We start from the raw sequence: 43,959 nt of genomic DNA, 5'->3' as shown, positions 1-43,959 counted from the left end.
GAAAGCTTGAATGTAAAGGGTAAGCCACGCCACACTTACCCACTACCTATGGCAAAGGGGGTTAGTATGACACCATCTAAAAGGCTTTTTAGAAAGCAGCTTTTAGCTAAAATTCACACCCACCCACACTATAAAAGCATAAAAGATGATGACGCGTGGGAGTACTGGCTTAATTTGCGATTTGGTGAGTGTAGTTGTAGGGATTTGAGTATAAAAGAGCTGTGTGCGGTGCTTGATATATTTGAGGGCAAAAGAGAAGACGGGATAGATTTTGATCCTGATTTGGCGGGGCGAAATGAGCTTAGCGATGATAAGATCACAAAAAGGCAGATTGAAAAAATTTTATATCTTAGCAGGAGTTTGGGATGGAGTGAAGCGGGATTGATGAGATTTATAAGCAAGCAGTGCAAGGTGCTTTTACTCTACCGCTCTTATTTGCACAAGCTAAGCAAAAAGCAAGCTACCAGCGTTATAACGGGGCTTAATGTAGTTTTAAAACAAAAAATTAAAAAAGGGCTTTAGGGCTCTTTTTTTTAAGGGGGCTGTAAAAAAACACAAAAATGCGGTAAAATCCCCCTTAAAAAAAGGAGTTTAAGATGTTTTGTCCATATTGCGGCAATGAAAAGACGAAAATTGTAGTGACCATTAAAAATTTGCACAATAAACGCTATAGAGTGTGTCAAAAGTACCTTAAAAGCTTTCCCACTATTGAGGCGTTATACTTCGATCCGTACTGGCAGGAGTATTTGGAAGATACGAAAGAGAGTTTAAAAAATGCACTGGAAGAGCGGGGGCGTGCATGAATGAAAAGCGGCTATTAAAAGAGCTTTTAAAATCAAAATTCGATAAAGACGCGGGCGAGATCATAGATGAGTTTTTAAGGGAAAATTCTAACCTGGTAGGATCGCACCTTGAAGAGAAACTTGCCAATTTACTAATTTTTATAAATAAAAATTTTGATTTGGAATTGGATGAGTTAATGGGGCTTGTAACTTCCAAAATAAAGGGGATAGATATCGCCCTAAATCCTACCAACCTTGAAGAGATTTATCAAAAACTGGCCCTTTTAAATGGGGCTGTTTTGGGGGTGAGTTTTGATGGGCAGGATTTTAGGGCTATCGAGGCTATGCGTCGGGGCTTTTATTGGGCGGGTGTTGAGTATAGCCAAAAATTTCAAGAGAGGTTAAAAAGCGTGATACGGTCGGTTTTTAATGGTGAGTTGGCGCGTGATGAGATGGCGGCGGCTTTAAAAAAGGCTTTTGAGGGTGAGATAAAACATGGCGTATCATACTTCGCAGGACTAGGTGATCATATCATAAGCCAAGCCCAAAACGTCTCAACCATCACCCAAGCTCAAAAATACGGCGTTAAATTTTATAAGGTGGTAGCTAGAATGGATAGCCGCACGAGTGAGATTTGTCGTTGTATGCACGGGCGTATAATACCGGCTTCACACTTGGAAAATCAAGCCAATAAAATCATCAACGCCAAAAATATGAGCGAAAAAAAAGCGGCCGCCATGTGGATGAGCGGCGGCTTTAATGCCAAGACAAGCGATCTGCCGCATAATTTTGGCTTGCCGCCTTATCATTTTAGGTGTAGAAGCGAGGTGGTGCCCGTGTGGATTGATGAGTATAAGGTGGATGGTGTGAAGATGAGGGCTACCAAAGCGCCTAAAAATGATGAAATTTTAAGGCATATAGATAAAATGGGGGTTGAGCGGGTTGTTGATAAATATAATTACATTAAAGGCAAACACACGACTCCGCTTTATAAAAAAGCGAAAAAAGAAGATATAATAAAAGCATTAAATTCAATAAATGAAATTGCACCAAATAAAAAAAATAAAAACAGATTAAATTCTTTTAGTGACAATGGCTTTTTTATTGTGTTTAATGGTGATAGGATAGTGACGTTTATACCGCCAAAAAATGGCAATAAAAAGGCAATTTATAATTACTTTAAACAAAACAGTATAAAAGATAAAAGAGAGGTTATTAAATGGAACTTAGAAAATTTGAAATCGCATTTTATGGGATAGAGTGGCACATCGGATCATATGATTATAATGAAGAAAATGACAAAGACACGCCATTGAAAGGGCTTATTAAGCCGATGACTACTGTAAAAGACGGCAAAATTGCCTATCTTTTTGATCTATTTGCCCCCAGCCAAGACGAATGCCAAAACGCTAAAAATTTTAAAGAGTTTGGCGAGATTTGCGAGTTTAATCACTTCGATACCAATGTCGGTAGAGTGATAAAAACCTTTCAAGGCACCTTTATTGACGCTTTAAACTACGTAAGAGAGAATTTTAAAGCAGATGAGAGTGAGCGGGCGGGGGAGAGATGATTAAAGATGCGCTAAAAGCCTTTTTATTTCGCGTTGCCTCAGGCGTGCGTACGCGCGCAAAAGAGATCGCCCCCTATAAAACGGGCAATCTTAAAAAAGATATTCAAGTTTTTGATGACGGGATGGATGAGTTTAAAATTTCGGTTGGAAATACCACCATCACCCCATATGCGAAATTTGTGCACTTTGGCACACGCCCCCACCTAATCACCCCTAAAAATAAAAGGGTGCTGGCAAGCCGTGCGGCAATCTATGGCAAGCTTGTACGCCACCCTGGCACCGGGGCTAACCCCTACTTAAGCCGTGCGTTTTACAGCTACGTGGGCGGGGGTGAGTTTGAACAGGCAAAAAACGATCTGGCTCAAAAATTAGCCGACAAGTTGGCTAAGGATATAAAAATCACGCTAAAAGGGGATTAAGCGTCTTGGGCTTGTGTGAATTTTAAAGTTGTTAAGGTATAATTTAGATAAAATTTTAAAGGCAAAAAGATGGAAAAAGAGAATTTAATTAAATCAACTTGTAAAGAGCTAGGGCTTACTTATAAACAGCTTGGGGAGTTGATAGGGTATAGTGAGGGTGGAATAAAAAACGCACTCACAAAAGGCGAGATTAGCGAACAAATGACTAAATCTTTGGAGCTTTTATTAGAAAATCAAAAGCTAAAAGGCGAACTTGAAAATATAAAAGCTATAAAAACTCTTATAAAAGACTTCTTAAAAGACTAAGAAGTCTTTAAAAACTACTAAATATTTAAATAAAATAATATAAAATATCTTTTTATCTTGACAAACATAGTTATTTATGATATAATTATGTTATCAAAGTTGTTAATAACGACTTTGAAATAAAATCAAGGAGACAAGATGAAATGGCTAAGATTAATAGCGGTAATCTTACAGATAGCATTTTATGCTATTGCCATACTCAAGCTTTTTAAAAGCTAAGAGTAGCCCCTTCCGCTAAGGGGCTTTCATCTCATCAAAGGTATTATAGCAAATTTTAAGTAAAGGAGTAAAAATGAGTTTAGATTTTATCTTAATCATCATTTTAGGTGTGTGGGCAGAACTTAATGAAGCCCGCCTTAAAAAACTAGAAAATGAAGTTAAAAATTTAAAGGATAAAAAATGAGTAATTTAGTTTCAATTTTTAAAGGTGAGCCAAGCGTTTCACATCTAGTTATAGCAGAAAATACACATGCAAAAGCTAGAAGTGTAAGACTGCTTATAGATAAACATTTAGATGACTTTAAGGAGTTTGGAAAGGTGTCATTTGAAATGACTAAACCCCAAAACAGCGAGTTTGGAGGGCGTCCTAATAAGATTTTTTATCTAAATGAACAGCAATCAATGCTTATTTTAACCTACTTGCAAAATACCCCTATCGTGCGAGAATTTAAAAAAAGCATTGATAAAAGAATTTTATCACATTAGAGAGAATTTTTCAATAGGTATTGATAAATACAACGAACTTTTAAGTTATGCTAAAAAGCTAGAAGACAAAAACTCATCACGCCCCCATCTTGATAACCTAATCAAAAGTGTTGGTAAGCTAAATGAGAAGTTAAACGACCTTGATAGTAAAAACAAAGCCCTAGCAAGTGAGTTAATAACCACTAAGGATAAATACACCTCTTTGCTTGAAAAGCAAGTAAGCTTACTTGAAAACAAAAATGAAGTATTTACTTTATCACAAAACTTAGCTAAAAAAGGCACTCGCCTAAGCAAAAGCGAAAAAGATGAGATAGTAAGGCTTTATAGGAGCGGGCTTAGTTTGGCAGAGATTTGCCGCAGGGTGGAGCGAAGCGATAGTGGGGTAAGGAATGCGATAAGGGGTGAGCTGTGAATGTATTTTTTTTGGATGAAGTAGATAACGCTACGGAGCTTTTAGAGGGGCTTAGTGTTTTGCTTGAGGGGCTTGGGAGGATTTGCAGGGATGATGGCGATAGAGTGGGATTAACTCAGGCGCTTTATACGCTTGATCATTTGTGCTGGAATATGGCTAAGCGGCTAAAAGAGACGCCGCAAACAAAAGAGATTAAAAACGCAAAGGGGATAAAATGACAAGAGAAGAAATAGAAAAACAAGAGGATATAGAAGAAAAGGTAGATGAAATTAAGGGCATAATAGATAACGCAATAAAGAACTTTAAAAGCGAACGGTATAATTTTTTCATACCGTATATAGAGTTAATAGATCGCAGCTTAATTGATATGCTAGAACCTGTATTTAATAAAAAACTGTTTTGTTATGAAGATATTCGGGCTTTTAAATCTCTTTTAATAACCAACAGAAGCCTTTTTAAGAGTTGCATTGAACAGTTGGAAAAAACATTACCGGAACTTCCACTTGTGTTGTTGATATATCTCGAGAAGCTCTTAAGCTATTATTAACCTATGCAATATCCGGCGAAAACTGCCCCCTAAAAGAGACTTACGCTCAATATTGGGCAAGAATGGCTGATAAAGAAGAAAAAGAAAGGTTGATCAGCTGGAAAGATAACCAAGACTATACTTACTGGAGCTCATCTGTTTTTAACGATACTAAAGAACTTTTTGAGTGGGGAAAAACTTTAAAACTTGCCTTAACGGCTAAAGAAATTTTAGAATATAAACAATCATTTTTTGAAAAAAATAAAGGAGAATAAAATGAGTGTTATAGAAAAATATTTGGAAAAAGAAAAAAAACAGACAAAAGATTGAGAGGCTTGAGGGGTGTGAAGATTATTTTATTACATCAATAGAGTTGGCAAGGCTTTTAGAAGTAAAGCACAGCAAAATCACGCCAATTATTAAAACCTTTTTTAGTGGCAACCGCGACTTTTTAACCCAGGATAAAAAGGTTTATGATATCAATTTTAAAAGCTTTTTAAACGTTGCGAGGGTGTTAGATAGTGCTGCGGAATTAAGTGAGATAGGGTTTTTATCCGTTATAACTTTAGCGGAGGCTAGTTGTGAAATCTAGTGTTGATTTTGGGGATTTTTTGGACGCTGTTTTAGGTGCGGGGGCGGAACTGAAAAATACGGGGGAGAGGCTAAGCCAAGAAGGATACCAAAGATATTTACAGGGCTTGTTTGGATGATATTAAAAACACTAAAGAGAATAAAAAGGATTAAAAATGGCAGGTCAAAATCTTATTTTAGCTATAACCGTGGCACTTTTTATTTTTGTTAGCTATAAAGCATATAGACAAAACAAAAAAAGGAAAACCCCAATACTAAAAGCCCCCGTTTAATTAAAATTTTAAAGGCGGGGCCTACAAAATGATTGCCCCGCCTCGTTTTCGTTTCACTACCGCCCCCACCTTGTGGCATGCCAGGGCTAAAGCCCAAAATCTATCAGCATGCCCGTGTTCATCTCTTTTGGCATCATACTTGAAATTCTTACCCCCTGCGGTGCGTTTTATGGCGTGCAAGTCGGCAATAAGACGCGAGTCGTTGGGGATTGAAATTTTTTTATCTTCAAATAGCTTTTTTAGGTTGAGGGCTAACTCCTCTTTTATGGGGGCAGTAAAATATACCCCTGTAATGCGTGATTTAAACTTGGCGTGCATGGTCTCTGTTAGATTTAGTCCGATCCCCGTTTTATCCATCTCAAGGGTGGCAAGGGGGTAGCTTTTTAGGTGTGCCGTTAGGATATTTTCCTGCTCTTTAAAGCTTGCTTTATTAAACACCTCCATCATAGCCAGCACGTAGCTATCCCCATTACTCTCAATAGCTGCAAGGGTAGATCTATCATGCACCCGCCCGATATCATACCCGCAAAATAGCGGCGTGCTGCTACTAGGTGTGAAGTAGCCGGCTCTTTCATCGATACAGCTTTTAATGAGGCTTATACTTAAAAGCGAACTCTCATCGTCTATAAAAACGCACTCATAAGCACTTGCCCACGTATCGGCATCAAAAAGTGCCCTCATCGTCTCCAAATCGAAATTTAGCCCGTCATCCATCGCCCTATAGATATCGACACGGAAACGCTCAAACATCCTATATTTTAACTCATCGCTAAAAAGCTCATGAAAAAGGCTTTTTTCTTCAAATGGGGTTGACAGTATCGTTAAACGCCCCTTAATAGCCCCGATACTTGGCACGAATGCATGCCAAATTCGCTTAGGATTTGGATACCAGGCAAACTCATCCATCCATATATCGCCCGTAAAGCCCTGCACGGTGCGGAAGTTGTGCGCTAAGGCTTTTATGATGGCGCCATTTTCCAGCGTGATCTCCGTTTGGCTCTCTTTGGCTAAGGCTATGCCGAATTTTGACGCCCATAGTTTTAAATAGTTCATTAAAATTTGGGCTTGCTCTTCGGATGCGGATAAAAATAGCTGGTTACGCCCGCCAACCCCGCCCACCAACGCATCAGCAGCCGCAACGTAGCTAAAACCTATCTGCCTTGACTTTAAAACGATCCTAAACTGTGCGTCGGATCTAAAAAACTCTTTTTGATACTCAAACAGTTCGCCCTCTTTTAAAATTCTCTCTCTTAAGTTTTGTGCGGCCTTGTCCAGACTGATTGGCGGCTTTACGTAAATGGTCTTTTTCTTTTTGTTTTCACCCGTTAGTCTGTTTAAGGCGATGATGAGATCTGCCATGAGTGCGGTCTCTTGCGGGGTGATATCGTTTTTTTGGATAAGTAATTCGATCTTGGCTTGAAGTGATTTTATAGCATTTTCAATGCTCGTTTCATATTTTTTTGCCTCTTTTGCCCACTTCAATATGGTTGGGCGTGATACCCCCATCTGTTTTGAAACCAAAACGGAATTTACACCGCTATTTAATAAATTTATACACTCTTCTTTAAATTCTTTCACATACGCCATTTTTTCCCTTTTTTTCTCTTTGCCATACTCTTACCTACCCCAAAAGTATTTAAACGTTTTTAAACGCGGTTTAAACGTTTTTAAACGGGGTTTTGAATATGAGTTTAAATGTTTTTTTGCCAACCCAAAATACTTCTAGCCTCCGCAACACTAATAATACCCCTTTCAACAAGCATTGTCACTATCTCGCCATCATCCTTAAAATCGGTTACATCGATAGCCTTTAAAACTACCTTTATACCGATACTTGCAAAAAAGCCCTCAATTAACTCGATTTTGGGCTTGATCTCTATCTCGTTAAACTGCTGTAACTGTCCAATAAGTTCACCGCCACCGCCAAGGTGTGCCCCTTGAATGATACCAAGTAGGAGCGGCGGGATACCGTGAGCGGCCGCTATCTCATCGCGGCTAACCTCTTTTAAAGCCTTAAAGCTTATATCTTCTACCCCGCCAAGCTTTTCAAATCTGATCTTTGCCTCTTTATCGCCAATTGAGTTGGTATATGCTAGTAGCGTTTTATGGGCGTTATTTGCCCCTTTAAAACTATCGGAAAAAAAGCTTTTATAAGCGACAATTTGCTCCGTTGTCGGTTCGTTGTTTTCATGCACGATAGCAAGATCGGGTTTGGCGCCATTTTTAAAAAATGAGTAGTTGTAGCTGTCGGCTTCACGGTTTATTAAAATTTGAAGCAGGCAGGGCAGATAGTCGGGCTCACCATAGTAGCGAGAGGTTGGTGAGTAGTATTTTAGATAGTATCCGTCCAACTTTTTTTGATCGCCATCTCGTGTCACTTGAAAAATTTCACGCATTCTATTTGTACGCCACTCATGGGCAGGGATATTGTATAGGACAAAATTTTCACCCCCGCCCGCCTTTTCGATGGGTGCATTCCCAAAAAGTTCCAAATTATAGGCAAACTCAAATAAAAAGGATTTTGCCGATATATTCGGCGGCATTTTTCGGGCCAGATCGCACTCATAAACTTCGATTTGTGATAGCATGTTTGCCTTTATTTTGATGGCTCTTCGGTGATATACGTTTGCATAGTGAAGTGCCAAAAGATCATCAAATGAGACAAAAGGGACAAGCAGTCCGTTTACCTCGCTATCTTTTGAAATTTGTACGCTTTGGGCGTGGGCGTTTTTAAAAATATAATCCATCTTTACTCCATTTAATTTTTAAGCATTATACTTTAAAATTTTTTAGCAAATGCCCTAAATAAAGGCTATTTAGAGACGCACAAGCCAAAAAATTTTATACAATTGGGCAAAATTAAAAGCTAAAGGAGTAGTGATGGCAGTAATGCTTAAAAACTTAAATATAACACACATTTCACTTGTCAAGGCGGGGGCGAATAAAAAAAGCATAGTCTATAAAAGTAACGATGAGGCGTTAAACTATGAAAAGACTGTCAAAATAGCCAAAAATGACGAAGAAAAAAAAAGAGGGGGGGGGGGTAGTTTATGGGATCGTTTATAGCCCTGATGAAGTAGACGCTCATGGTGAGATGAGCAGCGGCGAAGAGATCCAAAAGGCGGCTTATGGCTTTATGAAAGGGCTAAATGGCGGCAATGTAGATAGAGAGCACGATTTTAAAAACCGTGATGCTTATGTGGCTGAGAGTTGGATTGTCAGGGAAAATGACGCCCTTTTTAAGGGTGAAAAGGTAGGAAGTTGGGCTGTTGGGATCAAGCTTGAAAGCGATGAATTAAAACAGGCTGTTAAAAAGGGTGAGATCGCGGGCTATCGATGGCGGGCACTGCGGTGCGTGAAGAGATAAGTAAAAGCGAAGAAACCTCAAGCATAGCACAGGCTATTTATAAGGGTTTTGGTGCGATTTTAGCGAAATTTGAGAAAAAAGGAGAAGAGGTGAAAGACAGAGGGGAAATAGAGAAAATTGACGACGTTAAAAAGGCGTTGAGTGAGAATTTTGAGAAGTTAAATGGTTATTTAGAGGGGCTTTATAAGCGTGTGGGTGAGTTGGAGACTGCTTTAAAGACAAGCAAGCAGGATCAAAATATAGCTAAAAATGATGATATGCAAGGAGTTTTATAATGGAAATTTTACTAATCTGTTTTTGAAATTTTAATTTTAATTTTATTTATTTTAAATCTAAGAACCATTAATTACAAAATAGCATTTTTTGCATTAATCTCATTTTTTTATCTATTTTATAATTTTATTTTGGGTATATGTTTTGAAGATATCCATATTTTAGATTTTTTATTGGCATATAAAGCATATATTTATTTAATAATATTATCTTTTTTGGTTGGTAAAATTTTTATCAGCAAAATTTTATTTAGGAAATTGCTTAGATATATCTTGATAGTTATGTTTATTAAGTATTTTTATTGCGTTATTTTAGGCATAAATTTAAGACCAGGTATTTTTGCAGAAAATAATTTTGAATTAATGTTTATATTGATATTATTTTATTTGGAGTATATTTTGCTTGATAATAAAATAAATTTATTAAATACTTTTTTATTGGTTTGTATTTTTATTTTATCTGGTTCTAGATCAGGCATTGCGTCTTTAGGATTTCTATTTTTTATGATGTATGGATTTAAATTTGATGAAAAATTTTTGATAAGATTTTCTTTTATAATACTCATTTTTGCTGCTTCTATATTTATTTTTATAGAGAGAGGGCAGACGATAGCACAGATTGATAGATTTAAATTTTTAATGTTATTTTTGTATGATATAAGAGATTGGAATTTGATGGATTTTTTGCTTGGTAGTAGCGGTGCTTTAAAGCCATTGAGCGATTTTACTTGCAATAAACTATTTTTTTATGAACTTTTCAGTCATAAAAGTGATGAAATTTGTTACTCTGTAGCTTATCACTCTTATATATTAAGAGCTATTTTTGACCATGGTTTGATTGGGTTGCTTTTTATATGTGTATTTTATCTATATATTTTAAAATTATCTAAATTTAGTATATTGCAATGCTTGAATATTTTGGGTGTGATATTGTTAAATTCACTATCTGTATCTGCTTTTAATAATGTCTTTGTTATAATGGCTGTAATTTTTCTTTTAGGGGTTGATAGAAGTGCTGGATATATTAAAAAATCAAAATAAAAAAAGTAATTTAACCACTTTTTTAAATCCATATTCTTACTGTTTGGCTAGAAAACATAAGGAATTATTTAAACATTTTAATATAAAAATAGATGGAATTTTATTGGTTAAGTTTTTAAAATTTGCAGGCTTTGATTTTAAAAGAGAGAGTTTTGATATGACTTCGCTTGCACCAGAAATTTTTAATCAATGCATTAATGAAGATAAAAAAATTTTTATAGTAGGGACAAATCAGCAAAATTTAGATCAAACTATAAATAATATAAAAGATAAATTTAGAGGTATTAATATCATTGGTTGTCGAAATGGATATTTTACTAAAGATGAGAGAGTGGAGTTTATTGATTATCTTGTAAAATTAAATCCAGATATTTTAATATGCGGTATGGGTGCGGTATTGCAAGAAGAATTTTTGCTTGATTTAAAAAAATCAAATTGGGGGGGGGTAGGATATACTTGTGGTGGATTTTTGCATCAAAGTTCAAATTCGTTGATGTATTATCCAAAATGGATGGATAGATATCATCTTAGATGGTTGTATAGATTTTTTAAAGAGCCTATTGTGAGAAAGAGAATTTTGATTGATTATCCTAAATTTTTATTTTTATTTATGTATGATTATTTTAAGTATAAAAACAAATGATTGGCGGTGTTGATGAATTTTTCAGTTTTAATGTCAATTTACTATAAAGAAAATCCAAATTTTTTTAATAGAGCTATGAAAAGTATTTGGAATGAGCAGAGTATAAAACCAAATGAAATAGTTTTGGTTGAAGATGGAGAGCTTACAGAGGAGCTTTACAAAGAAATTAAAAAGTGGAAAAATAAAATTGGGGGGGGTATAAGATAGTTAAGCTAGAGAAAAATATGGGGCTTGGTGATGCTTTAGCTATTGGTTTAATGGAGTGTTCAAATGAGTTGGTTGCTAGAATGGATAGCGATGATATATCTTTACCTGATAGATTTAAAAAACAGCTAAAAATTTTTGAAAAATATGATTTTATAGATGTTTGTGGTTGCAATGTAGCGGAATTTGATAAGGATGAAAATAAAATATATGGCTATAGAAAAGTGCCGGAATTTCATGATGAAATAGTGAAATTTGCTAAATTTAGAAGCCCGATAAACCATCCATCTATTATGTTTAAAAAATCATCCGTCCTCTTAGCTGGAAATTATCAAAAAGCTATTTTTATGGAGGATTATTTTTTATGGGTAAGAATGATTTTAAGAGGATATAAATTTTACAATATAAATCAAGTTCTTGTGAAAATGAGAGCAGGTCAAGCACAGATATATCGAAGACAAGGGCTTAAATACGCTATAAGTGAATTTAAGATCCAGTTTATATTTTATAAGATGGGATTTTTAAATTTATACGAATTTATAAGAAATGTTATTTTAAAATTTAGCGTTAGAGTTATGCCAAATTGCATTATAAGAAGAATTTATGAAATTTTACGAAGATAGGGTGTGTTGAAATTTTATAGTTGATTTTAAATTTTGGTGATAAAATATTGGCTTTTTTATTTCATCTATCTTGCAACTAAAGTCAAAAAGTTTGTAAAATTTGAATGTTTGAAGAGATAGATTATGAAGTTAAAGAGCATTTTAAAAACATTTCAAGAGTGATTTTGAACTTATAAATTTCATAAAAAGTTTTGAGATTACGGCAAATTGGACTTAAATTAAAAGGCAAAAAATTACCTTTTATGAATACAACAAATTAAAAGAGGATATAAAAATGGTAGAAAATATATTAAATTTATTAAAATTGATAAGAGATTTCTTGATTATTATTTGATTATATAAATTTTATAATTTGGCTTTATGATTAATAACATCTAACTTATCTCTTTTTATAACTTTTTTGATCATTAATGTTAAAATATGCTTACTATTTTCTTAAATACTATACAATTTTAAAATCAAAGATTATGGGATAAATTTATAAATTTTAGACTTAACATTACCCAAACTCCATCAAATTAGCCTTAAGTTATGATTTACTTAAATTTATAAGAAAATTTTCTATCTTAATTTAAGTTATAAGATAAAAACAATGCTAAAATAATGTAAAATTATTTTACAAAAACATCTTTTTTGCTTTTACGTAAAAAGGTCTTGGTGGATTAAGGTTTAAGTGTTAAATTTAATGCAATGTTTTAAAATTATATCAATGAAATCAAAATTAGGGATATTTCAAGATTAGAGAAATTTTATTTTGTATTTATAAGTGTTAGTTTTGGTATATGCTAAATAGAAAAATATTAAAATTTATTAAAACTGATTTGTTTTGTTGAGACTAGATTTATACGAGTTAAAGCGTGATTTGTTTGATATTATATACCTTTCTTTCGTATCATAATAGTTATAGTTGCAAATATAATTTTTATCTCAAGCCATATAGACCAGTGTTTTATGTAGTATAAATCATACATTAGTTTTTGTTTTGTGTCGTAGATATTTTCACCATAAGGGTAGTTCACCTGTGCCCAGCCTGTGATACCAGGTTTTACTATATGGCGTTCATTATAATAAGGTATTTCTTGTTCATACTCTTTAACCAGTATATCCCATTCAGCCCTTGGTCCTACTAGATGCATATCTCCTTTTATGATATTGAAGCATTGAGGAATTTCATCAAGCCTTGTTTTTCTCAAAAAATCACCAAAAGGAAAGATTCTATCGTCATTTTTGCTTGTATATTTTTTTAAATTAGAGTTTTCATGCATAGTTCTAAATTTATAGCATTTAAAGACTTTCACATTCTTTCCTATCCTATTTTGTATGAAATACAAACTACCAGGACTTTGCTCTTTTATCTTTTTTTGAACATAAAATTTAAAGAAAAAATTAATAAAAAGCAGAATAAAACAAGCTATAAAATCTATAAATTTTTTGATTGAATATTGAAAAATGTTATAAGTTTTTATATCCATAAGAAAATCTAAATTTTTATCATCATCTGGAATATAGAGTTTTTTTAAATACTCTTCTAATAATTTTTGAATAGAGATTATTTTTATAGATTTTTTTCTATATTTAAATCCAAGCAATGTTATAAATTTAATCATTCTATTATTGATATTTTGATCGCTATTTATCACCAAATATTTATAACACCCATTACTCAATAAATTTTTTATATCTTGTCTAGCTGAAATATAGCTTTTTTTATTTTCATTATATTCTAAAATTTTTAAATTTTTAAATTTTTTATTAAGTTTGTTTAGCTCTATTTCATTAAATTTATATTTATTACCAAGTATTATCACTTCTGCCCCCTAGTTTAAATAATATTAACTTGCATATTATCAAAATTAGCTTATGTTTTTTTTAAATTTTATATCTTGATATTTTAAAATATAGATTTATATTAAAAATTTACAAAACTATAAATATCAATTGAAAAATTTAAATTCTTCTCCGAGATAGTGTTTTTTTACATTTTCATTATTTGCAACTTCATTACTACTTCCGCTTGCTAAAATTTCACCATCTTTCATAACATAAGCTCTATCACAAATAGCTAAAGTTTCTCGAACATTGTGATCTGTTATCAAAATACCTATATTTAGCATTTTTAAATTTTTTATTATGCTTTGTATATCAGCAACTGCTATTGGATCGACTCCTGCAAATGGTTCATCAAGAAGTAAAAATTTTGGTTTTATAACAAGGCTTCTAGCTATTTCACATCTTCTTCGCTCACCTCCACTTAAGCTAACTCCAAGTCTATCTCTAATTGGAGATATATTCAATAAATCAAGCATCTCTTCAACTTTTTGTTTAGCAAGTTTTTTGTCTTTAAAATTTACTTGGGCAGCCAATAGTAGATTCTCTTTAACACTTAACTCTTTAAAAATACTGCTTTCTTGTGGTAAATATCCAATGCCTAATTTTGCACGCTTATGAAGTGGAGTTTTTGTTATATCTTCATCATTTAGTGTTATCATTCCAGAAGTAGGGCTTATAAGCCCGCATATCATATAAAAGCTAGTTGTCTTACCGGCTCCATTTGGCCCTAAAAGACCAACTACTTCTCCACTTTTTACACTTAGAGAAACATCTTTTATAATATTTGCTTTTTTGATTATTTTTTTTAAATTTATGGCTTGAAGTTTATGCATAAGTTACCTTGTAGTTTCTTTTGTTATTTAAAATTTCTATCTCTACCGTGCAATATGGAAGATTAAATTTTTTAAGCATTCTTTCTAATCCTTCATCCGCCCATTCAATCAAGTGAAGTCCATCTTCAAATAAATTTTCAAAAAGCCCGTTTTGTAAAATTCTTTCACTTCCATACTGATATATATCGTAGTGATAAATTTTGTCGTAATTTTGCATAATGCTAAAAGTAGGTGAGCAAATATTTTGATTAAATCCATAAATTTTAGCTATCTCTTTAACTAAAGTGGTTTTTCCACTTGCCAAATTTCCTTTTAATAAAATAATTCCATCTTTTGGCAAAATTTCTACTATTTTTGAAAGTTCATTAAGCCCTAAAATCATATTTATAACTCTTTAATATATTCGTTTTGTTTTGATTTGGGTATATTTTTTGTAACAGGAAAGGCTATAACTTCATATTTTTTTTCACCATTTAAAAATTTAATAGTAATTACATCGCCTATTTTTAGCTCTTTTGCAGGCTTACAAACTATGCCATTTACGCTAACAACTCCGCTTTTACACATATCTTCGCTAATTGCCCTTCTTTTAGTAATATTTACTATATTTAAAAATTTATCGACTCTCATAATGATATTTTACCTAAAATTAATGAAATTTAGATAAAATCACCGTTAAAATTTAAAACAAAGGTTATTTTTATGAAAAAAGATGTCAAAAAGGTAGTTTTAGCTTATTCTGGCGGACTTGATACGAGTATTATTCTAAAATGGCTTGGAGATAACTATAACTGTGAAGTTGTGACTTTTACAGCCGACATTGGACAAAATGAAGATTTAAATCCCATAAAAGAAAAAGCCCTAAATTTAGGCATAAAAGAAGAAAACATCTTCATCCTTGATATAAAAGAGGAATTTGTAAAAGATTATGTTTTTCCTATGTTTAGAGCAAACGCTATTTATGAAGGCGAGTATTTATTAGGCACTTCAATTGCAAGACCTTTAATAGCTAAAAAACTTGTAGAAATTGCTAAAAAAACAGGAGCTGATGCTATAAGCCACGGTGCAACAGGTAAGGGAAATGATCAAGTTAGATTTGAACTTGGAGCTTATGCTTTGATGCCTGATGTTAAGATTATAGCACCATGGAGAGAGTGGGATTTAAATAGTCGTGAAAAACTTTTAGCCTATGCTAATAAACACGGCATTAGTATTGAAAAAAAACCAGGAAAATCTCCATATTCAATGGATTCAAATTTACTTCATATCTCTTATGAAGGGCTTATTTTAGAAGATCCAAACGCATCACCCCAAGAAGATATGTGGAGATGGACATCAAGCCCAAAAGATGCACCAAATGAGAGTGAAATTATAGAAATAGAATTTAAAAACGGCGATCCAGTTGCTTTAAATGGTGTAAATTTAAGCCCTGCAAATATGCTTAATGCACTTAATAATTTAGGTGCAAAACATGGAATTGGAAGACTTGATTTGGTTGAAAATAGATATGTTGGTATGAAAAGTAGAGGATGTTATGAAACTCCAGGTGGAACTATTATGTTAAAAGCACATCGTGCTATTGAAAGTATTACTCTTGATAAAGGGGCAGCACATCTAAAAGATGAAATAATGCCAAAATACGCAGAGTTGATATATAACGGCTTTTGGTTTAGCCCCGAAAGACTTATGCTTCAAGCTTTAATTGATGAGAGTCAACGCCATGTAAATGGAGTTGTAAGACTTGAACTTTATAAAGGAAATGTTATTATTTTAGGTAGAAGTAGCAAAAGTGATAGTTTATTTGACGCTGAGTTTAGCACATTTGAAGAAGACGAAGTATTTAATCAAAAAGATGCAGAGGGATTTATAAAATTAAATGCCTTGAGATTTATAATTTCAGGTAAGAATGGTAGAAAATAATACATAAAATTTTATGTATTATTATACAAAATTTAAAAAAGGAGTTTGAAAATGAAAGTTTTATTGATAAAAGATGTTAAAAATTTAGGAAAAGCAGGGGAGATTAAAGAAGTAAAAGATGGTTATGGAAATAACTTTTTGATAGCAAAAGGTTTAGCAAAAGCCGCAACTACTGATGTTTTAAGAAAATACGAATCTGACAAAAGAAAAGAAGCACAAAATTTAGAACAAGAAATAGCAAATTTAAACTCTTTAAAAAATATCTTAAAAGATATAAAAATTCAGATTAAAAAACCAGTTGGTGAAAGCGGATCGCTTTTTGGTTCTGTAACAAAAGATGAAATTTCAAATGCCTTAAAAGAGCAAAAAGGTATTGAGATTGATAAAAAAACTTTAGATATACAAGCCATAAAACACGTTGGAGTTTTTGATGTTGGGGTTAAATTTAAACACTCAATAACTGCTAAATTTGAAATAGAAGTGGTGGCTGAGTAATGTTTCACGCTACTACGATTTTAGCTTATAAGGGTAAAAATGCTTCAGTTATTGGAGGCGATGGTCAAGTTAGTTTTGGGCATACTGTTTTAAAAGGCACAGCTATAAAAATCCGTAAAATTGGAAAAGATTCTAAAGTTTTAGCAGGTTTTGCTGGAAGCACGGCTGATGCTTTTAATCTTTTTGATATGTTTGAAAAACATCTTGATGCTTCAAAGGGGGATATTTTAAAAGCAGTTGTTGAGTTTAGCAAAGAGTGGAGAAAAGATAAGTATTTAAGAAAACTTGAAGCAATGATGATAGTTTTAAATAGAGATCATATCTTTTTACTAAGTGGTACAGGAGATGTTGTTGAGCCTGATGATTCAAAGATTGTAGCTATTGGAAGTGGAGGGAATTACGCACTCTCAGCAGCAAGAGCTTTAGATAAATTTGGCTCTTTAAATGAAGAAGAGCTAGTAAAAGAAAGCTTAAAAATAGCAGGTGAAATTTGCATCTATACAAACACAAATATCAAAACTTACACTTTAAAGGATAGTGAATAATGCTTACACCACGACAAATTGTTGAAAAATTAGATGAATATGTTATCGGACAAAATGACGCTAAAAGAGTGATTGCTGTTGCTTTAAGAAATAGATATAGAAGAATGAAGCTTGATGATGATATAAAAGATGAAGTAATTCCAAAAAATATCTTAATGATAGGTTCAACTGGAGTTGGTAAAACAGAAATAGCTAGAAGATTATCAAAGCTTTTTGGACTACCTTTTATAAAGGTTGAAGCTAGCAAATATACTGAAGTTGGATTTGTTGGTAGAGATGTGGAGAGCATGGTAAGGGATCTTGCAAATGCAGCTGTAAATTTAGTAAAAAATGAAGAGATTGAGAAAAATAGCGATAAAATTGATGAATATGTTCAAAAAGAGATTTTAGAAAAGCTTCTTCCACCTCTTCCAAAAGGTGCTAGTGAAGAGAAAATATCTGATTATCAAAAAAGTTATGAAAGAATGAAAGAAAAACTTATTAATGGCTCTTTGGATGATTTAAATATAGAAATAGAAGTTAAAGAAAACTCTCTTGATACAAATCCAAATTTACCACCTGAAATGCAAAATATGCAAGAAAGCTTTGTCAAAATCATCGGTGTTGCTAGTAGAAAAGTTAAGAAAAATTTAAAAGTAAAAGATGCAAAAGTTATCTTAAGAAACGAAGCTAGCGAGAAAGTTTTAGATATGGAAGCTATCAAAACAGAAGCGATGAGAAGGGCAAAAGAAGAAGGGATTATCTTTATAGATGAGATTGATAAAGTTGCAGTTTTAAGCTCAAACTCACGCCAAGACCCAAGCAAAGAAGGAGTTCAAAGAGACTTGCTTCCTATAGTTGAGGGCTCAAGCGTATCAACAAAATATGGAGTTTTAAATACAGATCATATTTTATTTATAGCAGCAGGGGCGTTTCATGTAAGTAAGCCAAGTGATTTGATTCCTGAGCTTCAAGGGAGGTTTCCACTAAGAGTTGAGCTTGATAGCTTAGATGAAGATGCTTTATATGAAATTTTAACTAAACCTAAAAACTCACTTTTAAAGCAATACATTGCCCTACTTAAAACTGAAGATGTTGAGCTTAAATTTGATGATAATGCTATCAAAAAGATAGCTAAAATTTCAGCTAAAACTAATGAAACTATAGAAGACATCGGTGCAAGAAGACTTCACACAGTTATAGAAAAAGTTTTAGAAGATATAAGTTTTGAGGCTGATAATTTTATTGGTCAAGTTGTAGCTGTAGATGAAAAATTAGTTGAAGAAAAACTTGGTGAAATTTCAAAAAATGAAGATTTAGCTAGATATATTTTATAGGGAATTTATGGATAAAAAAAGCGGTTTTGTAACTCTTATAGGTAGAACTAATGCAGGAAAAAGTAGCCTAGTAAATTTTTTATTAGGCGAAAAAATATCTCTTGTTTCACACAAACAAAATGCAACTAGAAGAAAAATAAATGCTATTGTTATGCATGAAAAAAATCAAATCATCTTCATAGACACTCCAGGTCTTCATAATAGTCAAAAATTAATGAATAGATTAATGGTTGATGTGGCTATTAAATCAATTGGCGATGCGGATTTGATTTTATTTGTAGCTTCTATACACGATGATTTGAGAGATTATGGGGAGTTTTTAAAGATAAAAACAAATTTAAAACACATAGTTGTTTTAACAAAAATAGATCAAGCAAGCCCTGAAGCGGTAATCAAAAAGCTTGAAATGTATCAAAAATTTAAAGATAAATTTCAAGCCATAATGCCAATTTCTATAAAAAAAAGCATATATAAAAAATCTCTACTTGATGAAATTTCAAAACATTTACCAAATCATGAATATTTTTATGATGAGGAGCTTTTAAGCACTTCAAATTTAAAAGACATATATAGAGATTTTATCTTGGAGGCTATTTTTGAATCGGTTAGTAGTGAAATTCCTTACTCTAGTGATGTAATTGTAGAAAAAGTTATAGAAGAGCCAAATTTAATTTCTATTTACTCTAAAATTATTACAGATACAAATTCTCACAAAATAATACTTATAGGTAAAAATGCTACTACTATAAAGCGTATAGGGATAAAAGCTAGAAAATTAATTTCAAAACTTTCAAAAACAAAAATTTATATAAATTTAGATGTTATTGTAAAAAAAAGCTGGAATTCTAATGAAAAAATAATAAAAAACCATTTTATATCTTGACTTATGTAGAAAAATATTTTAAAATACACGAGTTGGAATAATTTTAAAAATAGCTAATTTATTTTTAGCTATGGAAATGGATCGAAATGGCAAAGACTAAGCATAATGCTTCTATTGTTTCTATAAATAGAGTAACTGGAAATACTTTTGTACTTTCTGGTAATGAAATTGCTAAATACGATATTCTAAAAAAAGGTAAATCAAAAGAGTTTTACATATCTTATTTAGAGTATAGAGATATAGCAACATCCAATGTTGATATAAACAGAACAGTACCAGATGAAGAGATAATGGACGCTATAGTTCTAAAAACTTATGAAGAGTTATCTTTAGAACCAGATGGTGATTATAAAATCAACTATATGGAGTCTCAGACAGTAAATAGCGACACTAGACTTTATAATGTATTTGTTATTAATAACGCTATATTAAAAAATGAATTAGCTGAGATAGCAAAAAATACTAAATATATTGATTATGTTGGAGCAATTCCGTTTTTATTTGGTTCGCTCTATAAAAGAAATATCCTAGCACCCAATGATGTTGAATGTTTCTTATATCTTCAAATGGATGATGCTTTTTTGGTTATTTATAATAATGGTGAATATTTTGAGTCTAGATCTATTAGATATAATTTATCTTTTATTTATGATAAATTTTGTGAAAAATTAGGAAATAGAATAGATTCTCACATATTTTTTGAAAATTTAAAAAATCACGGCTTAGAGCTTGATAATGATTTGGAAAGAGATATTTTAATACAAATTTTTGATGATATGTCATTTTATTTAGGCGATATGATTACAAGTTTAAGTAGAATTAACAACATAAATATTAAAACAATATATGTTGGTAGTGATTTGGGTGTCATAAAAGGGATTGATATTTTTGTAGAAGATAGAATAGGGCTTAATTATAAAGATTTAGATTTTTCTGTAGCATTAAATCAAAAGGATTTTAGCGATTTAACTCAAATTGATGTTTTGATGATGCTATCAGCTCAAGACTATCTGCAAGATAAGAATGATGATTTTAATTACTCTCCATATCTAAGACCACCACCTTTAAGCCAAAGAAGTAGTGGAAAACTTTTTGGTATTATTTTTGCTGTTTTGGTTGCTGGTTTAGCATATCCTACTTATCAATACACGCATGGATATTTAATGCAAAAAGAAACTGAAGAAAAAACAGCTGAATTTACAGAAAAAGATGCAGAGAGAAGTAGGGTTAACGATATTTTAAACAGTATTTCTAAACAGATAGCAGATATTCAAAAAGATATAGAAAAAGAGGATAAAGTATTAGTAGATAGGGAAAATAAACTAAATGCTATGTATGATAAAAAAGTTAATTACCCTATGAAAAGTTTTGCCATTTATGATATAACAAAGCTTACAACAAATAGAGACGGTATGATACATTCTATAAAAAATACGGATAGTAATTTAACTTTTTCTGTTAGGACAAAGACAGAGAAAAAAATGACCGAGCTTTTAAGGGATATTAGTCTCACTGGAGGGTATTCTGTAGACACTAAATCAATCATATTAGATGAAAATCAAACTATCTCTTATGAGAGCAATATTAGCATAAGGATGAAATAATGGAAAATTACTTAGATAAAATAGACGCCTATTTTGCTTCAAAAAATGCAAATGAATCACAGATAGTTATGTTTGGTGTTGGTGCCTTGGTTTTTTTGTTGGTCTATTTTTTAGCTTTTGATCCAGCTGAAGAGTATTTTAATACACAACAATCAAATTTAACAGATATTACTACTAAATTAAATGATGTGGATGCTTTTTTGGCTACAAATGGGGATTCCAAAACTGGCGTAAAGGTTATGGAGGCTAGACAAAATTTACAAAATACAAAGGATAAATTTGAATTAAAAGTTAAGCTCAATGAGTACTTTAATAGAAAACTTCTAGAAGTCTCATCAGTCACTTATAATGAAAAAAATTGGGCTAAATTTTTAGATTCTTTAACTACAGAAGCAGTAGAAAATGATGTTAAAATCAAATCTATTTATAGTGCTCCTCTTGATATTACTTCCGGCGAGGTTCAAGCGATGTTGAATGTAGAATTAAACATAGAAAGTGGGTTTTACAATACCTTAAAATATATAAATTCTATAGAAGAATCACAAATGGTTGTAGATGTTAATGGGCTAGATATTAATAATACTAATGGCGTTTTAAATAGTAATATTAAAATTTCTGTATGGGGGATAAAATATCAATGAAAAAAATAGCGTTTTGTACTTTAATTTGCTCTATTTCTTTATCTGCTGTAGAGTTACCTGATATGTCTGAGTATGATAATAAATTTAGCAATCTTCAAAAAACTAGAGTTGGCTTAAGTGATAGAGATATTTTGTCGCTTACAAATCCTTTTATACCTAAGGTTAGTGAAAATAACCAGACTACTCAAGATAGCGATTTAATCGGTAAAAATTTAGAGGCTATTATATTAAATAGTGCTAAGATTAATGGCGTTTGGTATAAACTGGGAGATAGTATAGGTTCTTATGAGCTTGTTAATATAAAAAATAAAAGCGTCATAATAAAAAACAAAGAAAAAGAGTTAGAATTAAAATTAAATCAAGGAAATAAAAATGTTGTTATCACATATAAATAAAAAATTTGCGTTTTGCGTATTGTTGACACTTTCATCTCTGTCTTTAAACGCTTCTGAAACTTGTGAAAAAAAAGCTTTAGATATTACTACAAACAGTGTTGTAACTTTAAATGAAATTTTAGTTCAGTTATCAAATGATTGTAAATTTAGTATGGTTGTTAAAGATCAAATCGCCTCTGAAGAACTTTTGAAAAACATAAATGGTATCAATATCAAAAATAAATCTCTGTTAGAAATTTTTAATATTTTAATTAGTGGAAACAATTTAAACTATACATTCAAAAATGGAACTTTAATCATTTCAGCTCTTCAAACTAAAACTTTTAAGATAGACTATATAACAGGAGTTAGAGAAGGAACTGCAAATATGAAAGCATCAACTGACTCATCACCTTTTAAAGCAAATACTAGCAGAGAAGCTAAGGGTATGGAAGACAATATGATATCTACTGTTGAAAAATTTAACTTTTGGGAAAATATATCAAAAGAGATTGCTGGAATTTTAAATAATGGAACTGAAAAATACCAAGCTATAGAACCCATCATAAATCAAAATGCAGGTTTAATCACGGTAACTGGCATGAAATCCCAAATCAATAGAGTTCAAAAATATATAGATGATATGCAAAAAAGACTTAAAAGACAAGTTATGTTGGATGTAAATATTATTGAAGTTAGATTGAAAAATGGCTATAGCAAGGGTGTTGATTGGTCTAAGTTTGATATCGGATTTAATAGTTATCTAAATAAAAATCCAAACGATTTATTATTTGGTTTTGGAGGAGGTGAGGGCAGAAAGAGTTTTTTAGATAGTTTTAGTAATGGTGTTTGGACAGCAAGGGGAGGTTTAAATGTTTCTCTTAATATCGATGGAGTTATAAATTTTCTAGAAACAAAAGGTAAAACTAAAACCATATCAAGCCCAAAAGTTATGACTCTAAATAATCAACAAGCACTCATATCTGTAGGCTCTGTAATTAATTATAAACTAGAAAAATCCAATAAAGATAAAAATGGTGAAACGGAGAGTGGTGAAGAACAATATTCTTTATTTTTAGGAATTTTGCTAAATATAACTCCTGAAATTTCAGATGATAATAAAATTATGCTTAGAATAAATCCAAGCATTAGTAGTTTTAAGTATGAAAAAGACGATCAACACCAACTTTCTGGTCGTAAAATAGCTCCAGATACTTTAGAAAGAAAGCTTTCAACTGTTATAACAGTAAATGATGGGGATACTATAATACTAGGCGGTATGATAGGTCAATCTAATGCAAAAGATAATAATAATGTGCCTGTTTTAGGATCCATTCCAGTAATTGGAAACTTATTTAAAAGCTCAAAAGATCTTTTAGAAACTACCGAGTTAGTTTTTATAATTACACCTAGAATTATGGATATGAGTAAAGATTACAATATGCTTGATTCATTAAAAGAATTAGGTTTTTCTAAGTCGCTTTACAATCATGAATAACGAGTATTCTTTGATAAAAGATATTTTTGTCGAGAGAGATGGGGTTATTGACTTTGTTAATCTCGACAAATCCACTCTTGCTTATCATAAAATTTTAAGTGCTCTTCAAAAGCCTTTAAAACTTATACTTTTTTATGGAAAGCCTGGTAGCGGAAAGACTTTTTTACTAAACAAAATAAAACAAGATTTAGAAAAAAAAGTAAAAGTTGTTTTTATTCCTCAACCGTTTTTTGATGAAAAAGAGTTTTTTAACGAGCTTTATTTTCAAATTTTTAATAAAAGAAGTAGGTTTAAGATAGAAAATTATGAAGCTTTTATAAGAATTTACAGAGATTTTGTTAGTAAAAATACTCAAGATGATAATCAAGTTGTAATACTTTTAGATGAAGCTCAGCTCTATCCACCAAATTTAATAGAAAAAATTAGATTGATGGCAGATACTAGGCTTTTTAAATTTCTTTTTACTGTTCATAAAACTGATGAAGAAGATGTTTTAGCAAAAGATTACTTTAAAACTAGAATTTGGTCAAGCATCGAACTACCAAATTCAACGTTGATTGAATTAAAGCTTTATATAGAAAAAAAACTTTTTTTTCATAAATTTCATCAATACTATTTAATGTATAGCGATGATAATTTTGATTTAATATATAGTTTAACAGACGGAAATTTGAGAAATTTAAATAAACTTTTGTATAAATTATATGAAATTTTTGAATATTATGAGGCAAATAAACCAACAGAAATAAGTGCAACTAATATCAATTCGAAGCTTATTGAGATGGCAGCCATTAGTGCAGGACTTATAGATGCTTGAACATTTTGAAATAAATGAATTAGAAAAAAGATGGGAAAATTATAATAATAGCAAAAAAAAAGCTAAATTTAATTTTAATAAAGTTACTGGTTTTAGGCTAGATAACACTGTGATTTTTCTTTTGGTTTTAATTTTTTCTGGTTTTGGAGCTATTATTTGGATTTTTTTTAGCAAAGATGATGTTGTTATAAATTTACCTCCACAAAAAGAGCTTCAAAATTTAGAGAAAAATATCACAAATGAAAAAGTTGTAAAATCTAATGAAGCAGAAAATAGAGGTATTTTAAAGTTAAATGATGTAGGTATTGACGTTAGCGTTGATACTGGTGGTTTTAATCTCAATACATATGAAAATAATCAAAACAAACCTAAAGAGGATAAAAAATTTAGCACTATACCAAAGGATGAGATAATTGATTTTGGAAATCCGCCATCACCACCTAAATCTTTATCGGTTTCAAAAAAGCAATCAAAATCTCAAGAACAAGCTAAGATTACGATAAAAACTAGTTCTTTAAAAGCAAAAGAGCAAAATTTAGAAGATAAATTTAACTCAACTCACGACATCAAATACTCTTTAATGATTTCTGAAGAAGCTTATGAAAAAAAAGATTATGAAAAAGCCATAAAATGGGCTTTAATATCAAATGATATAGATAAAAAAAATGTAAAAAGTTGGGTGTTTTTTGCAAAAGCAAGCTATAAGAAAGGTGATGTCAAGAATGCACTGTTAGCACTTCAGCATTTCAATAAAATAAATCCAAGTAAAGAGGTTGATGATTTGATTAAAAAGATAAAAGCGGGTAATTTATGAGTCGAATTTTTTTAATGGTATTTTTAGTTTTTGATATTTTATTTTCGCTTGATATTTATGATATAAAAAATTTAAATGACATGGGACGGTATAATAGAATTTGCCAAGATAATGTAAGGCAATTTTTTGTAAAAAATCAAGATGAAGTTGTGGCAAATATATATGCAAATGCTTGTCTAAAAATGGATAAAATAAATGAGTTGATAATTCCAATAGTTATGCTTTATAAAACTCAAGAGAGTAGAGAAAATGCTGCTCTTTACACAACTATACTTTTTCAAAAAAAGATGCTTTATTTAGCTCTTGTAGATGGTGTTGATATCAGCTATATTAAGACACCAAAGATTAACTATATCTTATCAGAAGTGTTTGATAAATTTGTTGCTAAAGATTATGTGTTAAAAGATAATGTTTATCATATAAATTTAGATGAAACAAAAAAGGCTGATTTATTTATTAAGGATGAAAGCGGTATTAAGCAATTAGTTATTAATATTTATAAAAATGGAAAAATTTCTTCAATTAAAAGGTATTGGTAAATGGAAAATATAGCAGATTATATAGTAAATTTTTTAATTAAAAATGGCAAATTACCTCAAAATGTAAAAGATGAAATTTATGAAAAAATGGATATAGGTTTAACTCTAGGAGAGGTTTTAATAGGTGATAACTATATTACTGAAGCAGAATTTGCTTTTATGCTTACTGATTTATATAAAGTGGGCAAAATTACAATAGAAGAAATTCATGATAATTTCTTTATAGAAAAAGCTGTTTTTTTAGAAATTTTTGCAAAAAAGTACAATTTAACTTATATAAATTTAAACGAAATAGATATTGATTATAGAATTTCAGAAAAAGTATCTTTAAATCAGCTAAAAAAATACGGAGCTTTACCGATAAAACAAGATGATTTAAATATATATGTAGCTTTTATAGATCCTTTTGATGTAAATTCTCAAGATAGAATTCAAGCCCTTTTTAATAGAAAACTCTTAAAAGTAGTTATTAGCGATAAAGAACAGATCAAAAAATACTTAGCAAAGTTAGAATTAACGGAGAGCGTTAAAACTATGATTGCTGATATTAGAAACGAGTTATCAAATAGTTCAAATTTGGGAGATAGCGACGGTAGTGAGAGTTCTGGGATTTTAAAACTAATAGAAACTATAATAAAACAATCTATTGTTTTAAAGGGGAGCGATATTCACATTGAACCAACCGAGACAAATTGTATTGTTAGAGCCAGAATTGATGGTATGCTAACTGAAATTTTTATTTTTGATAAAGATATATATTCGCCTCTTATTTCTAGATTAAAACTTTTATCAAATTTAGACATTGCAGAAAAAAGACGCCCTCAAGATGGTAGATTTTCTTTAATGGTTGGAGATAGAGAGTATGATTTTCGTATTTCAACTCTACCTATAATCAATGGCGAATCGGTTGTTATGAGAATTTTGGATAAATCAAAGGTTTTAATAAGTCTTGAAAAATTAGGTATGCATCCTGAGACATTTAAAAGATTTAATCAAGGAATGAATGCTCCATATGGTATTGTTTTGGTTACTGGACCAACTGGTAGCGGTAAAACAACCACTCTTTATGCTGCTTTAAATGATATGAAAGATGTCGCAACCAAGATAATTACTGTTGAAGATCCTGTTGAGTATCAATTAAATATGATTCAACAAGTTCACGTTAATGAAAAAGCTGGTCTTACTTTTGCTGGAGCTTTAAGATCTATTCTTCGTCAAGATCCAGATGTTATAATGATAGGTGAGATTAGAGATCAAGAAACTCTTAGAATCGCTATACAAGCAGCACTTACAGGACACTTAGTATTTTCTACATTGCACACAAACGATGCAATTAGTGCAATTCCAAGAATGGTTGATATGGGGATAGAATCATATCTTATAAGTGGTTCTGTTATGGCTATAGAAGCACAAAGGCTAGTTAGAAGATTATGTCCTCACTGTAAACAACCTACAAATTTACCATCAAAAATACTTGATGATATATCAAAATACCTTCCAGAAAAATACACGTTTTTTAAACCTGTTGGTTGTGATAAATGTGCTCAAAGTGGATACTCTGGAAGAGAGATGATAAGTGAGGTTTTGTTTGTGAGTGATAAAATTCAAAGTTTAATTGCTTCTGGCGGTTCAAAGGATGAAATTAAAAAAGTTGCTTATGAGGAGGGGTTTATAGATATGTTTCACGATGGTATAATAAGGGCTGCTAAGGGTAGCACTAGTGTTGAAGAAATTTACAGGGTGGCAAAAGAATGAAAAATTTTGAAGTAGAATATATAAAAAATGGCAAGCGTCAAAAGATGTTTTTAAAAGCAAATGATAAAATTTCAGCTCAAAACATCATAAAAAATCAAAAAAGTGGAACGATTGTGAAGGTTAAAGAGAGCAAATCTTTGCCTATTTCAGAGCAATTTTCATCCATTAAAGATCAAATAATTAAAGTTCTTGGCGGTGGAGGCAAGGTTAAAACTCCAAATTTAGTAGCGGCTGTTAGGCAGCTCGCCGTTATGACAAATGCTGGAATTTCTATACATGATAGTATTAAAGAGGTTGCAAATTCATCGGAAGATAAGAGATTAAAAGATATTTTTTCTGTTATGAATGATGATTTAAACTCAGGTCTTGGTCTTACTGAATCGGTTGAAAAATTTAGAAGCGAACTTGGCGATATATTTGTGGCTATGATAAATTTGGGTGAAAATACGGGTAATATGGCAGATGCTTTAAAGAAACTAGCTGCTATGTTGCAAGGTGTTTGGGACAATCAGCAAAAATTTAAAAAAGCTATGCGTTATCCAATCACGATTATAGTTGCCATATCTGTGGCTTTTGTGGTTTTGATGCTATATGTTGTTCCAAAATTTAAAGAAATTTTTGATGAGCTTGGTGCAGATCTTCCGCTTCCTACAAAATTTCTTTTTAGTATTGAAAATATTTTGAGTAATTATGGATTTGTAGTTTTAGGGATTATAATTTTTATTATTATAGCCTTTAAATATTTGTATAAAAGAAATCTTGAGTTTAAAAAGGGTTGGGATAGGATAGTTTTGAAAATTTATTTAATTGGTAATATTATATTTTTCTCCACAATGTCAAGATTTACTTTGATTTTTACAGAACTTGTAAAATCTGGTATTCCTATTGCAGATGCTTTAGACACTGCTATAAAAATGGTAGATAATTATACCTTAAAATTAAAATTATCAACTGTTAAAATCGCTGTTCAACAAGGCGTTAGCTTGACTGATGCTTTTAGAAATACTGAGCTTTTTGAAAGTATGCTTATACAGATGATTAGTGCAGGTGAACAAAGTGGTAGTTTAGATTCTATGCTTGGCAATGTTTCTGATTATTATAAGATGAAATTTGATGATATTATTGACAATATTTCAAGTTACGTTGAACCGATACTTCTATTTTTCATGGCAGGTATGATTTTACTACTTGCACTTGGAATTTTCATGCCTATGTGGGATCTTGGCAAAGCAGTTAAAAGTTAAAAGAATTTGGGTAAATTTACCCAAATTCCATATTTTTATGGTAAAATACTGCGTTTAATTTAAATTAAGGTTGTGGTATTTTACGAGAAATTTTATTTATTATTTTTGTTGGAATTTTTGTTTTTTTAGAGCTATCAACTATATCTTTAAGTCCTGCTATGGTTGGGAGTTTTGGCGTTGCTATTGGTAAATTTAATATCTTTATTTTTGGATATTTAGCTTATATTTATCCAATCATATCTATATGGCTTATTTATTTTGTATTTAAATATCTCAAGAGAATAAATTTTAGATTTTTTGAATTTTGTGTTGGATTTTTGCTTTTATTTTTAGCACTATTAATAGCTCAAGCTAATATTTTTTCAAATTTTAAAGGATTTATAGGTTCATCCATAGAATCTAGTTTAAAAGATATTATAGGAAGTATAGGAATATGGGTATTTTTAAGTGTTATTTTTGTGCTTTCTTTTATGCTTATTTTTGAAGAAAAAAGTATAAATTTAATAAAAAAAGCTTTTATTGTAAAAAATAAAAATTTAGAAATAAACTTAAATCAAGATCAAATAAACTCATTGAATGATGAAAGTTTTATAAAAGAGAGCGTGGAGATACAAAATTTAATTGATGATAAAAATTTAAATTGTAGCGTAGATAATCTAAATTTAAAAGAAGATAGTGTTTGTCAGGATTTAAACATTAAAACAGATAAAGAAAATTTAGATATTAAAAATCAGCAAGATTTGGACATTAAAAAAGATGAAAATAAAATAAAAATAGATAATCAAAAACCGCAAAAATTAAAAAATGTAGAGCATTTAAAAGAAGTTCCTGAAAATAAGCAATTATTAGAGCAAATAGAGCAGGGCGGAGCAAAGCAAGTTAGCGATTTTAAACTACCTCCACTTGAATTTTTAAAAGATTCTCCTAAAAAGGTAAAAAATATAGATGAGAGTGAAATAGATCAAAAAATTTATGATCTTCTTGATAAGCTTCGTAAATTTAAAATAGATGGCGATGTTGTTAGAACGTATTCTGGACCTGTGGTTACTACTTTTGAATTTAGACCAGCAGCTCACATAAAAGTAAGTAAAATTTTAACTCTACAAGATGATTTAGCTATGGCTTTGAGGGCAAAAACCATTAGAATTCAAGCACCAATCCCTGGAAAAGATGTAGTTGGTATAGAAATTCCAAATCAAAACATACAAACCATCTATCTAAAAGAAGTTTTAGAAAGCGATATATTTAAAAATGCCTCTAGTTCTCTAACTATAGCACTTGGCAAAGATATAGTTGGTCAGCCTTTTATTACAGATCTTAAAAAATTACCACATTTACTTATAGCAGGAACTACAGGTAGCGGAAAAAGTGTAGGAATTAATGCTATGCTTTTAAGTTTATTATATAGAAATTCGCCAAAAACTCTAAAATTTATAATGATAGATCCAAAGATGCTTGAATTTAGTATTTATGATAACATCCCTCATCTTCTTACACCAGTTATTACTAATCCTAAAAAAGCAGTTATAGCTCTTTCAAATTTAGTCGGTGAGATGGAAAGAAGATATACGATAATGGCAAAAACAAGAACTAAAAATATTGAAAATTTCAATCAAAAAGCTAAAGAGCTTGGAGAGGAAATTTTGCCATATATTGTAGTGATTATAGATGAGTTGGCTGATTTGATGATGACGAGCGGAAAGGATGTTGAGTTTTATATAGCAAGACTTGCACAAATGGCAAGAGCTAGTGGAATTCATTTGATTGTAGCTACGCAAAGACCAAGTGCTGATGTTTTAACAGGACTTATTAAAACAAATTTACCTTCAAGAATCAGTTATAGAGTAGGGCAAAAAATAGATAGCAGGATAATTTTAGATCAAATGGGAGCGGAGAGTTTGCTTGGTCGTGGAGATATGCTTTTTACTCCTCCATCAAGTCCTGGAATTATTAGGCTTCATGCACCTTTTGCAAGCGAAGATGAGATTATAAAGGTAGTTGAGTTTTTAAAATCTCAAGAAACTGCTGTTTATGACGAGAAATTTTTAGCAGAAGAAAATACTCAGTTAAATTCTGATTTTAATGAGGATAATTTAGAACTTGATCCTCTTTATGAAAAGGCAAAAGAGATTGTCTTAAGTGATAACAAAACTTCTATTAGCTATATCCAAAGAAGGTTAAATATCGGATACAATAAAGCAGCCACACTTGTAGAGCAATTAGAAATTACTGGTGTTTTGAGTCAGCCAAATGCTAAAGGTCAAAGAGAGATTTTAAATCGATGAGAGTAGATAAAACTCTTTTTTTTATGAGTGTTTTTTTGATTTCAATTGGTATTGTTTTTTCTCTATCTCTTAGTGCTTACGTTGTGCTATATTTAGAATTTGAGAACAAATTACGTTTTTTTTATATGCAATTAGTTGTTGGTGTTGTTGGTATTTGTTTGATGTGGGGAATTTCTCAAATAAGGTCAAATTTATCACTAACTAGAATAGGTAATGGAATATTTTTAATATCCTTTATTGGTATGATTATTTTACCATTTGTTGCAAGTGAAATAAATGGTGCCGTAAGATGGTTTAAGATAGCTGGTTTTTCATTGTCTCCGGTTGAATTTTTTAAAGTTGGTTTTATATATTTTTTAGCTTGGAGTTTTACAAGAAAAATAGATAAAACTCCAAAACCTTTTTTAAAAGAATTAATTATTTTAGTGCCATATAGTATATTATTTTTGTTGATTATTTATATGATAGCTGTATTTCAAAAAGACTTAGGGCAAGTTATTGTGCTTTTTGGAGTTTTGTTTGTTATGATGATAAGTGCTGGAACTAATTGGAGAATTTGGGGTGGTGGAGTTTTTTTTGCTATATTTTTAATATATATTTTTATAATTACTAGTGATCATAGAATTAAACGCTTTACTTCTTGGTGGATAGGTGTTCAAGATACGGTTCTTGCTTTTTTGCCTGAGGATAAAGTTGGTAAATTTTACATACAAAGTCATGAGGCTCCAAATCAAATTTCAAACTCAATTAGTGCTATTAGTAATGGTGGTATGTTTGGGAAAGGTATTGGACTTGGGGCGTTTAAACTTGGGTTTTTAAGTGAAGTTCATACAGATTTTGTTTTAGCTGGTATAGCAGAAGAGATTGGATTTATTGGAGTTGCTTTTTTAAGTTTTATTTTTTTATTTATGATTTATATAATTTTTATGATTGCTGAAAAATCAAAATCTAATAATGTTCATTATCTATTTTGTATAGGCATTGGATTTATGTTTTTATTATCATTTATGATAAATTCTTATGGAATTACTTCAATTTTTCCTGTTAAAGGATTGGCGGTGCCTTTTATAAGTTATGGCGGATCTCATTTGCTAGCATCTTGTTTGGCAATGGGTTTTGTATTGGCTATATATAAAAAAAATTAGAATCGAGATAAAAATGAATATAGTTGTTACAGGCGGTGGCACTGGAGGACATTTAGTGATTGCAAAATCATTAGGCATAGAGCTTAAAAAACGTGGTATTGATGCTATTTTTATAGGTTCTTTAAATGGTCAAGATAAATTTTGGTTTGAAAATAGTGATATATTTTTAAAAACATATTTTTTAAAAAGTAGCGGCGTTGTAAATAAAAAAGGCTTTTCAAAAATAAAATCTATATTAAACATACTAAAACTTTCATTTGAGTGTAAAAAAATTTTTAAAGATTTTAATGTAAAAGCTGTTATTAGTGTGGGTGGATATAGTGCTGCAGCTGCTTCTTTTGGGGCTTTTATGAGTAGATTGCCACTTTTTATACATGAACAAAATGCACAAATTGGTAAATTAAATAAAATTTTAAAACCATTTTCAAAAGCATTTTATAGTTCTTATTACAAGCCATTTTTTCCATATCCTATAAGAGATGAATTTTTTAATAAATCAAGAATTAGAAAAGAATTGAAAAAAATTTTATTTTTAGGTGGTTCTGGGGGTGCTAAATTTATTAATGATTTGGCTTTAAATTTAGCCAAAAATTTGAATCAAAATAATATAAAAATAATTCATCAAAGCGGATTAAAAGATTATGATAGGGTTTGTGAGTTTTACTCTAAAAATAATATACAAGCAGATGTTTTTGCATTTAGTGATGAACTTGCAAACAAGATGCAAAAAGCTGATTTGTGCATCAGTAGAAGTGGTGCAAGTTCGCTTTGGGAGCTTTGTGCAAATGGTTTGCCTAGTATCTTTATACCGTTTCCATTTGCAGCAAATGATCATCAATTTTTAAATGCTAAATTTTTAAAAGATCAAAATTTAAGTAAAATTTTTAGACAAGAAAATATAAACGAGAGTAAAATTTTAGATGAAATTTTAAATTATGATTTAGAAAACATTAGTCTTGGTTTGATGAAAATTTCAAATAAAAATGGTGCTAAAACCATCATTGACGATATTCTTAATCATATAAATTTTAAATAAAAGCTAAATTTATCAATAATTTATTAATATTTATTTTTAGCTCAATAAAAACTTAAACTCTAGTTATAATTTTTTATAAAAAGGTTTAAAATTAATGCAACACTTTGACTCTAAAACCAATATAAGATAAAACACAAAATGTCTTTTTTGTAGGTGGTGGCTTTAAAAGAAAAAATGAGTTTGCAAATGATATAATAAGGGGATTGAAATTTTAAGGATTATAACATAAAAATTAATAAAAAATCTTATTTTATATTTAAAAGTGCTAGTTTTGACATTATGCTAAAATAGCAAATAAAAATTATATTAAACTTATTAAATTTTGCTGAGTCTATGTTATTATTTAGATTTTTTTATGAAATATAAAATAAAACTAAAAATAACAAAAACAAAAACAATCAAAGTAATAATATGAAGTTTTTGCTTTAAAGCTTCTTCATTTGCACCTAAAAAATATCCAATAGCAATCAGTATCGCTACCCAAATTCCAGCTCCTAAAGTTGTAAATATTGAAAATCTTATCAAATTCATCTTCGCAAGTCCAGCAGGAAGGCTTATATATTGTCTAATTCCAGGTATTAAACGACAATTAAAAGTAGAAATCTCGCCATGTTTATCAAAAAATGCTTCAAATTTTGCCATTTTTTCTTGAGTGATTCTAATATATTTTCCATACTTTTTTATTAAATTTCTACCAAAAAAGAAGCATAAAAAGTAATTAAATAAAGCACCCATTAAACTTCCAAAAGTTCCTGTAAGCCAGGCAATAAAAATATTCATTTTACCTTGAGAAGCCAAATATCCAGCAGGAATCATTGCAACCTCGCTAGGAAAAGGAAAAAATGTGCTCTCTAAAAACATCATAAAAAATATCCCTAAATATCCCCAGCTATCAACTAAATTTATTATAAATTTAATAAAATTATGCAGCAATTCGCTCAAATTTACCCCCCCCCAACTCAATTAAGACTCAATTATATAATATTTTCTTTAATATATTTTTTATTATTAATCTAATAATTTTATCAAACATATAATTTTAAGAGTTGCAAGATTAAAAATTAGGTTTAAATAAAAATTAAAATTCTATAATATTATAAACATCATTTATTAAATAAATTGCTTTATAAATTTGAGTTTATAAAATGGTAAATTTTTAAAGTTAATTACTCTAAATTTTGATAAGTAAGTTTAAAATTACACGATAAAAATTTAGGGAATTTCATCCCTAAACATTGAATCTAAAGTGCATGACATCGCCATCTTGAACGACATAATCCTTTCCTTCAAGTCGCATTTTTCCAGCTTCTTTTGCTCCAGCTTCTCCGCCACAATTTACAAAATCATCATAACTTATAACTTCAGCTCTAATAAAGCCTTTTTCAAAGTCATTGTGAATAACACTTGCTGCTTTTGGTGCTTTGTAACCTTTTTTAATCGTCCAAGCTCTAACTTCAATAACTCCAGCTGTAAAATAGCTTATTAAATTTAGCTTAGTAAATGCTGTTTTTATGATATTATCAAGTCCGCTTTGGCTTGCCCCAAGACTTTCTAACATCTCTTTTGCTTCATTTTCGTCTAATCCGATTAGCTCTTCTTCTATCTTAGCACAAAGCTTGATGACAACTCTATTGTTTTTATTAGCATACTCTTGCACAGCTTTAACATATTTATTATCTTCAAGGATGCTATCTTCATCTACATTTACAGCATAAATAATATCTTTTGCCGAAAGGAGTCTTAGCTCTTTATTTAAATCTTCAAAAATTTGAGTATTAAACTCATCAAAACTAGAAGCACTCTCTCCATTGCTTAAATGTTCTAAAAGCTTAATTGCCATATCTTGTAGTTCTTTTGCACCTTTTTTATTGGCTTTTACATCTTTTGATAATCTTTCAATCTTTTTTTCAAGTTGTTCCATATCGGCTAGGATAAGCTCATTTTCAATTATGTTTATATCACGAATTGGATCAACCTTGCCCTCAACATGGGTGATGTTTTCATCATCAAAACATCTAACAATGTGTAAAATAATCTCAGTTTCTCTGATATTGGATAAAAATTTATTTCCAAGCCCTTCACCCTTGCTAGCACCCTTTACAAGTCCTGCAATATCTACAAATTCAATTACAGAGTGCTGAATTTTATTAGGATTTACTATTTTTGCAAGCTCATTTAGACGACTATCTAGTACAGGTACGATTGCTTTATTTGGCTCAATCGTGCAAAATGGATAGTTTTGTGCTTCAGCGTTTTGTGCTTTAGTAAGAGCGTTAAAAGTGGTTGATTTGCCTACGTTTGGAAGCCCTACGATACCAACAGCTAGTCCCATTATTCGCACCCACACTCTTTTGATAATCCAAGCAAATAGTATAAATTCGCTCTAACTCCAGCACCAGTTGCACCATAATTATTATATCCCCATGATTTTTCTAAATATGCAGGTCCTGCTATATCAAGATGCATCCACTTATCTTTATACTCATTTTTTATGAAATGATCTAGGAAAATTCCAGCTGTTGTTGTTCCTCCGTATCTACTTGCTGAAGTGTTTGAGATATCAGCGATTTTGCTTTTTACAAGCTCTCTTAAGTAGTCATTAAATTCTAAAATCGTCATTAGCTCACCACTATCTTTTATTTGATCTTTATACTCTTTTTTTAGCTCTTCATTATTTCCTAAAAGTCCAATTGTAAATTCTCCAAGCCCAACTACGCAAGCCCCTGTTAAAGTTGCCATATCTATCAACAAATCAGGTTTAAAATCTTGTGCATAACTTAGCACATCAGCTAAAACTAGTCTTCCTTCAGCATCAGTGTTTCTAACTTCTACACTTACTCCACTTCTTGTAATTAAAATATCATCAGGTTTATAAGCATTTCCACCTATCATATTTTCAGTTGCACCGATGATTGAGTGGATTTCAAAAGGAAGCTCTAACTCAGCAGCTCCTTTTATGATCCCCATAACAGCCATCGCTCCGCTTTTATCACACTTCATAGTTAGCATATAATCACTTGGTTTTAAACTAAGTCCGCCGCTATCGTAAGTTAAGCCTTTGCCAACAAAAATTACTCTTTTTTTAGACTCTTTTTTTGGAGTATATTTTAAGTGTATTAAATAAGGCTCATGAACGCTAGCTCTATTTACAGCTAAAAAAGCATTCATATTCTCTTTTTGCAAGAAATTCTTACCGTGAATCTTGCACTCAATCCTCTCATACCTACTAGCTAAAATTTCAGCTTCTTCTGCCATTTTTTTAGGGGTATAGATTTCAGGAATTTCATTTACTCCTTTTTTTGCAAAATTTGTGGCTCTTGCTATAATATCACCTTGTTTTACGCCTAAATTTGCTTTTTCAAATTTTATAGTTTTATCGCTATACTCATCTGTGGATATGTAAATTTCATTTAGGTTATATTTTGTTTTTTCACTTTTATATTTATCAAACTCATATGAACTTAAAATAAAACCCTCAGTCATAGCTTGATAAGTTTTTTTAGTGCAATTTGAATTCTTATATGTTGCAATTTTTACACTTTTTATATTATAGTTTTTTAAAGCGTGATAAATTTTACTCATTGCAAGCCTAAGCTTATCATATTCAATCTCCTTTATGCCTACATAAATTCTTTTACTCTCAGGCAAAACCAAAATACCATCACCTTTATAGTTTAAAACATCAAATTTATCCTTATCTTTTATAAATTTATGATCTAAATCTTTATTTACAATCAAAATCGCTTCAAAATCAGCACTGATATCATCGATTTTTTTATCAAATAATTCAACTTTCATATTTTTCCTTTCTATTGTTTAAAAATTTATTTTCTAGTTTTTTAAAAGCATAAAAAATCAATCCAAAAAATACTAAAATAAGAGGAATAGCTATATACCAATGTTTTTCTACCAAACTAACAAATTCCCAAATTTCATCACCAAAATACCAAGCTAAAATTATCGTAATAGCAGCCCAGCACCAAGCACTTATTAAATTTATAAATAGATATTTTGTTGAATTAAATCGTGTAATTCCAATACTCATAGGAATTATTATCCTAAATCCATACATATATCTTTGTATAAATATTATCATTGAGCCATATTGATTTAACATAAGATGAGCGATTGCAAATTTTCTTTTTTGTTTTATGAGTTTTTTTGTTATGTATTTTTTATTATATCTTCCCATATAAAAATAAATTTGATCGCCAACAAAAGCCCCAATTCCAGATATAAAAATACTCATAGGTAAATTTATAAGTCCAGCATGAGCCATTACTCCAGCTACAATAAGTGCTAATTCTCCTTCTAAAATACACCATAAAAACAGTATTATATAAGCATAATCATGATATTTAAATAATAATTCTTTTAAAAATTCTTCCATTTAAACCTCTAAAATAGAGTAAATTTCAGTCATATTTTTTATCTCATTACTGCCGCCTAAGTTTTTTAAATCTATCAAAAAACATGCCTCTATACATTTTGCATTAGTTTGATTTATGAGTTGAATAGAGGCTTTTGCGGTGCCTCCTGTAGCTATTAAATCATCTATTAATAAAACTTTTGCGTCTTTAATATGCGAAAAAGCATCGATATGAATTTGAACCTCATCAATTCCGTATTCTAAGCTATATTTTTGTGAGATTGTGATATGTGGAAGTTTTTTAGGTTTTCTAATAGGAACAAATGGAACTTCTAGCTTTGCACTAAGTGCTGCTCCAAATATAAATCCACGACTCTCAATTCCTGCTATAAAATCAAGATTATAGTTCTTATATCTTTTTTCTAAATGATTCATTAAAAAATTAAAAGCATCTTTGTTATTTAAAAGAGTTGTTATATCTCGAAATAAAATCCCAGGTTTAGGAAAGTCTTTTATTGTTCTTATTGAATTTAACAAATACAACTCTTCATCTTTTGTAAGTTTATGCATTACGATTCCTTCGATAGTTTTAAAACTCTATTTTTATGCCTATTGCCTGCAAATTCTGTATTAAAAAATACCTCACACATTTTTTTTGCTAAATTTTCATCAACAACCCTAGCACCAAATGCCAATACATTTGCATCATTATGTTCTCTTGCAAGAGTTGCGGTATTTTCATTATGACATAAAGCACATCTTATATTTTTATCTCTATTTGCGGCTATACTTATACCAATGCCTGTTCCGCATATCAAAACACCATAAAATTTACTATTTTTTTTAACTTCATTTGTTAATTTATAAGCAAAATCAGGATAATCCACACTATTTAATGAATCTGTTCCTAAATCTATAACTTCAAAATTTAAACTTTCTAAAAATTCCTTGCAAGTTTTTTTAATATCTACTCCAGCATGATCGCTTGCAATATAAATTTTTTCAACGATCATAATTAGTCCTTTTGCTTATATATAAATTTTTCATCATTTTCCAAGGTATCAACAAATCTTCCAATTCTTTCCCATCTAACTTTTTTATCTTTATCCCAACTAAAATATACAAACCAAGGCTTTCCAACTATAAATTTATATGGCACCGTTCCCCAAAATCGGCTATCATCTGAGTGATTTCTATTATCTCCTATCATAAAAAACTCATCTTTTGGTACTTTTATATAGTATGCATTAAATTCAAGATTGCTATCTAAATCTGGAAGTTCTTGAATTTTAATCGGCGACATTGCAAACTTATTTTTAAATAAGCTATGTAGAGTAAGTGGAAGCAAATCCACGCTTTCATCATAACTTATGCCTTTATTTTTATAAGGCTCTTTTACAAATTTTTTACCATTTAAAATAACAACATCATCTTTATCATAATTTTCATCTATAAATTTATCCCCCTCATACGGTCTTAAATACATAGAATTTATATTATATACTACTTCATCTCCACCAACTGCAAAGTTTCTTTTAACAAAATGGATTTTTTTATCTAGTGGATATCTAAAAACAACTATATCCCCGCGTGCTGGTCTTTTTCCTTGAATGATATGCCCATCATCATTAAAATCAGGTAATACAGGAATTTCTATCCAAGGAATATGAGGAGTAGGAATTCCATAACTATATTTTTTAACAAACAAAAAATCCCCTATCAAAAGTGAGTTTTTCATAGATCCGCTTGGAATTACAAAGGCTTGAGCAAAGAAAAATATTATAAATAAAACAATTATAATAGTTCCAGTCCAAGTTCCTGAGAAATTGTAAATTTTAATTAATTTATTTTTCATTTTTTCTCTTTTAAAAAGTTTTTAGTTGAAATTATTGTGTTATTTAAAAGCATTGCTATTGTCATTGGTCCAACTCCGCCTGGAACAGGGGTGATAAATGAAGCTTTTTCTTTTAAATTTTCAAAGTCTGCGTCTCCAACTAAACGCCCATCATCAAGGCGATTAATCCCTACATCAATCACAATAGCACCATCTTTTACCATATCAGCCTTTAAAAAATTTGGAATGCCAATTGCAACAACAATAATATCAGCATTTTTTGTATAAAAATCTAAATTTTTAGTTTTACTATGAGTTATGGTTACGGTTGCGTTTTCTTTTAAAAGCAAATTTGCCATCGGTTTTCCAACGATATTGCTTCTACCAATTACAACTGCATTTTTACCAGATATATCAATTTCATACTCTTTTAAAAGCCTTATAACTCCAGCAGGAGTGCAAGATACAAAGCCATCAAGTGCAATTGAGAGTTTGCCAACATTTATTGGATGAAAACCATCTACATCTTTTTTTGGATCAATTTTTTCAATGATTTTATTCTCATCAATATGTTTTGGAAGTGGAAGTTGAACTAAGATGCCGTGAATTTTATCATCTTTATTTAATTCATCAATTAAATTTAAAAGCTCATCCTCGGTAGTTGAGGCAGGAAGTGTTTTTTTAACGGAGTAAATTTCACACATTTTACAAGCTTTTTCTTTTGAATTTACGTATGTAAGGCTAGCTTTATCATCTCCAACCAAAATCACAGCAAGACCTGGCTTTATACCTAAATTTGCTAAATTTATAGCTTCATTTTTAACTTCATCTTTTACTTTGCTACTAATGTTTTTTCCATCTATTAATATCATAAAAATCCTTTTAAAATTAAAATCTGTATGATAACTAAAATTTACATAAAAAATCTTGAATTTTTTATAAATTTTAAAGATTTATCTAAATTTAAACACTTAAGTTGTATTATTGCATAAAAATTTAAGGTTTTTTATGAAAAAAGTATTTGTTTTATTGATTGTGTTTATTAAATTTTTATTTGCAGATAGCTTTATAACTGATGTTGAGTATGGCAAAATGCTTTATAAAAATCCACGCGGAATAGGTTGTAATAAATGCCACGGTGCAAAAGGCGAGGGCGGCATAATAGCCACTTATAAAGAATTAAATAAAATAGATAGAAAAAAATATAATAAAAATTTAGTCGCACCTGCGATTAATGAATTAGATCCACAAGAATTTGCAGATGGAGTTTTAAAATCAAATAAAATAATGCCGATGTATTTTTTAACAAAAGATGAAATAATAGCGATTTATAAATATTTAAAAATATCAAATAAGGAGAGTAAAAATGACAAATAAAAACGAGTTTTTAGAAGCACAAAAATTTATACCAGGTGGAGTAAATTCTCCAGTTAGAGCGTTTATAAATGTTGGAAGTGAGCCATTTATAGTTGAAAAAGGAGATGGGGCTTATATTTATGATGTTGAGGGGAATAAATATCTTGATTTTGTTCAAAGCTGGGGACCACTTCTTTTTGGGCATTGTGATGAGGATATTGAAAATGCAGTTATAAGTACAGCTAAAAAAGGACTTAGTTTTGGAGCACCTTCGCCTCTTGAGACAAAACTAGCTAAGCTTATTTTAGATGATTTTAACTACATTGATAAGATTAGGTTTGTTTCAAGTGGAACAGAAGCAACTATGAGTGCGATTCGTCTTGCAAGAGGATATAGTAAAAAAGATGGAATTATAAAATTTGAAGGGTGTTATCACGGACATAGTGATAGTTTGCTAGTTAAAGCAGGAAGTGGGGCTACGACTTTTGGAACAACTAGTAGCGCTGGAGTTCCTAAAGATATAGCAAAACATACTTTTGTTGCGACTTATAATGATATTGAAAGTGTGAAAAATATTTTAAAAGAAAATAAAGATATAGGAACTATTATAATTGAACCAATTGCTGGAAATATGGGGCTTGTTCCAAGTAAAAAAGAGTTTTTAGATGAACTTCGTCAAATTTGTGATGAAAATAAAATAGTTTTAATTTTAGACGAGGTTATGAGCGGATATAGAGCAAGTGCTTTAGGAAGTTACGAATTTTATAAAATAAAAGCTGATATTATAACTTTTGGTAAGGTTATAGGTGGTGGATTAAACGCTGCAGCTTTTGCAGGAAAAAAAGAGATAATGGATAATCTAAGTCCATTAGGGGGTGTTTATCAAGCTGGAACTTTAAGTGGAAATCCAGTAGCTATGGCAGCAGGAATTGCAAGTTTAACAAAGATAAAAAATAGTCCCAATTTATATAAAAACCTTGAAAATTTAGCTATCAAATTTACAAACGGACTTAAAGATATAGCTAGTAAAAATAAAATTCCTTTACAAATTTGTGTTAGAGGATCTATGTTTGGATACTTTTTTACTGACAAAGAGGTTTTAAATTTTAAAGACGCACTAACATCAAATTTAGATATTTTTTCTAAATTTCATACAGGAATGATAAATGAAGGCGTTTTCTTAGCTCCATCTCAGTTTGAAACAGGGTTTATTTGCTCTAAAATGAGTGAAGAAGATATTGATTTTGCTTTAAATAAAGCACAAAAAGTAATGGATAATTTATGAAAATAACAAAAAATTTAAATGATGTAGCAAAATCTGCTGATGGACTAAGTCTTGTAATTTCTGTTGTAGTTGCAATTTTAATAGGTGTAGGGCTAGGAAATTGGATTGTTAATTTAACAGGTATTAAATTATTTTTTTGGATATTTTTATTTGTTGGGATTGCTGCTGGATTTTTAAATATATATAAAGCCTTTAAATCTCAGCAAAAAGATTTAAAAGATTTAGAAAGCGATATAAAATATCAAAAATACAAAGAGCTTTTAGATAGCAAGAAAAAAGATGATTGGGCTGATGATGAGTGGGATAAGGAAGATAGAAAGTGGGATTGATAAGAATTTATATAATTTGTGATATTTTTATAATCTTCATATCATTTTTTATTGGTAAATATGCCGTTTTAAATTCTCAAATTTCATTTCTTTTAGCTATGTTTATATCTTATTCATCATATAATAGCTATAAAAAAATGATAAGTAAAGAAATTTTAAGTAAAAAATATGATTATTTAGCAGATATTAAAGACGATATAGAAGAAAAACAAGAAAAGCCAGCACTTTTTAAAAGTAGAATTACATTTTTTTCTCCTTTAAAAATGGTAGGATATTTTATTTTAGGAGTTAGTTTTTATCTGCTTTGTAAATTTGGGCTAATAAATTCTTTTGCATTTTTGCTTGGAATTTTTCCGCTTCCTATTGGATCGATAATTTATGGATTGTTGTATGCAAAATCCTAAATTTAGTGATTCTTCTATATAAAAAGGCTTTAAAATTTACGATAAATCAGCTAAATCTATACAATTAAGCATAAATGTAAATTTTTAAAGCTTTAAAACTTGTAGCTTTATATATTTAAAAATAAAATACAAAATTTCAAAAACTTATTATAGCCTCTTGAAATTTAAAAACAAAATTATTCAAAAGCTTGATTTTAAGCTCTCTAAATTTAGTAAACATCTTATTTAAAGCTACCATCATCTAAATTTATATCATTTTAATAACAATTTCCACCATTTTTCTAAAATTTCAGCCAACTTTAAGGGGGGGGGGTAAAATTACAATTAAATTTTATTTCAATAAGGAGAAAAAATGAAAAAATCTTTTAGATGTTTTAAATTTATAGCTTTAGTTGCCACTTTTGGCTTTAGTTCTACTTTAATGGGGAGTAAACTTGAAGGAATACCTGCACCGCATAAACCAATACTTGGTGTTCAAAGTTTTAAAGCCTCTAAAATTCTTAGTTTAAAAGAAGAGGCAAAAACACTTAATCAAGCAATGGATAAATTGGGAGATTTGAATGCTAGTTTAAAATATCCAACTGATATTGGCGTCCCATTTGTAAGTATAACAGAATTAATTGAAGATGGTCTTTCGGATCTTGAAAAACAGTTAGAAAGACAAAATAGAAGAATCAAGAAAAATAAAAAAGAACTTAGAAAAGAAATGGCTGATATGGCTTTAACAATCGAACAAGCCTTGGAAGAAAAAACAGATGCAATGCTAGAAAATGATTTAAATCTTGAAAATGGTTTAAAAAATTTAAAAGAAGAAGCAAACAAGGTCTTTGATAAATTTAATGAAAAAACTACAAAATTAGAATCAAAAGTAGCAAATTTAGATAATGATATAATTTTTGCAAATCAAGCAATATCGGCAAATATAAAAGATATTAAAGTCAATAAGTCAGATATACAAAAAAATATTAGATCAATCTCAAATTTAACATCTATTGTTGAAACCAATACAAATAATATCACTAAAAACACAAAAAACATAGAAAACCTAAAAGTTTCAACAGATCAAAAAATCAAC

Annotated in this window: 54 protein-coding genes; 40 read left to right on the top strand and 14 right to left on the bottom strand. The window is 30.3% G+C overall.

All coding sequences use genetic code 11. The features are described 5' to 3' along the window. The 11 genes from F1B92_RS06430 to F1B92_RS06375 all read left to right on the top strand — a co-directional run. A partial coding sequence (locus F1B92_RS06430; protein WP_229770961.1) for a phage protein GemA/Gp16 family protein occupies positions 1–522 on the top strand: 522 nt, incomplete at its 5' end. A 277-nt stretch (positions 523–799) separates the two neighbouring features. Beyond that, positions 800–2,041, top strand: coding sequence for a structural protein (locus F1B92_RS06420; RefSeq protein ID WP_195836306.1), 1,242 nt, complete (start codon positions 800–802; stop codon positions 2,039–2,041). Then, positions 2,002–2,352 (top strand): hypothetical protein, encoded by a 351-nt coding sequence (locus F1B92_RS06415; protein ID WP_154571037.1) that lies wholly within the window; start codon positions 2,002–2,004, stop codon positions 2,350–2,352. Before F1B92_RS06420 ends, F1B92_RS06415 begins: the two co-directional genes overlap by 40 nt. Further along, on the top strand, positions 2,349–2,771 hold the full coding sequence (locus F1B92_RS06410) for an HK97 gp10 family phage protein (RefSeq protein WP_154571036.1): 423 nt from the start codon (positions 2,349–2,351) through the stop codon (positions 2,769–2,771). Before F1B92_RS06415 ends, F1B92_RS06410 begins: the two co-directional genes overlap by 4 nt. Before the next feature lie 69 nt (positions 2,772–2,840). Next, entirely contained in the window at positions 2,841–3,077 is a 237-nt protein-coding gene (locus F1B92_RS06405) for an XRE family transcriptional regulator (protein ID WP_154571035.1), read from the top strand. A gap of 399 nt (positions 3,078–3,476) precedes the next feature. Then, positions 3,477–3,782, top strand: coding sequence for a Rha family transcriptional regulator (locus F1B92_RS06400; protein ID WP_154571034.1), 306 nt, complete (start codon positions 3,477–3,479; stop codon positions 3,780–3,782). Further along, positions 3,757–4,194, top strand: coding sequence for a helix-turn-helix domain-containing protein (locus F1B92_RS06395; RefSeq protein ID WP_154571033.1), 438 nt, complete (start codon positions 3,757–3,759; stop codon positions 4,192–4,194). Before F1B92_RS06400 ends, F1B92_RS06395 begins: the two co-directional genes overlap by 26 nt. Then, a complete protein-coding gene (locus F1B92_RS06390) occupies positions 4,191–4,412 on the top strand; it encodes a hypothetical protein (protein WP_154571032.1) in 222 nt (73 codons plus the stop codon). Before F1B92_RS06395 ends, F1B92_RS06390 begins: the two co-directional genes overlap by 4 nt. Beyond that, a complete protein-coding gene (locus tag F1B92_RS06385; RefSeq protein ID WP_154571031.1) occupies positions 4,409–4,741 on the top strand; it encodes a hypothetical protein in 333 nt (110 codons plus the stop codon). The genes F1B92_RS06390 and F1B92_RS06385 overlap by 4 nt, the downstream gene beginning before the upstream one ends. A 62-nt stretch (positions 4,742–4,803) precedes the next feature. Continuing rightward, entirely contained in the window at positions 4,804–4,995 is a 192-nt protein-coding gene (locus F1B92_RS06380) for a hypothetical protein (protein WP_154571030.1), read from the top strand. Between the two features lie 98 nt (positions 4,996–5,093). Further along, the gene (locus tag F1B92_RS06375) at positions 5,094–5,312 is read left to right on the top strand and encodes a hypothetical protein (protein WP_154571029.1); all 219 of its coding nucleotides are present in this window, start codon (positions 5,094–5,096) and stop codon (positions 5,310–5,312) included. A gap of 292 nt (positions 5,313–5,604) precedes the next feature. On the opposite strand, the gene F1B92_RS06370 is transcribed toward F1B92_RS06375, so the two are convergent. Both F1B92_RS06370 and F1B92_RS06365 read right to left on the bottom strand, forming a co-directional pair. Next, positions 5,605–7,170 carry a terminase large subunit domain-containing protein gene (locus F1B92_RS06370; protein WP_154571028.1) on the bottom strand — a complete coding sequence of 522 codons (1,566 nt, stop codon included), beginning with the start codon at positions 7,168–7,170 and terminating at the stop codon, positions 5,605–5,607. A gap of 104 nt (positions 7,171–7,274) precedes the next feature. After that, positions 7,275–8,330 (bottom strand): phage portal protein, encoded by a 1,056-nt coding sequence (locus F1B92_RS06365; RefSeq protein WP_154571027.1) that lies wholly within the window; start codon positions 8,328–8,330, stop codon positions 7,275–7,277. Between the two features lie 133 nt (positions 8,331–8,463). On the opposite strand from F1B92_RS06365, the gene F1B92_RS08825 reads away from it, so the two are divergent. From F1B92_RS08825 to F1B92_RS06345, 7 genes are all read left to right on the top strand, one after another. Continuing rightward, positions 8,464–8,649, top strand: a complete 186-nt coding sequence (locus tag F1B92_RS08825) for a hypothetical protein (RefSeq protein WP_195836305.1) — start codon at positions 8,464–8,466, stop codon at positions 8,647–8,649. Then, positions 8,597–8,950, top strand: coding sequence for an XkdF-like putative serine protease domain-containing protein (locus tag F1B92_RS08820; RefSeq protein ID WP_195836304.1), 354 nt, complete (start codon positions 8,597–8,599; stop codon positions 8,948–8,950). The genes F1B92_RS08825 and F1B92_RS08820 overlap by 53 nt, the downstream gene beginning before the upstream one ends. Then, the gene (locus F1B92_RS08815) at positions 8,920–9,225 is read left to right on the top strand and encodes a hypothetical protein (protein WP_195836303.1); all 306 of its coding nucleotides are present in this window, start codon (positions 8,920–8,922) and stop codon (positions 9,223–9,225) included. The genes F1B92_RS08820 and F1B92_RS08815 overlap by 31 nt, the downstream gene beginning before the upstream one ends. A 279-nt stretch (positions 9,226–9,504) precedes the next feature. After that, positions 9,505–10,263, top strand: a complete 759-nt coding sequence (locus tag F1B92_RS06355; RefSeq protein ID WP_229770959.1) for a hypothetical protein — start codon at positions 9,505–9,507, stop codon at positions 10,261–10,263. Next, on the top strand, positions 10,235–10,906 hold the full coding sequence (locus tag F1B92_RS06350) for a WecB/TagA/CpsF family glycosyltransferase (protein ID WP_326833117.1): 672 nt from the start codon (positions 10,235–10,237) through the stop codon (positions 10,904–10,906). Before F1B92_RS06355 ends, F1B92_RS06350 begins: the two co-directional genes overlap by 29 nt. Positions 10,907–10,918: 12 nt before the next feature. After that, complete coding sequence (locus tag F1B92_RS09200) at positions 10,919–11,113, top strand: glycosyltransferase family protein (protein WP_229770958.1); 195 nt, start codon at positions 10,919–10,921, stop codon at positions 11,111–11,113. Positions 11,114–11,130: 17 nt separating this feature from the next. After that, positions 11,131–11,733: a glycosyltransferase gene (locus tag F1B92_RS06345; RefSeq protein ID WP_229770956.1), complete on the top strand. Its 603-nt coding sequence runs from the start codon at positions 11,131–11,133 to the stop codon at positions 11,731–11,733. A gap of 872 nt (positions 11,734–12,605) precedes the next feature. Here F1B92_RS06345 and F1B92_RS06340 read toward each other — a convergent pair. From F1B92_RS06340 to F1B92_RS06325, 4 genes are all read right to left on the bottom strand, one after another. Further along, complete coding sequence (locus F1B92_RS06340) at positions 12,606–13,541, bottom strand: sugar transferase (protein WP_326833115.1); 936 nt, start codon at positions 13,539–13,541, stop codon at positions 12,606–12,608. A 126-nt stretch (positions 13,542–13,667) separates the two neighbouring features. Next, positions 13,668–14,396, bottom strand: coding sequence for an LPS export ABC transporter ATP-binding protein (gene lptB, locus F1B92_RS06335; protein WP_154571024.1), 729 nt, complete (start codon positions 14,394–14,396; stop codon positions 13,668–13,670). Beyond that, positions 14,389–14,778, bottom strand: coding sequence for a tRNA (adenosine(37)-N6)-threonylcarbamoyltransferase complex ATPase subunit type 1 TsaE (gene tsaE, locus F1B92_RS06330; protein WP_154571023.1), 390 nt, complete (start codon positions 14,776–14,778; stop codon positions 14,389–14,391). Before tsaE ends, lptB begins: the two co-directional genes overlap by 8 nt. 2 nt (positions 14,779–14,780) lie before the next feature. Further along, a complete protein-coding gene (locus F1B92_RS06325; protein WP_154571022.1) occupies positions 14,781–15,026 on the bottom strand; it encodes an RNA-binding S4 domain-containing protein in 246 nt (81 codons plus the stop codon). Between the two features lie 72 nt (positions 15,027–15,098). Between F1B92_RS06325 and F1B92_RS06320 the strand changes: the two genes are divergently transcribed. The 17 genes from F1B92_RS06320 to murG all read left to right on the top strand — a co-directional run bounded on the left by F1B92_RS06320 (position 15,099) and on the right by murG (position 33,307). Further along, entirely contained in the window at positions 15,099–16,316 is a 1,218-nt protein-coding gene (locus F1B92_RS06320; protein WP_154571021.1) for an argininosuccinate synthase, read from the top strand. Positions 16,317–16,367: 51 nt separating this feature from the next. Further along, positions 16,368–16,811: a 50S ribosomal protein L9 gene (gene rplI, locus F1B92_RS06315; RefSeq protein ID WP_154571020.1), complete on the top strand. Its 444-nt coding sequence runs from the start codon at positions 16,368–16,370 to the stop codon at positions 16,809–16,811. Continuing rightward, positions 16,811–17,356, top strand: coding sequence for an ATP-dependent protease subunit HslV (gene hslV / locus F1B92_RS06310; RefSeq protein WP_154571019.1), 546 nt, complete (start codon positions 16,811–16,813; stop codon positions 17,354–17,356). The genes rplI and hslV overlap by 1 nt, the downstream gene beginning before the upstream one ends. After that, positions 17,353–18,672 (top strand): HslU--HslV peptidase ATPase subunit, encoded by a 1,320-nt coding sequence (gene hslU / locus F1B92_RS06305; RefSeq protein WP_326833116.1) that lies wholly within the window; start codon positions 17,353–17,355, stop codon positions 18,670–18,672. Before hslV ends, hslU begins: the two co-directional genes overlap by 4 nt. A 7-nt stretch (positions 18,673–18,679) precedes the next feature. Continuing rightward, on the top strand, positions 18,680–19,555 hold the full coding sequence (gene era / locus F1B92_RS06300) for a GTPase Era (protein WP_154571017.1): 876 nt from the start codon (positions 18,680–18,682) through the stop codon (positions 19,553–19,555). Between the two features lie 86 nt (positions 19,556–19,641). Beyond that, complete coding sequence (locus F1B92_RS06295) at positions 19,642–21,159, top strand: hypothetical protein (protein ID WP_154571016.1); 1,518 nt, start codon at positions 19,642–19,644, stop codon at positions 21,157–21,159. After that, positions 21,159–21,800 carry a hypothetical protein gene (locus F1B92_RS06290; protein WP_154571015.1) on the top strand — a complete coding sequence of 214 codons (642 nt, stop codon included), beginning with the start codon at positions 21,159–21,161 and terminating at the stop codon, positions 21,798–21,800. Before F1B92_RS06295 ends, F1B92_RS06290 begins: the two co-directional genes overlap by 1 nt. Next, positions 21,797–22,195, top strand: a complete 399-nt coding sequence (locus tag F1B92_RS06285; protein ID WP_229770955.1) for a hypothetical protein — start codon at positions 21,797–21,799, stop codon at positions 22,193–22,195. Before F1B92_RS06290 ends, F1B92_RS06285 begins: the two co-directional genes overlap by 4 nt. Next, on the top strand, positions 22,173–23,672 hold the full coding sequence (mshL, locus tag F1B92_RS06280; protein ID WP_154571013.1) for a pilus (MSHA type) biogenesis protein MshL: 1,500 nt from the start codon (positions 22,173–22,175) through the stop codon (positions 23,670–23,672). Before F1B92_RS06285 ends, mshL begins: the two co-directional genes overlap by 23 nt. Then, the gene (locus F1B92_RS06275) at positions 23,665–24,489 is read left to right on the top strand and encodes an ATP-binding protein (RefSeq protein WP_154571012.1); all 825 of its coding nucleotides are present in this window, start codon (positions 23,665–23,667) and stop codon (positions 24,487–24,489) included. The genes mshL and F1B92_RS06275 overlap by 8 nt, the downstream gene beginning before the upstream one ends. Next, on the top strand, positions 24,482–25,303 hold the full coding sequence (locus F1B92_RS06270; protein WP_154571011.1) for a tetratricopeptide repeat protein: 822 nt from the start codon (positions 24,482–24,484) through the stop codon (positions 25,301–25,303). The genes F1B92_RS06275 and F1B92_RS06270 overlap by 8 nt, the downstream gene beginning before the upstream one ends. Continuing rightward, a complete protein-coding gene (locus F1B92_RS06265; protein WP_154571010.1) occupies positions 25,300–25,842 on the top strand; it encodes a hypothetical protein in 543 nt (180 codons plus the stop codon). The genes F1B92_RS06270 and F1B92_RS06265 overlap by 4 nt, the downstream gene beginning before the upstream one ends. After that, positions 25,843–27,597 (top strand): GspE/PulE family protein, encoded by a 1,755-nt coding sequence (locus F1B92_RS06260; protein ID WP_154571009.1) that lies wholly within the window; start codon positions 25,843–25,845, stop codon positions 27,595–27,597. Further along, positions 27,594–28,841, top strand: coding sequence for a type II secretion system F family protein (locus F1B92_RS06255; protein ID WP_154571008.1), 1,248 nt, complete (start codon positions 27,594–27,596; stop codon positions 28,839–28,841). Before F1B92_RS06260 ends, F1B92_RS06255 begins: the two co-directional genes overlap by 4 nt. 158 nt (positions 28,842–28,999) lie before the next feature. Beyond that, complete coding sequence (locus tag F1B92_RS06250) at positions 29,000–31,126, top strand: FtsK/SpoIIIE family DNA translocase (RefSeq protein WP_154571007.1); 2,127 nt, start codon at positions 29,000–29,002, stop codon at positions 31,124–31,126. After that, positions 31,123–32,271 carry an FtsW/RodA/SpoVE family cell cycle protein gene (locus F1B92_RS06245; protein WP_154571006.1) on the top strand — a complete coding sequence of 383 codons (1,149 nt, stop codon included), beginning with the start codon at positions 31,123–31,125 and terminating at the stop codon, positions 32,269–32,271. Before F1B92_RS06250 ends, F1B92_RS06245 begins: the two co-directional genes overlap by 4 nt. Before the next feature lie 13 nt (positions 32,272–32,284). Next, positions 32,285–33,307: an undecaprenyldiphospho-muramoylpentapeptide beta-N-acetylglucosaminyltransferase gene (gene murG / locus F1B92_RS06240; RefSeq protein ID WP_154571005.1), complete on the top strand. Its 1,023-nt coding sequence runs from the start codon at positions 32,285–32,287 to the stop codon at positions 33,305–33,307. A gap of 339 nt (positions 33,308–33,646) precedes the next feature. On the opposite strand, the gene F1B92_RS06235 is transcribed toward murG, so the two are convergent. From F1B92_RS06235 to folD, 8 genes are all read right to left on the bottom strand, one after another. Then, positions 33,647–34,240 (bottom strand): DedA family protein, encoded by a 594-nt coding sequence (locus F1B92_RS06235; protein ID WP_195836307.1) that lies wholly within the window; start codon positions 34,238–34,240, stop codon positions 33,647–33,649. A 295-nt stretch (positions 34,241–34,535) separates the two neighbouring features. Beyond that, entirely contained in the window at positions 34,536–35,639 is a 1,104-nt protein-coding gene (gene ychF, locus F1B92_RS06230; RefSeq protein ID WP_154571040.1) for a redox-regulated ATPase YchF, read from the bottom strand. Then, complete coding sequence (locus F1B92_RS06225) at positions 35,639–37,105, bottom strand: leucyl aminopeptidase (protein WP_154571004.1); 1,467 nt, start codon at positions 37,103–37,105, stop codon at positions 35,639–35,641. Before F1B92_RS06225 ends, ychF begins: the two co-directional genes overlap by 1 nt. Then, a complete protein-coding gene (locus tag F1B92_RS06220; protein WP_154571003.1) occupies positions 37,095–37,697 on the bottom strand; it encodes a DedA family protein in 603 nt (200 codons plus the stop codon). The genes F1B92_RS06225 and F1B92_RS06220 overlap by 11 nt, the downstream gene beginning before the upstream one ends. Then, positions 37,698–38,246, bottom strand: a complete 549-nt coding sequence (gene apt / locus F1B92_RS06215; protein ID WP_154571002.1) for an adenine phosphoribosyltransferase — start codon at positions 38,244–38,246, stop codon at positions 37,698–37,700. Beyond that, the gene (gene rpiB / locus F1B92_RS06210; protein WP_154571001.1) at positions 38,246–38,689 is read right to left on the bottom strand and encodes a ribose 5-phosphate isomerase B; all 444 of its coding nucleotides are present in this window, start codon (positions 38,687–38,689) and stop codon (positions 38,246–38,248) included. The genes apt and rpiB overlap by 1 nt, the downstream gene beginning before the upstream one ends. A 2-nt stretch (positions 38,690–38,691) precedes the next feature. After that, positions 38,692–39,531: a signal peptidase I gene (gene lepB / locus F1B92_RS06205; RefSeq protein ID WP_154571000.1), complete on the bottom strand. Its 840-nt coding sequence runs from the start codon at positions 39,529–39,531 to the stop codon at positions 38,692–38,694. After that, positions 39,528–40,382, bottom strand: coding sequence for a bifunctional methylenetetrahydrofolate dehydrogenase/methenyltetrahydrofolate cyclohydrolase FolD (gene folD, locus F1B92_RS06200; RefSeq protein ID WP_154570999.1), 855 nt, complete (start codon positions 40,380–40,382; stop codon positions 39,528–39,530). Before folD ends, lepB begins: the two co-directional genes overlap by 4 nt. 136 nt (positions 40,383–40,518) lie before the next feature. On the opposite strand from folD, the gene F1B92_RS06195 reads away from it, so the two are divergent. The 5 genes from F1B92_RS06195 to F1B92_RS06175 form a co-directional block, all read left to right on the top strand. Beyond that, a complete protein-coding gene (locus F1B92_RS06195) occupies positions 40,519–40,887 on the top strand; it encodes a c-type cytochrome (RefSeq protein ID WP_154570998.1) in 369 nt (122 codons plus the stop codon). Then, entirely contained in the window at positions 40,877–42,151 is a 1,275-nt protein-coding gene (gene hemL / locus F1B92_RS06190) for a glutamate-1-semialdehyde 2,1-aminomutase (protein WP_154570997.1), read from the top strand. The genes F1B92_RS06195 and hemL overlap by 11 nt, the downstream gene beginning before the upstream one ends. Further along, positions 42,148–42,480: an AtpZ/AtpI family protein gene (locus F1B92_RS06185; protein WP_154570996.1), complete on the top strand. Its 333-nt coding sequence runs from the start codon at positions 42,148–42,150 to the stop codon at positions 42,478–42,480. The genes hemL and F1B92_RS06185 overlap by 4 nt, the downstream gene beginning before the upstream one ends. Next, positions 42,471–42,884, top strand: coding sequence for a hypothetical protein (locus F1B92_RS06180; protein ID WP_195836301.1), 414 nt, complete (start codon positions 42,471–42,473; stop codon positions 42,882–42,884). The genes F1B92_RS06185 and F1B92_RS06180 overlap by 10 nt, the downstream gene beginning before the upstream one ends. 352 nt (positions 42,885–43,236) lie before the next feature. Continuing rightward, positions 43,237–43,959: hypothetical protein (locus tag F1B92_RS06175; RefSeq protein WP_154570994.1), on the top strand; the 723-nt coding region annotated here is incomplete at its 3' end.

Source organism: Campylobacter portucalensis (assembly GCF_009690845.1).
Classification (GTDB): Bacteria; Campylobacterota; Campylobacteria; order Campylobacterales; family Campylobacteraceae; genus Campylobacter_B; species Campylobacter_B portucalensis.
Note: the sequence above shows the minus strand (reverse complement) of the source record. Positions and strands in the feature narration are given on the sequence as shown.

Bases quoted from the DNA above. Each gene is read 5' to 3' on its own strand.
- F1B92_RS06400 (WP_154571034.1), top strand. From the start codon at position 3,477: ATGAGTAATTTAGTTTCAATTTTTAAAGGTGAGCCAAGCGTTTCACAT.
- F1B92_RS06225 (WP_154571004.1), bottom strand. From the start codon at position 37,105: ATGAAAGTTGAATTATTTGATAAAAAAATCGATGATATCAGTGCTGAT.
- F1B92_RS06285 (WP_229770955.1), top strand. From the start codon at position 21,797: ATGAAAAAAATAGCGTTTTGTACTTTAATTTGCTCTATTTCTTTATCT.
- F1B92_RS06320 (WP_154571021.1), top strand. From the start codon at position 15,099: ATGAAAAAAGATGTCAAAAAGGTAGTTTTAGCTTATTCTGGCGGACTT.
- F1B92_RS06415 (WP_154571037.1), top strand. From the start codon at position 2,002: ATGGAACTTAGAAAATTTGAAATCGCATTTTATGGGATAGAGTGGCAC.
- hemL (WP_154570997.1), top strand. From the start codon at position 40,877: ATGACAAATAAAAACGAGTTTTTAGAAGCACAAAAATTTATACCAGGT.
- era (WP_154571017.1), top strand. From the start codon at position 18,680: ATGGATAAAAAAAGCGGTTTTGTAACTCTTATAGGTAGAACTAATGCA.
- murG (WP_154571005.1), top strand. From the start codon at position 32,285: ATGAATATAGTTGTTACAGGCGGTGGCACTGGAGGACATTTAGTGATT.
- F1B92_RS06410 (WP_154571036.1), top strand. From the start codon at position 2,349: ATGATTAAAGATGCGCTAAAAGCCTTTTTATTTCGCGTTGCCTCAGGC.
- F1B92_RS08815 (WP_195836303.1), top strand. From the start codon at position 8,920: ATGGCGGGCACTGCGGTGCGTGAAGAGATAAGTAAAAGCGAAGAAACC.
- F1B92_RS06385 (WP_154571031.1), top strand. From the start codon at position 4,409: ATGACAAGAGAAGAAATAGAAAAACAAGAGGATATAGAAGAAAAGGTA.
- F1B92_RS06260 (WP_154571009.1), top strand. From the start codon at position 25,843: ATGGAAAATATAGCAGATTATATAGTAAATTTTTTAATTAAAAATGGC.
- F1B92_RS06265 (WP_154571010.1), top strand. From the start codon at position 25,300: ATGAGTCGAATTTTTTTAATGGTATTTTTAGTTTTTGATATTTTATTT.
- F1B92_RS06195 (WP_154570998.1), top strand. From the start codon at position 40,519: ATGAAAAAAGTATTTGTTTTATTGATTGTGTTTATTAAATTTTTATTT.
- F1B92_RS06270 (WP_154571011.1), top strand. From the start codon at position 24,482: ATGCTTGAACATTTTGAAATAAATGAATTAGAAAAAAGATGGGAAAAT.
- F1B92_RS06295 (WP_154571016.1), top strand. From the start codon at position 19,642: ATGGCAAAGACTAAGCATAATGCTTCTATTGTTTCTATAAATAGAGTA.
- F1B92_RS06250 (WP_154571007.1), top strand. From the start codon at position 29,000: ATGGTTGGGAGTTTTGGCGTTGCTATTGGTAAATTTAATATCTTTATT.
- F1B92_RS06220 (WP_154571003.1), bottom strand. From the start codon at position 37,697: ATGGAAGAATTTTTAAAAGAATTATTATTTAAATATCATGATTATGCT.
- ychF (WP_154571040.1), bottom strand. From the start codon at position 35,639: ATGGGACTAGCTGTTGGTATCGTAGGGCTTCCAAACGTAGGCAAATCA.
- F1B92_RS08825 (WP_195836305.1), top strand. From the start codon at position 8,464: ATGGCAGTAATGCTTAAAAACTTAAATATAACACACATTTCACTTGTC.
- apt (WP_154571002.1), bottom strand. From the start codon at position 38,246: ATGCATAAACTTACAAAAGATGAAGAGTTGTATTTGTTAAATTCAATA.
- F1B92_RS06255 (WP_154571008.1), top strand. From the start codon at position 27,594: ATGAAAAATTTTGAAGTAGAATATATAAAAAATGGCAAGCGTCAAAAG.
- F1B92_RS06345 (WP_229770956.1), top strand. From the start codon at position 11,131: ATGGGGCTTGGTGATGCTTTAGCTATTGGTTTAATGGAGTGTTCAAAT.
- F1B92_RS06405 (WP_154571035.1), top strand. From the start codon at position 2,841: ATGGAAAAAGAGAATTTAATTAAATCAACTTGTAAAGAGCTAGGGCTT.
- F1B92_RS06185 (WP_154570996.1), top strand. From the start codon at position 42,148: ATGAAAATAACAAAAAATTTAAATGATGTAGCAAAATCTGCTGATGGA.
- F1B92_RS06420 (WP_195836306.1), top strand. From the start codon at position 800: ATGAATGAAAAGCGGCTATTAAAAGAGCTTTTAAAATCAAAATTCGAT.
- rpiB (WP_154571001.1), bottom strand. From the start codon at position 38,689: ATGATCGTTGAAAAAATTTATATTGCAAGCGATCATGCTGGAGTAGAT.
- folD (WP_154570999.1), bottom strand. From the start codon at position 40,382: ATGATATTAATAGATGGAAAAAACATTAGTAGCAAAGTAAAAGATGAA.
- F1B92_RS08820 (WP_195836304.1), top strand. From the start codon at position 8,597: ATGACGAAGAAAAAAAAAGAGGGGGGGGGGGTAGTTTATGGGATCGTT.
- hslV (WP_154571019.1), top strand. From the start codon at position 16,811: ATGTTTCACGCTACTACGATTTTAGCTTATAAGGGTAAAAATGCTTCA.
- F1B92_RS06275 (WP_154571012.1), top strand. From the start codon at position 23,665: ATGAATAACGAGTATTCTTTGATAAAAGATATTTTTGTCGAGAGAGAT.
- F1B92_RS06245 (WP_154571006.1), top strand. From the start codon at position 31,123: ATGAGAGTAGATAAAACTCTTTTTTTTATGAGTGTTTTTTTGATTTCA.
- F1B92_RS06290 (WP_154571015.1), top strand. From the start codon at position 21,159: ATGGAAAATTACTTAGATAAAATAGACGCCTATTTTGCTTCAAAAAAT.
- tsaE (WP_154571023.1), bottom strand. From the start codon at position 14,778: ATGATTTTAGGGCTTAATGAACTTTCAAAAATAGTAGAAATTTTGCCA.
- F1B92_RS06325 (WP_154571022.1), bottom strand. From the start codon at position 15,026: ATGAGAGTCGATAAATTTTTAAATATAGTAAATATTACTAAAAGAAGG.
- rplI (WP_154571020.1), top strand. From the start codon at position 16,368: ATGAAAGTTTTATTGATAAAAGATGTTAAAAATTTAGGAAAAGCAGGG.
- F1B92_RS09200 (WP_229770958.1), top strand. From the start codon at position 10,919: ATGAATTTTTCAGTTTTAATGTCAATTTACTATAAAGAAAATCCAAAT.
- F1B92_RS06355 (WP_229770959.1), top strand. From the start codon at position 9,505: ATGTTTATTAAGTATTTTTATTGCGTTATTTTAGGCATAAATTTAAGA.
- lptB (WP_154571024.1), bottom strand. From the start codon at position 14,396: ATGCATAAACTTCAAGCCATAAATTTAAAAAAAATAATCAAAAAAGCA.
- F1B92_RS06370 (WP_154571028.1), bottom strand. From the start codon at position 7,170: ATGGCGTATGTGAAAGAATTTAAAGAAGAGTGTATAAATTTATTAAAT.
- F1B92_RS06380 (WP_154571030.1), top strand. From the start codon at position 4,804: ATGGCTGATAAAGAAGAAAAAGAAAGGTTGATCAGCTGGAAAGATAAC.
- mshL (WP_154571013.1), top strand. From the start codon at position 22,173: ATGTTGTTATCACATATAAATAAAAAATTTGCGTTTTGCGTATTGTTG.
- F1B92_RS06365 (WP_154571027.1), bottom strand. From the start codon at position 8,330: ATGGATTATATTTTTAAAAACGCCCACGCCCAAAGCGTACAAATTTCA.
- lepB (WP_154571000.1), bottom strand. From the start codon at position 39,531: ATGAAAAATAAATTAATTAAAATTTACAATTTCTCAGGAACTTGGACT.